This window comes from Exiguobacterium sp. HSB13, assembly GCF_056764755.1.
This window is the reverse complement of the sequence record NZ_JBUZOM010000001.1, coordinates 1,953,315-2,010,985: the sequence shown is the minus strand read 5'-3', so window position 1 is coordinate 2,010,985 and position 57,671 is coordinate 1,953,315. Positions and strand designations below refer to the sequence as shown.

52 protein-coding genes and 2 riboswitches (2 of these 54 cut by a window edge) are annotated in these 57,671 nt (G+C 48.0%); of the genes, 29 read left to right on the top strand and 23 right to left on the bottom strand.

Features of this window, described 5'->3' with window-relative positions; genetic code table 11:
• Both ACZGCQ_RS10575 and ACZGCQ_RS10570 read left to right on the top strand, forming a co-directional pair.
• Positions 1–498 carry the 3' portion of a hypothetical protein gene (locus tag ACZGCQ_RS10575; RefSeq protein WP_231925654.1) on the top strand. It extends 273 nt beyond the left edge of the window, so only the last 498 of its 771 coding nucleotides appear in the window; its start codon lies off the left edge, out of view; it ends in the stop codon at positions 496–498.
• A gap of 29 nt (positions 499–527) precedes the next feature.
• Positions 528–1,418 carry an LCP family glycopolymer transferase gene (locus tag ACZGCQ_RS10570; protein ID WP_029342623.1) on the top strand — a complete coding sequence of 297 codons (891 nt, stop codon included), beginning with the start codon at positions 528–530 and terminating at the stop codon, positions 1,416–1,418.
• Positions 1,419–1,644: 226 nt separating this feature from the next.
• Here the strand turns inward: ACZGCQ_RS10570 and ACZGCQ_RS10565 are convergent, their stop codons facing one another.
• Positions 1,645–2,250: an AmiS/UreI family transporter gene (locus tag ACZGCQ_RS10565; RefSeq protein ID WP_069940973.1), complete on the bottom strand. Its 606-nt coding sequence runs from the start codon at positions 2,248–2,250 to the stop codon at positions 1,645–1,647.
• Between the two features lie 146 nt (positions 2,251–2,396).
• A complete protein-coding gene (locus tag ACZGCQ_RS10560; RefSeq protein WP_058704503.1) occupies positions 2,397–3,650 on the bottom strand; it encodes an SH3 domain-containing protein in 1,254 nt (417 codons plus the stop codon).
• A 172-nt stretch (positions 3,651–3,822) separates the two neighbouring features.
• Between ACZGCQ_RS10560 and ACZGCQ_RS10555 the strand changes: the two genes are divergently transcribed.
• Positions 3,823–4,734 (top strand): Gfo/Idh/MocA family protein, encoded by a 912-nt coding sequence (locus tag ACZGCQ_RS10555; RefSeq protein ID WP_481266208.1) that lies wholly within the window; start codon positions 3,823–3,825, stop codon positions 4,732–4,734.
• A gap of 65 nt (positions 4,735–4,799) precedes the next feature.
• On the opposite strand, the gene ACZGCQ_RS10550 is transcribed toward ACZGCQ_RS10555, so the two are convergent.
• Together ACZGCQ_RS10550 and ACZGCQ_RS10545 are read right to left on the bottom strand one after the other, a co-directional pair.
• Complete coding sequence (locus ACZGCQ_RS10550; protein WP_133207755.1) at positions 4,800–5,420, bottom strand: hypothetical protein; 621 nt, start codon at positions 5,418–5,420, stop codon at positions 4,800–4,802.
• Positions 5,417–6,106, bottom strand: coding sequence for a hypothetical protein (locus ACZGCQ_RS10545; RefSeq protein WP_481266207.1), 690 nt, complete (start codon positions 6,104–6,106; stop codon positions 5,417–5,419). Before ACZGCQ_RS10545 ends, ACZGCQ_RS10550 begins: the two co-directional genes overlap by 4 nt.
• A gap of 131 nt (positions 6,107–6,237) precedes the next feature.
• On the opposite strand from ACZGCQ_RS10545, the gene ACZGCQ_RS10540 reads away from it, so the two are divergent.
• Both ACZGCQ_RS10540 and ACZGCQ_RS10535 read left to right on the top strand, forming a co-directional pair.
• Positions 6,238–7,311, top strand: coding sequence for a glycerate kinase (locus tag ACZGCQ_RS10540; protein ID WP_481266206.1), 1,074 nt, complete (start codon positions 6,238–6,240; stop codon positions 7,309–7,311).
• Between the two features lie 63 nt (positions 7,312–7,374).
• Positions 7,375–7,944: a hypothetical protein gene (locus tag ACZGCQ_RS10535; protein ID WP_069940967.1), complete on the top strand. Its 570-nt coding sequence runs from the start codon at positions 7,375–7,377 to the stop codon at positions 7,942–7,944.
• A 47-nt stretch (positions 7,945–7,991) separates the two neighbouring features.
• On the opposite strand, the gene ACZGCQ_RS10530 is transcribed toward ACZGCQ_RS10535, so the two are convergent.
• On the bottom strand, positions 7,992–8,471 hold the full coding sequence (locus ACZGCQ_RS10530) for a glutathione peroxidase (RefSeq protein ID WP_214729259.1): 480 nt from the start codon (positions 8,469–8,471) through the stop codon (positions 7,992–7,994).
• A 170-nt stretch (positions 8,472–8,641) separates the two neighbouring features.
• On the opposite strand from ACZGCQ_RS10530, the gene ACZGCQ_RS10525 reads away from it, so the two are divergent.
• From ACZGCQ_RS10525 to ACZGCQ_RS10505, 5 genes are all read left to right on the top strand, one after another.
• Positions 8,642–8,836 (top strand): hypothetical protein, encoded by a 195-nt coding sequence (locus ACZGCQ_RS10525; protein WP_029342614.1) that lies wholly within the window; start codon positions 8,642–8,644, stop codon positions 8,834–8,836.
• A gap of 241 nt (positions 8,837–9,077) precedes the next feature.
• Positions 9,078–9,231: riboswitch (cyclic di-AMP (ydaO/yuaA leader) on the top strand.
• 324 nt (positions 9,232–9,555) lie between these two features.
• Positions 9,556–11,196: a potassium-transporting ATPase subunit KdpA gene (gene kdpA, locus ACZGCQ_RS10520; RefSeq protein ID WP_481266205.1), complete on the top strand. Its 1,641-nt coding sequence runs from the start codon at positions 9,556–9,558 to the stop codon at positions 11,194–11,196.
• 17 nt (positions 11,197–11,213) lie between these two features.
• Positions 11,214–13,283, top strand: a complete 2,070-nt coding sequence (gene kdpB, locus ACZGCQ_RS10515) for a potassium-transporting ATPase subunit KdpB (protein ID WP_481266204.1) — start codon at positions 11,214–11,216, stop codon at positions 13,281–13,283.
• Positions 13,284–13,297: 14 nt separating this feature from the next.
• A complete protein-coding gene (gene kdpC, locus ACZGCQ_RS10510) occupies positions 13,298–13,819 on the top strand; it encodes a K(+)-transporting ATPase subunit C (RefSeq protein ID WP_481266203.1) in 522 nt (173 codons plus the stop codon).
• The gene (locus ACZGCQ_RS10505) at positions 13,816–14,904 is read left to right on the top strand and encodes a universal stress protein (RefSeq protein WP_481266202.1); all 1,089 of its coding nucleotides are present in this window, start codon (positions 13,816–13,818) and stop codon (positions 14,902–14,904) included. Before kdpC ends, ACZGCQ_RS10505 begins: the two co-directional genes overlap by 4 nt.
• Positions 14,905–15,217: 313 nt before the next feature.
• Here ACZGCQ_RS10505 and ACZGCQ_RS10500 read toward each other — a convergent pair whose 3' ends face one another.
• Both ACZGCQ_RS10500 and ACZGCQ_RS10495 read right to left on the bottom strand, forming a co-directional pair.
• Complete coding sequence (locus ACZGCQ_RS10500; protein WP_214813239.1) at positions 15,218–18,802, bottom strand: SH3 domain-containing protein; 3,585 nt, start codon at positions 18,800–18,802, stop codon at positions 15,218–15,220.
• A 201-nt stretch (positions 18,803–19,003) separates the two neighbouring features.
• Positions 19,004–21,034: a thioredoxin domain-containing protein gene (locus ACZGCQ_RS10495; protein WP_481266201.1), complete on the bottom strand. Its 2,031-nt coding sequence runs from the start codon at positions 21,032–21,034 to the stop codon at positions 19,004–19,006.
• Positions 21,035–21,634: 600 nt separating this feature from the next.
• On the opposite strand from ACZGCQ_RS10495, the gene ACZGCQ_RS10490 reads away from it, so the two are divergent.
• Together ACZGCQ_RS10490 and ACZGCQ_RS10485 are read left to right on the top strand one after the other, a co-directional pair.
• Positions 21,635–21,814, top strand: coding sequence for a DUF2188 domain-containing protein (locus ACZGCQ_RS10490; RefSeq protein WP_481266200.1), 180 nt, complete (start codon positions 21,635–21,637; stop codon positions 21,812–21,814).
• Between the two features lie 129 nt (positions 21,815–21,943).
• Positions 21,944–24,691 carry a chitobiase/beta-hexosaminidase C-terminal domain-containing protein gene (locus ACZGCQ_RS10485; protein ID WP_481266199.1) on the top strand — a complete coding sequence of 916 codons (2,748 nt, stop codon included), beginning with the start codon at positions 21,944–21,946 and terminating at the stop codon, positions 24,689–24,691.
• A gap of 15 nt (positions 24,692–24,706) precedes the next feature.
• Here ACZGCQ_RS10485 and ACZGCQ_RS10480 read toward each other — a convergent pair whose 3' ends face one another.
• The gene (locus tag ACZGCQ_RS10480; protein ID WP_029342605.1) at positions 24,707–25,063 is read right to left on the bottom strand and encodes a hypothetical protein; all 357 of its coding nucleotides are present in this window, start codon (positions 25,061–25,063) and stop codon (positions 24,707–24,709) included.
• Positions 25,064–25,411: 348 nt separating this feature from the next.
• On the opposite strand from ACZGCQ_RS10480, the gene ACZGCQ_RS10475 reads away from it, so the two are divergent.
• Together ACZGCQ_RS10475 and ACZGCQ_RS10470 are read left to right on the top strand one after the other, a co-directional pair.
• A complete protein-coding gene (locus tag ACZGCQ_RS10475) occupies positions 25,412–26,290 on the top strand; it encodes a CAP domain-containing protein (RefSeq protein WP_047392992.1) in 879 nt (292 codons plus the stop codon).
• An 86-nt stretch (positions 26,291–26,376) separates the two neighbouring features.
• A complete protein-coding gene (locus ACZGCQ_RS10470) occupies positions 26,377–26,877 on the top strand; it encodes a GNAT family N-acetyltransferase (protein ID WP_047392995.1) in 501 nt (166 codons plus the stop codon).
• A gap of 59 nt (positions 26,878–26,936) precedes the next feature.
• Here the strand turns inward: ACZGCQ_RS10470 and ACZGCQ_RS10465 are convergent, their stop codons facing one another.
• The 4 genes from ACZGCQ_RS10465 to ACZGCQ_RS10450 form a co-directional block, all read right to left on the bottom strand.
• Positions 26,937–27,752 carry a MetQ/NlpA family ABC transporter substrate-binding protein gene (locus ACZGCQ_RS10465; protein ID WP_029342601.1) on the bottom strand — a complete coding sequence of 272 codons (816 nt, stop codon included), beginning with the start codon at positions 27,750–27,752 and terminating at the stop codon, positions 26,937–26,939.
• 27 nt (positions 27,753–27,779) lie between these two features.
• Positions 27,780–28,445 carry a methionine ABC transporter permease gene (locus ACZGCQ_RS10460; protein ID WP_023469366.1) on the bottom strand — a complete coding sequence of 222 codons (666 nt, stop codon included), beginning with the start codon at positions 28,443–28,445 and terminating at the stop codon, positions 27,780–27,782.
• On the bottom strand, positions 28,435–29,448 hold the full coding sequence (locus tag ACZGCQ_RS10455; RefSeq protein WP_481266198.1) for a methionine ABC transporter ATP-binding protein: 1,014 nt from the start codon (positions 29,446–29,448) through the stop codon (positions 28,435–28,437). Before ACZGCQ_RS10455 ends, ACZGCQ_RS10460 begins: the two co-directional genes overlap by 11 nt.
• Before the next feature lie 85 nt (positions 29,449–29,533).
• A riboswitch (SAM riboswitch) is annotated at positions 29,534–29,639 on the bottom strand.
• 62 nt (positions 29,640–29,701) lie between these two features.
• A complete protein-coding gene (locus tag ACZGCQ_RS10450; protein WP_481266197.1) occupies positions 29,702–30,889 on the bottom strand; it encodes an aminotransferase class I/II-fold pyridoxal phosphate-dependent enzyme in 1,188 nt (395 codons plus the stop codon).
• A gap of 148 nt (positions 30,890–31,037) precedes the next feature.
• Between ACZGCQ_RS10450 and ACZGCQ_RS10445 the strand changes: the two genes are divergently transcribed.
• Entirely contained in the window at positions 31,038–32,648 is a 1,611-nt protein-coding gene (locus tag ACZGCQ_RS10445; RefSeq protein WP_481266196.1) for a glycoside hydrolase family 13 protein, read from the top strand.
• Positions 32,649–32,720: 72 nt separating this feature from the next.
• Here the strand turns inward: ACZGCQ_RS10445 and ACZGCQ_RS10440 are convergent, their stop codons facing one another.
• The 3 genes from ACZGCQ_RS10440 to ACZGCQ_RS10430 all read right to left on the bottom strand — a co-directional run bounded on the left by ACZGCQ_RS10440 (position 32,721) and on the right by ACZGCQ_RS10430 (position 34,814).
• The gene (locus ACZGCQ_RS10440; RefSeq protein WP_195864458.1) at positions 32,721–33,449 is read right to left on the bottom strand and encodes an MBL fold metallo-hydrolase; all 729 of its coding nucleotides are present in this window, start codon (positions 33,447–33,449) and stop codon (positions 32,721–32,723) included.
• A gap of 126 nt (positions 33,450–33,575) precedes the next feature.
• Positions 33,576–34,382 carry an SMP-30/gluconolactonase/LRE family protein gene (locus ACZGCQ_RS10435; RefSeq protein ID WP_481266195.1) on the bottom strand — a complete coding sequence of 269 codons (807 nt, stop codon included), beginning with the start codon at positions 34,380–34,382 and terminating at the stop codon, positions 33,576–33,578.
• 168 nt (positions 34,383–34,550) lie between these two features.
• Positions 34,551–34,814 carry a metal-sensitive transcriptional regulator gene (locus ACZGCQ_RS10430; protein WP_023469359.1) on the bottom strand — a complete coding sequence of 88 codons (264 nt, stop codon included), beginning with the start codon at positions 34,812–34,814 and terminating at the stop codon, positions 34,551–34,553.
• 226 nt (positions 34,815–35,040) lie between these two features.
• Here ACZGCQ_RS10430 and ACZGCQ_RS10425 point away from each other — a divergent pair, with 226 nt between their 5' ends.
• The 3 genes from ACZGCQ_RS10425 to ACZGCQ_RS10415 all read left to right on the top strand — a co-directional run bounded on the left by ACZGCQ_RS10425 (position 35,041) and on the right by ACZGCQ_RS10415 (position 38,548).
• On the top strand, positions 35,041–35,604 hold the full coding sequence (locus ACZGCQ_RS10425) for an RNA polymerase sigma factor (protein WP_481266194.1): 564 nt from the start codon (positions 35,041–35,043) through the stop codon (positions 35,602–35,604).
• Positions 35,585–36,322, top strand: coding sequence for an anti-sigma factor (locus tag ACZGCQ_RS10420; RefSeq protein ID WP_481266193.1), 738 nt, complete (start codon positions 35,585–35,587; stop codon positions 36,320–36,322). The genes ACZGCQ_RS10425 and ACZGCQ_RS10420 overlap by 20 nt, the downstream gene beginning before the upstream one ends.
• 183 nt (positions 36,323–36,505) lie before the next feature.
• The gene (locus tag ACZGCQ_RS10415) at positions 36,506–38,548 is read left to right on the top strand and encodes a bifunctional diguanylate cyclase/phosphodiesterase (RefSeq protein WP_481266192.1); all 2,043 of its coding nucleotides are present in this window, start codon (positions 36,506–36,508) and stop codon (positions 38,546–38,548) included.
• Between the two features lie 230 nt (positions 38,549–38,778).
• Here ACZGCQ_RS10415 and ACZGCQ_RS10410 read toward each other — a convergent pair whose 3' ends face one another.
• Genes ACZGCQ_RS10410 through ACZGCQ_RS10400 form a run of 3 tightly spaced genes read right to left on the bottom strand, consistent with a single transcriptional unit; the run spans position 38,779 to position 40,814 of the window.
• Positions 38,779–39,126 (bottom strand): iron-sulfur cluster biosynthesis family protein, encoded by a 348-nt coding sequence (locus ACZGCQ_RS10410; protein ID WP_029342593.1) that lies wholly within the window; start codon positions 39,124–39,126, stop codon positions 38,779–38,781.
• Between the two features lie 51 nt (positions 39,127–39,177).
• Positions 39,178–39,909 (bottom strand): hypothetical protein, encoded by a 732-nt coding sequence (locus tag ACZGCQ_RS10405; RefSeq protein WP_029342592.1) that lies wholly within the window; start codon positions 39,907–39,909, stop codon positions 39,178–39,180.
• A gap of 59 nt (positions 39,910–39,968) precedes the next feature.
• Positions 39,969–40,814: a DegV family protein gene (locus tag ACZGCQ_RS10400; protein ID WP_440718579.1), complete on the bottom strand. Its 846-nt coding sequence runs from the start codon at positions 40,812–40,814 to the stop codon at positions 39,969–39,971.
• Positions 40,815–41,001: 187 nt separating this feature from the next.
• Between ACZGCQ_RS10400 and ACZGCQ_RS10395 the strand changes: the two genes are divergently transcribed.
• The 6 genes from ACZGCQ_RS10395 to ACZGCQ_RS10370 all read left to right on the top strand — a co-directional run bounded on the left by ACZGCQ_RS10395 (position 41,002) and on the right by ACZGCQ_RS10370 (position 46,009).
• Entirely contained in the window at positions 41,002–41,547 is a 546-nt protein-coding gene (locus tag ACZGCQ_RS10395; protein ID WP_081834740.1) for a helix-turn-helix domain-containing protein, read from the top strand.
• Between the two features lie 13 nt (positions 41,548–41,560).
• Positions 41,561–42,655 carry an ABC transporter ATP-binding protein gene (locus tag ACZGCQ_RS10390; protein ID WP_023469351.1) on the top strand — a complete coding sequence of 365 codons (1,095 nt, stop codon included), beginning with the start codon at positions 41,561–41,563 and terminating at the stop codon, positions 42,653–42,655.
• Entirely contained in the window at positions 42,652–43,461 is an 810-nt protein-coding gene (locus tag ACZGCQ_RS10385; protein ID WP_029342588.1) for an ABC transporter permease, read from the top strand. The genes ACZGCQ_RS10390 and ACZGCQ_RS10385 overlap by 4 nt, the downstream gene beginning before the upstream one ends.
• Positions 43,461–44,261: an ABC transporter permease gene (locus ACZGCQ_RS10380; RefSeq protein ID WP_029342587.1), complete on the top strand. Its 801-nt coding sequence runs from the start codon at positions 43,461–43,463 to the stop codon at positions 44,259–44,261. Before ACZGCQ_RS10385 ends, ACZGCQ_RS10380 begins: the two co-directional genes overlap by 1 nt.
• Before the next feature lie 3 nt (positions 44,262–44,264).
• Entirely contained in the window at positions 44,265–45,338 is a 1,074-nt protein-coding gene (locus tag ACZGCQ_RS10375; RefSeq protein WP_047393031.1) for an ABC transporter substrate-binding protein, read from the top strand.
• 161 nt (positions 45,339–45,499) lie between these two features.
• Positions 45,500–46,009, top strand: a complete 510-nt coding sequence (locus tag ACZGCQ_RS10370) for a hypothetical protein (RefSeq protein WP_029342585.1) — start codon at positions 45,500–45,502, stop codon at positions 46,007–46,009.
• A 32-nt stretch (positions 46,010–46,041) separates the two neighbouring features.
• Here ACZGCQ_RS10370 and ACZGCQ_RS10365 read toward each other — a convergent pair whose 3' ends face one another.
• Positions 46,042–46,650 (bottom strand): YktB family protein, encoded by a 609-nt coding sequence (locus ACZGCQ_RS10365; protein WP_481266191.1) that lies wholly within the window; start codon positions 46,648–46,650, stop codon positions 46,042–46,044.
• A gap of 133 nt (positions 46,651–46,783) precedes the next feature.
• Here ACZGCQ_RS10365 and ACZGCQ_RS10360 point away from each other — a divergent pair, with 133 nt between their 5' ends.
• Positions 46,784–48,481, top strand: a complete 1,698-nt coding sequence (locus ACZGCQ_RS10360; RefSeq protein ID WP_481266190.1) for a GGDEF domain-containing protein — start codon at positions 46,784–46,786, stop codon at positions 48,479–48,481.
• A gap of 96 nt (positions 48,482–48,577) precedes the next feature.
• Here the strand turns inward: ACZGCQ_RS10360 and ACZGCQ_RS10355 are convergent, their stop codons facing one another.
• The 4 genes from ACZGCQ_RS10355 to ACZGCQ_RS10340 all read right to left on the bottom strand — a co-directional run bounded on the left by ACZGCQ_RS10355 (position 48,578) and on the right by ACZGCQ_RS10340 (position 52,781).
• Complete coding sequence (locus tag ACZGCQ_RS10355) at positions 48,578–49,228, bottom strand: homing endonuclease associated repeat-containing protein (RefSeq protein WP_047393045.1); 651 nt, start codon at positions 49,226–49,228, stop codon at positions 48,578–48,580.
• Positions 49,229–49,497: 269 nt separating this feature from the next.
• Positions 49,498–51,147 carry a peptide ABC transporter substrate-binding protein gene (locus ACZGCQ_RS10350; protein ID WP_481266189.1) on the bottom strand — a complete coding sequence of 550 codons (1,650 nt, stop codon included), beginning with the start codon at positions 51,145–51,147 and terminating at the stop codon, positions 49,498–49,500.
• Positions 51,148–51,478: 331 nt separating this feature from the next.
• A complete protein-coding gene (bcp, locus tag ACZGCQ_RS10345) occupies positions 51,479–51,928 on the bottom strand; it encodes a thioredoxin-dependent thiol peroxidase (RefSeq protein WP_029342580.1) in 450 nt (149 codons plus the stop codon).
• A 13-nt stretch (positions 51,929–51,941) separates the two neighbouring features.
• Positions 51,942–52,781, bottom strand: a complete 840-nt coding sequence (locus ACZGCQ_RS10340; protein ID WP_481266188.1) for a hypothetical protein — start codon at positions 52,779–52,781, stop codon at positions 51,942–51,944.
• A gap of 122 nt (positions 52,782–52,903) precedes the next feature.
• Between ACZGCQ_RS10340 and ACZGCQ_RS10335 the strand changes: the two genes are divergently transcribed.
• The 4 genes from ACZGCQ_RS10335 to ACZGCQ_RS10320 all read left to right on the top strand — a co-directional run.
• A complete protein-coding gene (locus ACZGCQ_RS10335) occupies positions 52,904–53,191 on the top strand; it encodes a HesB/YadR/YfhF family protein (protein WP_023469340.1) in 288 nt (95 codons plus the stop codon).
• Between the two features lie 130 nt (positions 53,192–53,321).
• Entirely contained in the window at positions 53,322–54,866 is a 1,545-nt protein-coding gene (pruA, locus tag ACZGCQ_RS10330; RefSeq protein WP_029342578.1) for an L-glutamate gamma-semialdehyde dehydrogenase, read from the top strand.
• A 78-nt stretch (positions 54,867–54,944) separates the two neighbouring features.
• A complete protein-coding gene (gene putP, locus ACZGCQ_RS10325) occupies positions 54,945–56,456 on the top strand; it encodes a sodium/proline symporter PutP (RefSeq protein ID WP_481266187.1) in 1,512 nt (503 codons plus the stop codon).
• Positions 56,457–56,566: 110 nt separating this feature from the next.
• Positions 56,567–57,671, top strand: the 5' portion of a protein-coding gene (locus tag ACZGCQ_RS10320) for an Nramp family divalent metal transporter (RefSeq protein WP_481266186.1). It continues 140 nt past the right edge of the window; only the first 1,105 of its 1,245 coding nucleotides appear in the window; it begins with the start codon at positions 56,567–56,569; its stop codon lies beyond the right edge, outside the window.

The following is a 57,671-nucleotide window of genomic DNA, read 5'->3' as shown; positions in this document are numbered from 1 at the left end:
TTCACGAGCGCGACGTACCGGGAATGGGCACAACAGAAGCAAGCACCAAGCCTGACGGATATCGTCCATCAATTCAACTCGTGGCAGCAGGCATTGTCAGAAGCAGATATCTTGAAGGAACGCGTACAGGAAATGGAACAACGGATCATCGAGTCACTACTTGAAGCGCAAGGTGCCTTGCCGGTCTTGACGAGCCAGACCTACACGAAGTGGGCGGCTGGTCAAAATCGTCCGACCGTCGCAACGATTGCCCGCCGGTACGGCTCTTGGTCGAACGCCCTGGAAATCATCGGGATCGAATTTCCCCGTAAACGCTGGCGGGAAGAAGAGGTACTCGACGTACTTGCTGCAGCCGCGCAAGAAACGGAAAATCTGACGATCGCAAGTTATCAACGGTTCAGTATCGGACGCGATGCACCGAGCATCGGTGTCATCACTGCCTTGTTCGGTAGCTGGCGCAATGCGTTGCTCATACTTGAGGCACAACGACCGTCCTGAATTCAAATCGAAGAAAAGGAGAATGGGTGATGAAGAAATGGAAATGGATCGTACTGACACTGACGGGGATTTGCCTGCTCCTTCTCTTCGGTTCAGGCGGATATGTCTATCATAAAGCGAGTCAAACACTTCAAGAGGTTCAAGTGCCGGTCAAGGCGAGCGTCGAGACAGAGAAGGCCGTCGAACAGAAAAAAGGACTCTCGTTTCTCTTGCTCGGCGTCGATCAACGGAAAAATGAGACAGGACGTAGTGACACGATCATCGTCGTGACGATTGACCCGAATACGAATAAGAGCCAGATGATCAGTATCCCACGTGATTTGAAGACAGAAATCATCGGTAATGGGTCGAATGATAAGATCAATCACGCGTATGCGTTTGGTGGTCCACAGATGTCACTCGATACGGTTAGTCATCTGCTCGATATCCGGATTGACTATTTTGCAGAGATCAATCTAGACGGCTTTACGGATCTCGTCAACGCCGTCGATGGGGTCACCGTCGAGAACGATATCGATTTTTCATACTATGAGATGCAGTTCCCTAAAGGAGAACTTTCACTGAACGGGAAGGAAGCGCTCGCTTATGCGCGAATGCGCTATGATGATCCACGCGGAGATTTCGGACGACAAATCCGTCAACGGCAAGTCGTTCAGGCGGTTGCTGATAAGATGACGGAGGACTTCTCGATTCGTCGCTTCAATGCCATCCTTGAAGCACTCGGGAAAAACGTTAAGACAAACGTACCGTTTTCCGTTGCTCGGACCGTCGCGACGGATTACCGGGATGCTTTACGAAATGTCGAGACCTTATCACTTGATGGGAAAGGTGGCATCGAATCGGACGGCATCTACTACTGGCATCCGACGGACAAGTCGTTAAAAGAAGTTCAGGCTCAACTGCAGGAAGCATTGGAATGATATGAGGGAAGAACGAGCGTACGCTTTGTTCGCCTCGCATCGTTTTCCTGGGACAAGCATCGTGCCGCTTCGCTGCGCTGCAGGGTCATTTTCCCTAGGAAGCGATGTCGAGCGAACAAACTCCTCCTCTGTTCTTTTGACGCGTACTACAAATTGAACAAAAAAGATGTCCATCTCCGATTCAAAACCGAAAATGGACATCTTTTTTGATGAATTGATTAGCGTGTCACGACGAGCGGATCGTCCGAAGCATCGAGAATTTCATCATCGTATAGAGGAAATAAACAACAGTCAGAATGGCAGCACCGCTCCATAACCACTGGTATGCCGAACTGAAGTAGCCGAACCGAAGACCAATTAGTGCCGGTACGATCAACGTCAACCAGCTCAAGACGAGGGCAACGCGGGCAGTGATTGCATCAATCGGGCGATTCATTCCCATTCCGAGGAAGAACAGGCTCCAGAGCAGTGCCCAGAACAACCAGGTCACACCACCGATGATGTCATTCGTCGTAAAGCTGACGAACGCATAAAACAAGGCGGCAATCGCGACGAACAAGGAAAACCAACCGACACCGCTCCCGTCGAGATTGAATAAGAACGTGATCCCGACGTACACATACGTAAAGGCAAACAGATAGATGCTCGCGTATCCGAACGTCAGGGCTGGATCACCTGCTGCACCGATGACGAGATAGGTCGCGATGAACGTCTGCAATAGACCAGTGATAAGGCTGAAGACACCCGCACTACGGAGATCGACTTTTCCGAACAAGGTCAAACTATTTAAAAAGAGCGCGACGCCCCCAAATAACAAACTGACATTTCCCACGTAAAACTCTCCTTCATTAAGACGTCAGACGTCTGATTCTAAACTTAACTCTAAGATGAATTCGTTTTCAGCGCAAGCATAATTTTAGAGGCGAAACGAAAAACAACCTGACTCCCGGAAAGGGAATCAGGTTGTTGATTAAAAGATCATTGGTTCAAGACAGAACGGAGTGTCGTCTCGGTTTGAGACAACGATCCTTTCAGTGTGACAAGACCATATCGCGTCGAGCCTTTTTTGATGAAGAAGACACGTGTGTAACCAGATTCCGGTGTGTAACCGGTCTTGCTCGCATAAACACGTGTATCACCTGGAAGTGACGTATTCGTGTGATACCACGTCAACGTCCGTGCATACGGTCCTTTGACAGTCGTCTGGTATGATTTTCGTCCACTGATCGTCATGAGCGCGCTGTACTTCGCATATGTATTCGCGAGTTTTTGCATATCAGCAGCGGTCGTGTAATGACTTGGATGATAGAAGCCGTGTGGGTTCATGAAATGGCTCGCACTCATCCCGATCGAACGTGCGCGACTGTTCATGTATGAGACGAACTTCGATTCAGAACCTGCTGTCCGGACAGCAATCGCTTTTGCTGCATCATTACCAGAGCGGATCAGCATCCCGTTCAAGAGTTGACGCATCGTGACTTTATCGCCAGCACGGAAGCCGGCGACACTGCTACCTGCAGGAACGGATAACATCGAAGACGTCAGGGTGAACGTTTGATCAAGCGTGCCTTTACGTGCCGCTTCGTCGTACGCGACGATTCCCGTCAACAGTTTCGTCGTACTCGCTGGATAACGGCGGACGAAGCTTTCTTTCGTCAATTGATAACTTGACGATCCAAGCTTGAAATACCGCATCGATGCAACCGGATAACTGCCGCTCGATGGTTTAGGGCTGCTCGTCGTCACTTTTCGGGCAACTTGGCTAGAGACGTAATAATAATTGACTTTCCCTTTGACCTTATACCAACCGTTCGAGTACGAGACTGCATTGAACTTCGAGTTGTAGGATGCGAGTCGTTTGATATTCTTTGATGAGGCCGTGCTTGGTGATGTCCGGACGTTCGCTCCAGCTTTCGAGTAGACGACGATTTTGTACGTCTTCACGGAACTACTCGACACTTTTTTAGCGACTTGGTTCGATAGATAACGATATGTACCTCCGTCCTTGATCTTGTACCAGCCATTCGTATACGAGACGGCTGTGAATTTTGCCTTGTACGCGGCACGTCGGACGATCGTCGCAGACGAGGCAGTACTCGGCTTTGAGCGGATGTTCGCTCCAATCGTCGAAGTGACGACGACTTGGTAACTGGCTGCCTGAGCCGGTATGGCAGGAAGACATAAAGCGAACAATAATAAGAGCGTAAGACTAGTACGGAGCAAGCGCTTCATAAAAACTCATTCCCTCCTTGTTCAAATATGGTTTTATCATAAAACAAAAAAAGGAAATTCACTTCTTTTCAAAAAAAGGAATTCGAATCCTGTAACGAGCTGATTTCCATCTTTTCGTGTCAATTGACGTATCATAGGGAATGTAAGCAACAGAGGAAAAGGAGGAGTTCACATGAAATTAGCAGTCATTGGTCTAGGGGACATCGCACAAAAAGCCTACTTACCCGTCTATGCCGAACGATCCGATATCGAGGTGTATCTGATTTCGCGAGACGAGGAAAAAGCGAAGCGGTTGCAAGCGGCGTATCGCTTTGCAGGAACATACACGACGTTTGCTGACGCCGTACAGGAGGGGATTGATGCGGTCATGATTCATTCGGCGACGGTCGTCCATGCCGAACAAGCGCGGCAAGCGCTGGAAGCAGGAATCGCTGTCTACGTTGATAAGCCGGTCTCGATGGAAATCGAAGAGATTCGTGAACTCACACGTCTGTCGGAGGAGAAACAGTTACCGTTCATCACGGGATTCAACCGTCGCTTCGCTTCAGCGCATCAGCGCTTGCTTGAGGTGAACGATCCGAATCTCGTCCTCATGCAAAAGAATCGGACGTCGTTCATCGAAGACGCTAAGCCGTTTCTGTTCGACGACTTCATTCATGTCGCCGATACGCTTCGTTTCTTGACAGGATGCGGTGAGATCGAAAACCTACACGTCAAGAGTAAGCAGGACGCAAGCGGTCTGCATCACGTGACGATTCAATTCGTCTCAAACGGTATCACGGCAATCGGTGTCATGAACCGCAATAACGGCATCACGGAAGAACGAGTCGAGGTGATGGGACCGGAAGAAAAACGAATCGCAACGGACGTGACGACACTCGATCAATTGACGAAACAAGGGACGCTTCGGTATCCGCTCGATAACTGGGAAGCGACGCTAAAGCGCCGTGGATTCGTCGATATGCTGGACGCGTTCCTTCGGACGGTCAGAGGGGAATCCTCCGAGTCGGTCGTAGCTTCTGATAGCCTCGCGACACATGAATTATGCCAACAGGTGTATGAGCAGGTTCAAGCAACACGTTAAATTAAAATCATAAAAAAACGCCGCTTCACTCGAGGATCGTCTCAAGTGAAGCGGCGTTTTACTGGTTATTTATCTGATAGTTGTTTGAGTTGATAGATTCGCTTACCGCCTGGTCCTTCGAACGTCACGCGGAGTGTCGAACGGACGAAGCGATAGCTGACTTGTCCTCCAGATAAACTGACACGAGCGGAGAGATCGGGTTCAAAACGAATGATTTCTTCATCGTTTCGGAGTGCGTCCGGGAGACCGAACTGATCAAAGCGAAGCGTCGCGATGAACGTATCTTGCTCATCGAAGGAGACATGGATGCGCCCGGTCCCGTCGAACGGCTCGTCTTCGAGCGTGCTTCGTTCAACTTCATATGTTCCTTCGAACTGTTTGACTTGTTGCAACGTCTCTCTTGCACTGAGAGCAATGGCTTCTGCTCGTTTTCGGACAGGGTGATCCGTTGCGAGTTGAAGACGTTCGATCGCCTCCGCCGTTTTTAAGACATCACGAAGTTGATAGCCAGCAAGCTGTCGCTCAAGCTGAACCATCAGCCGAGCAGCCGGTTCATCGATGTCTTGTTTCGATTGTTCGACGGCGCGGGTATAAGTTTGCTGTTCGAGCTGTTCTTGAATCTTGGATGTTTCGGGCGAACACGCCATCAGGAGACAAAGTGGCAGACAGAGGAGCACTCGTTTCATGAGGTCACCTCCGTTCGATTGACATCAATGATTTGCAGATGATCCGTATGCACTTTCAAACGATAATGGACGCGGTAGGTCACAGGCTTTGAACCCGTTGCTGTCGCGATTTGGTACGTTTCCTGTGTACGCAAGTGATACGTGGTACCTTTTGACGTAAATTTTTGGAATGTCACGGCAAGAACACTTGGAGCGACAGGAGCATCAGCGGCATTCGTCAATCGCTCGAGATGGTCGAACTCGGATTCGAACACCTTCAAGGTCGTAAACTGGATCGCAGAAAATGTCTCGATGGAATCGTATTTCTTCGAATACGTCGCAAGCTCTGGAATCGTTCGTGTGTATTGGCGGACGAAACGAAGGACATCATAGGACGTCGGAGGCCGATCTTTCGAATACGTTTGATTGTAAGCCGTTTGTTCATCGGACCATTCAGAAAGAGCGAGTGCTTCGACGCTAGGTGTCTCACCGGCTTCCGGCGAAACGGGATCTTTTAACGAATACCACAGGAAACCGGCTCCTCCGACGAGAAAGAGCAAAAGACAGGTGCTGATGAGCCAAGTCCGTGAAGAGGACGGAGCAGGTGGTTCAGCTGGTCGTTCTTTCTTGATGACAGGATGTTGGCAATGAGAACAAGTCGTATCGTGTTGACGAAGTGGTGTACCACATAACGAACAGCGTTCCATGAAATAAGACCTCCTGTGTATGTAAAATGAAATGTCAGATAAGGTAATGGTAATTTGAAATTAGTATCATCGTAACATTAATTGGAAACGCAATCAAAACTTGATATGAGTTTTTTAGGGGGAATATGCAGATGGGACGTCACTTGATTTTGATGGATGCATTCAAAGGGAGTATTTCTTCGAAAGAGGCGGCAGAAGCGGTCGCCTCTGGGATCCGAGCGTATGATTCGACAGCGATCATCGATTTTTCGCCTGTTGCGGACGGCGGGGAGGGAACGCTCGATGTCTATCTCGCACTCGGATATGACGTGAAGACGGCGATGACGATGGATTTGGCAGGTCGTCCGTGTGAAGTAGAGTATGCAGTCAGGGGTACAGATGCCGTCATCGAAGTCGCGCGTATTTGTGGACTGCCGATGCGGCGAAGCGAGGATGATCCCGTTCGAATGAATACGCGTGGTGTCGGTCGTTTGATTGCTCAGTTACGCGATCAGGGAATCACGCATATCCGACTGGCTTTAGGTGGGACTGGTACGACGGATGGAGGACTCGGTTTGCTCGCGGAAGTCGGTTGTCGGCTTGAAGATGCGTCTGGTGATCTGATTTCGTTTCAAACGAATCCGTTATTTGAGACGTATGCTATTCAATGCCCGGCGTATCCTGTTCAACTGGAAGCGCTCGTCGATGTGACAGCCCTTTATCATGGTCCAGATGGTCCAGCGTATCTGTTCGGTCTGCAAAAAGGACTGCTTCGAGAAGACATCGTAAAGTTCGATCAGCAACTTGAACGGATCGGGCGGTTACTTGGACTAGAGAATGTTAAAGGAGCTGGAGCAGCCGGTGGACTCGGGGGAGCGGTCTATGCGCTGGGCGGCACGATCGTTCCGGGAGCCAAGACGATCCTGCAACATCTTCGCGTAGCAGAGCGGATGGAGCAAGCCGATTATGTCTGGACAGGAGAAGGACGCGTCGACCGTCAAAGTCAAATCGGTAAGTTACCAGGTGAGGTCACGCGGATGGCAAAAGCAGCTGACGTTCCTTGTCTGATCCTTGCCGGAATCGTCGAAGAAAACATGCCGCACGCACTCGATTGTCGCTCGATCCATGCCGGACAAGCAATCACGCTCGAGCGAGAACAGACGATGGCTCGTATGAGTGAACAAGCACGTAAGTGGCTCGAGGAACTTTCACTGAAACAGGGATGAAGTCGGAAAAGTTTGGGTAAATAACTGTATATTGCCATACTTTTAGAGAAGGTAGGTCATCGTATGATCAATCAATCGATTCAATTATCGTTTCGCCAAGTCCGAGCGCTGGTCGAACATACCCTGCTATTATTCAAAGAGCTCGATCAACAATTAGCAAACCGTGGATACGAACCGGTCCTCCCGGAAGTCGTCCAAACGGAACATGGTCTGAGCATCCATCAGACGAAGGAGAGTGCAGAGTCACTCGTGCCGCATTTTTTAACACGGACGTATGTCCGGCAACAAGAAAAAACGAACCAACATGGATTGCTGATCTCTGTTCAATATACGCATCCGCTCCATGAACGATTCGATCCGGTCGTCCTCGTCGGTGATGTTACGTTCAAGCAAGCGAAACATGCGCAAAAAATCTTGAGTGAAAAGCCGTGGCTCCTGAAATATGCTGCCTTTGAATCCACGATTGCGCAAGAGTTCGTTGCCGATGGTACACACTACACGACACAACCGATTGAAGAAATCGAAGAGCTGATCGTCTGGGGACATCCGTTCACGGAAATGCGCGATATCGATGACGTCAAACGATTGGCGGAAGAGATGATCAGTCGTCATCTCGAGCCGGGGACAACATAAAAATAAGCTTCCGTTCCTTCAAGAGAGAAGGAGGGAAGCTTATTTTTTTAGACTTGAACGAGCAATCGTTCAATTGCTGCCGTCAAATCAGTTGGATTCGTTTTTGGTGAGAACCGCGTCACTTCTCCATCACGGGTCACGAGGAATTTCGTGAAATTCCACTCGACGTCTGTTGTACCGTCCGTCGTTGGTGCTTGTGCTTTCAGTTCCTCAAATAGCGGATGTGCTTGCTCACCGTTGACATCGATTTTTGAGAAGACGGGGAATGTCACGCCGTAGTTGACTTGGCAGAACGACTGAATCTCCTCGTCCGTTCCCGGATCTTGATTCGCGAACTGATTACATGGGAAACCAAGTACGGTCAATCCTTGCGAACGATAGTCTTGATGCAATTGCTCGAGTCCTTCGAACTGTGGCGTTAAGCCACATTTGCTGGCTGTATTGACGATCAGCCATGCTTGAGCTGGGTAGTCACTTAAGGATGCCGACGTTCCGTCGACGCGTTGAAATGAATGATCTTGTAACATATCGATTCCCCCTTTTTAAGTACTTTTCCAGTGTAACAAATCCGTTTTCTCGTCGTCTTCTATCGCTACTTGCGAGATGACAGAAACATCACAATCGGGTGTCAGCGGCGCTTTTTCGACGAATCTTTGTTACGATGAAAAGGAATATGGAAGGAAAGGAGAGATGCCACATGAGAAAAATGTTGAAACAATCGCGGTTCGTCATGATCGCGACGCTTTGTCTCGTCCTGGTCAGTAGTTGTATTACATTGCTGACGCTTGGGTTCGAACGCGATATTGTGATTCTTGTTTCTGGAGTGGTTGCCCTATGGGTGACGATGCTAGCTCCTTTGACGGTCCATGCCAAAATGAATCAGCAATCATAATCATTGTTCGTTCATGAAACCGCGGAACGATTCTCGCTAAAATGGAGCTCCTCCATTTTAGATGAAGGAATCGATTTCTGTGGTTTTTTTTCTTCTATAGCATAGGGCGGAAAAACGCTATTTTTCGAAAGTAAGTCATTAAAAAATCAGACTATTTTTTTTTCAACTTTTCTATTTACAACCTCAAACAATCGGAGTAATATCCATCTCATCAACGAACACTAACATGTTAATGCTTCGATCTCAAAGTACGCCGAATTCATGATTGAAGCGGGGGACCCAACCGTCACGACACGTGACACGGGGTGAATCCTTTCCGAACGGGAAAGGTAGGGCGAATTCCTAGGTATGCCCGAATCCGACAGCTAACCTCGCAGGCGTTTTAGGAGGGAACGACTCTTTTTCAGTATGCCAAAGTATAAAGGCGATGCTGGGGCCGTTTATTGCCTCACATCGTCTTTTTGTCGTGTTTAATTGTAAAAATATTGAATAATATGGGGGTATTTTCATAATGGGAGAGCTGTGGAGTATCGTATTTCTTGCCTTCTTCTTCGGTACGACGTTCGGAATGATTCATCTGATCGAGCGTGTCCAGTGGAGAGCAGGTGACCGCAAATGACGTGGTTTTTACTGGCGACGGGCTGCCTCGTCTTCTTGTATCTCGGTTATTGTCTGATGTATCCAGAAAAATTCTAATCGCATAGGGAGAACAGAAAAACATGTGGACTCAATTCATGATCCAATTTTGGATCCTACTCGTCATCGCACTTTGCGCAGCGGTCTTGCTTGGTCGCTACATCGGGATATACTTCGCACCTGTCGCAGAACGTCGGATCGATAAAATCGGTAAGGTCGAACGACGACTCCTGTTGTTACTCGGCGTCGATGAAAAGAAACACGATCAATCGTGGGTCGGTTATTCGAAAAGTTTGTTGCTTGTAAATATTTTCTTCTTCATCGGTGGTTATTTGCTACTTCGTTTCCAAGGCAGTCTACCCTTGAATCCGAATGGTGCTGTGAATCTCGATTGGTCGACAGCGTTGCATACGACAATCAGTTTCATGACGAACACCGATCAACAACACTATTCAGGCGAGGCACTCTCATATCTCTCACAAACGTTCGTCCTCGGAACGATGTTGTTCGTCGCTCCAACGATGGCGTTCACGGTCTGTATCGCTGTCATTCGTGGTCTTGCGAACAAACCGCTCGGTAACTTCTATGCCGACTTCGTTCGCTTCATCTTCCGGATCCTGATTCCGATTTCACTCGTGTTCGGGATGCTGATGATCTTATTCGGTGTTCCGCAAACATTCGGAGGGGCGGTCAGCGTCACGACGCTCGAAGGAGCGAAGCAGTTGATCTACCGTGGACCGGTCGCTGCGTTTGAAGTCATCAAACAGCTCGGGAACAACGGTGGTGGTTTCTTCGGTGTCAATGGTGCTCATCCATTCGAGAACCCGAACCAATTCGTCAACTTCATCCAGATGTTCTTGATGCTACTGATTCCGATGTCTCTTCCAATCGCATACGGAAAAATCATCGGTTCCGCGAAACAAGGACGACTATTCCTTGGTGTCATGACGCTTCTCTTCATCATGATGACGGTCGGGATGGCAGGGAGCTTACTTGCGAATCCAACGGCACATGGTCAGGAATTACGGTTTGGTCAAATCGGAACGGCGCTCTACAGTTCGATTACGACGGCAGCTGAAACCGGTGCGGTCAACGCGATGCACGACTCACTGCATCCGCTCGCTGGATTGATACAGCTCGGCAACATGATGCTCAACGTCGTTTACGGTGGAGCAGGTGCAGGATTCCTGAACGTCTTGCTGTACGCCTTCGTCGCAGTCTTCCTAACAGGTCTCTTGATCGGTCGGACACCGACGTTCCTCGGAAAGAAAATCGAGACGTTCGAAGTGAAGATGATCGCGATCGCGCTACTCGTACCGCCATTCCTAATTCTCGTCGGAACGGCAATCTCGATGTATGTTGCACCAGGCGTTGCCGGCATCTCGAACCCAGGTTATCACGGACTGTCGCAAGTCTTGTACGAGTTCACGTCCGCGACGGCGAATAACGGATCCGGGTTTGAAGGGCTTGGCGACGCCAACGTCTACTGGAACGTCTCGACATCATTCGCGCTGTACTTCGGACGCTACATCCCATTGATCTTGATGCTTGCAATCGTGGGTTCGCTTAAAGCGAAGCCATCGGTTCCGCAAGATGAATTTTCGTTTAAGACAGATACACCACTCTTCGGAACAGTCTTCCTCGGTACGGTCGTACTCGTCGGTGCATTGACATTCTTGCCAGTGCTCGTACTTGGACCGGTCGCGGATTGGCTGACGATGTGAACAGGAGATAAAAGCATATGATGGAACGAATCATGCATCCGACGCCCGAGGAACACCAACCGAACGGGGAGCCGGAACACCAATCCAAATCAACAATCAATGGCTCGATCGCGCGTCAAGCGACGATCGATGCCTTTAAAAAATTAAATCCCGTCAACATGGTCAAACAACCGATCATGTTCGTCGTCTGGATCGGCTGCTTGCTCGCAATCGGCTATACGATCTTTATTGACGAAATGCGTGGCTTTAACTTGACGGTCAGCATCATCCTCTTTTTGACGGTCTTATTCGCGAACTTCGCGGAGTCGATCGCGGAAGGACGTGGGAAAGCACAAGCGGACTCACTAAAAGCGTCGAAAGCGGACGTCATGGCCCGTAAACGTGTCGGACAACTGATTCAAAGTGTCTCGTCCGCAACACTTCGGAAGGGCGATATCGTCTTCGTCCGAGCAGGGGAGTATGTACCGGGTGACGGTGAAATCATCAAAGGTCTCGCTTCGATTGATGAATCGGCGATCACGGGGGAATCCGCACCCGTTATCAAGGAAGCGGGCGGTGACTTCTCATCGGTCATCGGTGGCACGCTCGTCATCAGTGACGAGATCGAAGTCCGGATCACGAGCAATCCGGGAGAATCGTTCCTCGATCAGATGATTGCCCTCGTCGAAGGCGCAAGTCGTCAAAAGACACCGAATGAACTCGCGTTATCAACGCTCTTGACGAGCTTGACATTGATTTTCTTACTTGTCGTCATGACACTACCGTTCTTTACGAACTACCTTGGATTTGATCTTTCAGGTCCAATCTTGATTGCCTTACTCGTCTGTTTAATTCCGACGACGATCGGCGGCTTACTGTCTGCGATCGGAATCGCCGGAATGGACCGCGTTACGCGCTTTAACGTCATCGCGATGAGCGGAAAGGCGGTCGAAGCAGCAGGTGATATCCAGACAATCATTCTGGATAAAACGGGAACGATCACGTTCGGGAACCGGATGGCGTCGGAAATCACACCAGTCGGCGGACGCACTGCTGAGCAGGCGTTCGAGGGGGCAATCCTCGCCTCGCTCGCTGATGAGACACCAGAAGGACGTTCCGTTCTTGAACTCGCTGAACTTCGCGCAATGCCGGTGGAACAACACTGGTTAGATGGTGCAGAGATCGTACCGTTTCGAGCAGAGACACGAATGTCCGGACTCGACTTAAGAGATGGACGCCGTGTACGCAAAGGGGCGGGACAAGCGATTCAAGAATGGGTCAAGGAACAAGGTGGCGCGATTCCGAATGATTTGCAAGAGAAAGTAGATACGGTTTCTCGTCTCGGCGGAACACCACTTGTCGTCGCGATCGACGCAACGATCCTTGGCGTCATCTATTTAAAAGATACGGTGAAACCCGGAATGCGGGAACGATTTGATCGGCTGCGTGAAATGGGCATCAAGACGGTCATGTGTACCGGTGACAACCCATTGACGGCAGCAACGATCGCCCGCGAAGCAGGAGTCGATGATTTCGTCGCGGAATGTAAGCCGGAAGACAAGATTCGTGTCATCCAGCAGGAACAAGCAGCCGGTCACCTCGTCGCGATGACGGGAGACGGTACGAATGACGCACCAGCACTCGCTCAAGCCGATGTCGGTCTCGCGATGAACAGCGGAACACAAGCGGCGAAAGAAGCAGCGAACATGATTGATCTTGATTCAAACCCGACGAAGATCATCGAAGTCGTCGAAATCGGGAAGCAGCTCTTGATGACACGGGGAGCGTTGACGACGTTCTCGATCGCAAACGATGTCGCGAAATATTTTGCGATCATCCCGGCAATGTTCATGGTCGCCATTCCACAGATGGAAGTACTCAATATCATGCGTCTTGATTCACCGACGAGTGCGATCTTGTCTGCCTTGATCTTCAACGCGATCATCATTCCGATGTTGATTCCGCTTGCGATGCGAGGAGTCACTTACAAACCGATGACGGCGGATCAATTACTCGGTCGTAACTTACTGATCTACGGTCTTGGCGGTGTCGTCGTACCGTTCATCGGGATTAAAATCATCGATGTCTTGCTTGCAAGCATCCTCTAAGGAGAAAACGAATCATGAAACAAGCCATTCGTGTGACGGTCTTCGTCGCAGCGTTATGCGGGATCTTCTTTCCCGCTTTATTGACCCTGTTTGGTCAATTACTCGTACCGGATAAAGCTGAAGGTTCTTTAGTACAAGAAAACGGAAAATTCATCGGATCGGAATTGATTGCCCAGCCGTTCACGTCGAAACAGTATTTTCACGGACGTCCATCAGCGGTCGATCAATTAGCGGGAGCGTCTGCTGGGGATAACCTAGCAGCATCGAACCCGGAGCTTGGCACGAAGATGGCGGAATTACAGAAACAGAACCAAGAGGACGGCGCTTTGCTTCCGGACGATGCCCTCGTGACATCCGGTTCTGGCTTCGATCCGCACATCTCAGTCGATTATGCTTTGGTTCAGGCGAAGCGTATCGCAACCGCGCGCGACCTATCGCGTGAAGAAGTACGAAAGTTGATCACGAAGGAAGCAGGAACCCATGATTACGTCAACGTCTTGCGCTTGAACTTAGCACTTGATCGGAGTAAGTCATGACACGAGGAAAGCTGAAGCTGTACATCGGCTCAGCTCCTGGTGTCGGAAAGACGTATAAGATGCTGGCCGATGCGCGAACATTGACGCTTGAAGGTAAGGATGTCGTCATCGGTCTGATTGAGACACATGGTCGAAAAGAGACGGCGGAGATGGTCGGGCAACTCGAACAAGTCCCGCTACTTGAAGTCGTCTATAAGGAAAAAGTATTCCCCGAGGTGAACGTGGACGCGATCATTGCCCGTCGCCCGGATATCGTCCTGATTGATGAACTGGCGCATACGAATGCGCCAGGATCGGTACGAAAAAAACGCTATCAAGATGTCGCAGCACTGCTTGAAGCGGGAATTAATGTCTATTCGGCCGTCAACATCCAGCATTTCGAAAGCTTGCTCTTTAAAGTCAAAGAAGTGACGGGCGTCGAAGTGCGGGAACGCATCCCGGATCCGTTTCTCGGTGAAGCCGATGAGATTCTACTCGTCGATGTCACGCCACAGACGTTACGGGAACGACTCGAGCAAGGAAAGATCTATAAGAAGGAAAAAATCGAACAGAGCTTGAATTCGTTCTTCTCGCTTCAGAATCTTGCGAGCTTACGTGAGTTATCGCTACGGCAGGTCGCGGACGAAGTCGACGATCAAGTCTACCAATCACGCTTGTTGATCGAAAAGGATCCAGCGACGTTACAAGAACGGATTCTCGTCTGTATCCAGCTCAACGACAACGCGCGGAAGTTGATCTATCGCGGCTTTCGGATGGCGAGCCGGCTAAAAGCAGATCTATATGTACTAACGATTTTACCGGCAGCGGAGAATCAATTGAATGCCAAACAAAAAGAAGTACTTGCGATGGTCCGCGAGAGTGGCTCCTTGTTCGGAGCAGAAGTGCTGATCCGAATCCAAGGCGAGCGCTCGATTGCCCAAGCGATCACGGCAGCTGCCAAGCATCATCGCATCACTCAAATCGTCCTCGGTCAATCTGCACGGACCCGTTGGCAGGAAGTCCGGCGTGGATCGATCATCAATGAAATCATGCGTCATGTCCGCGGGATCGATATTCAAATCGTTGCCGATGACATGGAACGCTAGGGGAGCCCTTCCGCGTAAATGCAGGGGTTCTCTTCGAAGTTTGTCGTTTCACAAGACGAACGAGTCGGTCATTCTCCCTTTCCTCAGGCGGGAGGTAAGCCGCGGCATCCCCGCATGTGACGCGGTCTGCCGGGTCTTACCTAACCCTGACGAAAGCGCCGAGCGCGCTTTCTTATCCTGTAGGAGTGGAGGATGACCTTTTTCGTTCTACACTAATCAAAAAGGAAAGACCGTTCCAGTGAAGTCACCAGAACGGTCTTTCCTTTTTGTTGGAATTATTTCATTGATTTAAAGACTCAGCTTCATCGTTTCCTTAACGAGCGAAGACCGGAATATCGAAGGTAGCCGTATAGCTATCCATCTGTTGATAGAGTGAATAGATCCGTGATGTCTGTTTGACGGCCCATCCCATGTCTGTTGCGTACTGATGGCTACCAGGGCGCATCGGACTCCAACGCATTTTGTAAAGCGTATTTTGTCCATAGGCATTGTGGATGTACTTCGTGCTGATGAATTCAGCACCACCGACAATCGCGGCTTCCGGAGTGAACCAACCTTGGCTATACGCATAAGCAGCACCAGTGTTGATTGCATCGTAATCATACGCACCAATGCCGTACATGTTGTAGACTTTGCGTCCATTCCATGTCACACCCATTGCGAGTGTCGATTTTCCGTTACCTGTCTCAAGCAAAGCGTGGGAGATCAAGTAAGCTTCGTTGACGCTGTACTTTTGACCAGCATCGATAAACGCTTGACCACAACTACCGTTGCTACACTTGTTGAAGATTCCTTCGCCCTTCGTCACGTTCGCTAACATCTTATCGAGTGTCGCAGGTGTCGCACCTGTTGTTTTCGATAGATCAAGGAACTGATAGAAGTCTGAAGAATTCCGGTCGACCTTCAGTGGATCAGCAGCGTTACGGACGTCTGTTTCGAGTGCATTCAGCCACTGGATCGTCGAGTAATTCGTTGCGTTCGAATAGACACGTGGGTACGTCGTATAGAAGCCGCTGACGGATTGATAGACGCGAATCATCCGACCAGGCTGGAATTGACCATAGACGTGACTTGCTGTCGAAGCGCCTGAACGAATGTTGAGCGGTGTCGTCGCTGTGACAGTCGCAATCGTTCCATTGACTGGATCGAGTGCACCACCGAGACGGACGTAACCCGTGCTGACGTACATCAATTTGTTTTTGTAGATATCCGTTTGCGGAGGTGGATTTAGTTTCATCTGTGCGCTGATGAAACTATCGAACGTATACGGTGTCGCGACGGAGTTATAGACGTTTAATTTAGAAGAAGTCGTCACGAACGCCCCCTTATATGCATATCCACTTTTGCCATCGTAGGAAATCTTATACCAATCACCGATTTGACCAGAGACAGTGACGACGAGATTTTGAGGAATCGTCTTGATGACATTGTATGAGCTACCGACGTAAGAGCGTAAAGCAACGTTTGATGTAGCCCGTACGTACAATTTTTGTTTTGCTTCGTATTTGATTGATGACGTGTTTTGTCCGGTGCGGATATAACCCGTTTTGCCATCAATCGTTACTTTATGCCACGAGGTGTTCGTGTAGGACGTGATCAAAGAAGATGTGTAATAGACATTTCCGAACGAGAGTGTCGTTACAGTTGCTGCTTGATCGTCCGGTGCTTGTTTGACGACAAGTGATTGATTCGCCAAGAAACGTGCACCCGTAATCTTTTTCGTTTCCGTGTACGGTGTCAGTGTTGATTTTAAAACATAGCCGTTTTTACCAGCGTAGCTGATTTTTAACCACTGATCGAGACTACCTGTTACTTGAACGACGGCTGCTTTTGGCAGCTTCGTCACCGTCGCATAAGCTGAACCGGCATCCGACTGGAGTGTCGTATCCGTCGTTGCTTGATAGCGGTGGTTATTGACACTTTCGTATGTGACAGGTGAACCTTGATTGATTTGAATGTAACCGGTTTTCCCGTCAACCGTCAGGCGATGCCATTGCTCCGAACGACCAGTCGTGACGACTTGATTCGTCGTGTAGACGTCTCCAGAAGAGAGGCGAACGAGAGTGTCAGCTGTCGCTTGGTGCGACGTTTTTACTTCGACGGTACGTCCAAGGCGATAAGAAGAAGATGGAATCGATTGCGTCATGACTTTTTCCTTAGCGTAACGTGAAGCGATGTAACCTGTTTTCCCGTTGTACGTCACACGATACCAGTCGTCGATCATTCCAGTGACCGTGATGCTCGTACCAGAAGGAATCGTTCTGACAGTCGCATAAGTGTTTCCGGCATATGAGCGTAATGGTGTCGAAGTCGTCGTTTGCATGACGATCCGATCCGATTGATAACGAACGCTCTTGCCTTGACCGACAGGAATGTAGCCTGTCTTTCCATCCTTGCTCACACGATGCCATTGCTGACCGTTTGACGTCACGAGTTGTGTCGTGTAGTAGATGTCACCGCTCTGCAGTGTTGTCAGCGTGGATGCTTTTACATCTGGTGAAGATTTGATCGAAACTGCTTTTTCAAGTTCAAAGCGTGCGCCTGCAATTTTCTGCTTCGTTGCAAGCGTCGTAAAGGTGTTGGAAGCAGCATATCCCGTTTTACCGTTATAACTGACCCGGTACCAATTGCCGATCCGTCCAGAAATTTTGATGATCGTATTGCTCGGGATCGTTTGCACTGCAGCATACGATGGACCTGCATACGAGCGGATCGTTGTCGCGGCTGTCGTTTTCAATGAAAGGTTTGATTGTGATTCGTAAGCGATTGGTGTTGCCTGATTCGCTAATACGAAGCCGGTTTTACCTTCCTTCGATACTTGATACCATGTTTCACCGAGTGGATTCGTCACACGTGTCTTCGTGTAGTAGACGTTTCCAGCACTTAGTGTCGCAAGTGTTTTTCCATTGGTTGCAGGTGTCGTCTTGATGGCAAGTGATGCTGTCAACAGGAAGCGTGAAGACGGAAGCTTCGTCTTTTCTGTGTACTCTGCCAATGTAGCGGATAAGACGTAACCCGTTTTACCAGCGTATGTGACTTGATGATACGTTGCCGTCTTAGCGCTTGATGTGACAATCGTGTCTTTCGGAAGACTGGCTAAGCTATTCTTCGCTTCCGCTTGACTGTAAAGGGGTGTCACACTTTTCGTCTGATACCGTGTTTGTGGAATCAATGTCACACTTTGCTTTTCAGAAGAGGCGAACGCATCTTGATGCATGTAGCCTTTTTTCCCATCGTACTGAACGCTGACCCAGTCCTCGATCCGACCGACGATTTTGACGTCTTTTCCAGATGGAATGGTCTGAACTTTTGGATAACCTGTTCCAGCGTATTGGCGCAAGATATAAGCATCGACCGTTCTTGACGTCGTGTTCGTCACCTTTTTATAGGCAACTGCTTTTGCGCCGGCAGCTACATAGCCCGTCTTCCCGTCATATTTGACGCGGTACCATGTTTCGCCATATGGATTCGTCACACGTTGTGACGTGTAGTACACATCCTCTTCGTTCAACGTACCGATCGTCGTTGCAGTATCCACTGCGGTCTTTTTGATCGGTGTTTTTTTGAGGACGAGGTAGCGCTGTCCAGAAACGGTTTGTTTCTTTTCGTACAGCGTGAGGTATTTCGACGCGACATATCCCGTTTTTCCAGCGTATGTCACTCTTCTGAATGCTCCAGAAGCATACGTGGATGAAACGACAGTTCCGGTCTTGATCGTCAACAAGCGTTTCCGAGAAGATGCCGTCTTGTCGTACAGATAACTATCGGTAGACAGACGGTAGGTCGTCGCTTTCGTCGTCGCTGCTTCAGCTACTGGTAAAGATGTTAAAACGATGCTGAAAACGATGAGAAAGCTTGCGAACACCTTCAAGGTCTTCGAGAATGATGTCGTGTTCAAAGTATCTTTCCTCCTAGTAGATATTCGTCCGGATGGACGGAATCGGCTTCTAGGATGTCTAAGTCTAAGTTGTGAAATCTATTGCCTATCCTTACTATCGACAATATCGGATTTTTATGAACAAAATATTGAATTTTTTTGAAAAAAGGGGTCTGGTTTTTTGAAAAACCCTCCTGTTTTTTTAAACAAGAGGGAATATGGTCAGATATTGAGACGAGCGAGGAGTTCCGTCAGATTCGTCGTTGGTCGTTCACACGAAAAATCATGACAGAGATAAGCAGTAGGTACGTTTGGTTCAGGATAATCTGCGAGCAGTGGTACAAGCGGTAGAAGGTCACGTTTCGTCCCAATCAACAAAGCGACTTCTGGCAAGCGCATCCGTTGCAGTTGATCGATTTCGATTGGGATCTCCGACTCTTCAGGAATCAAGATGATCAATTCCTTCGGTTCCATCTGCCGGTAGGTGAAAGTACTGACAAGTGAGGCAAAGCCTGTTGGTTGTTGCTCGACTTCCTCTACTAATGCCGAAAGAGCCCGTTCAGCACTTTCTTGATAGACGAGACGCCCGGTGAGGCGACTGAGCGTGAAGAAGACATGTAAGGCAACGCTGTTTCCGGCGGGTGTGACCCCATCATACAGATCAAGTGGACGAACGAGTAGTTCGTCGGAGTGTGAAGACGTCAGATAAAAATAACCATCCGCTGTTTGGAACTGTTCTTGTAGCACATCTGCAAGTGCTAAAGCCTCCTTTAGATGAAGCGCCCGTCGTGTTGATTGGAACAGTTCAAGATGTGCGTCGATCAAATACGCATAGTCATCGAGGAATCCGTGTCCGGTTGCTTGTCCTTCGCGGTAATGAACGGCAAGTTGATTCTCCGTACGGACGAATCGTTCAAGCGACGTCATCGCACGCGTTGCGACATGAGTATAATACGGTTCACCGAAGACGCGACCGGCTTTAGCGAATGTCGAGATCATCATCGCATTCCACGATGTCAACCGTTTATCATCACGAAACGGGCGCGGACGTTCATTTCGCGCATTGAGGAGAAGCTGGCGCTCGCGTTCGAGTTGTGCCGCTGTTTCAGCAGGCGACAAGTGAACAGAACGTGCGAATGCCTCAAGTGTTCGTCCTGTTCGATAAAAGACGTTCCGTCCTTCGAAGTTCCCCGATGGTGAAGCATGGTAGAAGCGCGGGAACAGTGCGTCTGGTCCGAGTAAGTCCGTCAGTTCAGCTACCGTGAACGTATAAAAATGTCCTTCGCCTCCTTCGCTATCTGCATCCAGTGCGGCATAGAAGGTGCCATCCGATGCGGTCAGTTCCTGTTCTATGAATGTCAGCACTTCTTCTGCGTAGCGTCGGAACCGAATCTGTCCAGTCACTTGGTATGTTTCGATGCATAAGGTCGCGAACCACGCGTTGTCGTACAGCATCTTCTCAAAATGAGGAATCTGCCACTCGGCATCGACCGTATAGCGGAACAGACCGTAGCCGACTTGATCGGTCATCCCACCGTCACGCATCGCGATCAATGAACGCATGACCATATGGAGCGCCGTCTCGTCTTCCGCGAATCGATAATAATCAAGCAAGAAACGAAGTAGGGCAGGCGACGGAAACTTCGGTGCCTCGCCGAATCCACCGTGTTGACGGTCGAATTGTCGCATCGCCTGATCGAAGGTATCGTGAATGATGGATTCATCCCAAGTATGGGTAGACGTCGCAGGCTGTAATACGTCGCGAAGCGTCTGCGACATGTTCTGACCGACTTGGGCGATTTTTTCTGGTGAACGGCGGAATTGCTCGCTGAGCTGAAGTGTCACCTGACGAAAACTCGGGCGGTTGAACTGAGGCGTCTTCGGAAAATACGTACCGATATAAAACGGTTGCTGGTCCGCTGTCATGAAGACACTCAGTGGCCAGCCGCCTTGTCCGTTCATGACTTGAGCCGCCGTCATATACAAGTGGTCAATGTCAGGACGTTCTTCCCGGTCGACCTTGATTGCGATGTAGCGTTCGTTCAAGAGGCGTGCCGTTTCTTCATCCTCGAAGCTTTCGTGAGACAGCACATGGCACCAATGGCACGTCGAATAACCAATTGATAAAAAGATCGGCTTGCCGCTTTCTCGAGCGGCAGTGAAGGCGTCTTCGCCCCACGGATACCAATCGACAGGCTGATGAGCGTGTTGCAATAGGTAGGGACTCGTTTCATGGATAAGTCGATTCGACATGATGGATTTCCCTCGTTTCTTCTATAGTAATGAGTCCTCTTCACGATACTCGGCTTTTACGGCAGGTGCAACTCCAATTCTAAGACAGGAGAAAACGATTTTTAAAAAGAAAGATTGACTTTATAAAAGAAAGTGTGATAGATTAATATAAGTCATGAATCGGGGATGATCACTCATGTGAGAATCTTCAATCCATATCATACAATTAAATCGACAGGTCAGGATTTTTAGACCGCTACTGACAAATGAGTCAGACATAAGTCATCGCTTTTATTTTGTCCTTCTTCATACTACGAGGAGAAGTTGACCCAGCAAGATAAACCTTCCAATCGATACTTTTCCGCTCATTCCCGAGCTATTTCTAAAAATCCCAGTATCATGCGTCCGTTGCAGACGCATCACGATTCTTGCTAAAATGCTTGATTCAGCTGGCGCGGCCAAGGAGCCGTAACAACGAAAGAGAGGTAGGGCTTTCGTCGTTTCAGGTGTTTTGATCACCTGTAATCCTCGATTCTCATGACAACCAAAAACAACGACACGCTGATGAGGCGTTTTTTTTGTGCCTTTTTTTGGGTAATGGTGAAAGAAGGGGGTGACGACATGCCATGGAACGAAAAGGATTATCCAGAGTCATTCAAGAATTTTGATCCGCCACTTCGGAAAAAAGCGATTGAGATTGCGAACGCTCTGTTAGAAGAAGGGTATGAAGAAGGACGCGCGATCCCGATTGCGACGTCGCAAGCTGAAAAATGGTACGAAAGTCACAAAGGCGAACAATAAAAAGTTGTAAGCGATACCATTTCTTTCATTTACGAAGGATGGTATCTTTTTTTACGAAAAATATACACTATTGAGAATATAATCTGATATTATAAAGAAGTGTCAGAAAATTCAATAGGGGGTCTCATCATGAAATACGGCAGTACGTTTGGAAAGTGGGCATTGGCCGGAGTATTAACAGCAGGAATCCTTCCACAAGCGGGTCTTGTCGGGGCAGAAGGCGAAGGCGTCATCTTGTCTGAATACATAGAAGGAACAAGCAACAACAAGGCAATCGAGCTATACAATGGATCGGGGCAAATCATTGATTTAGCAGACTATACACTCGTTCAGTATACGAATGGTGGACCGTCAGAAGCGAAAATCACACTATCGGGGAAAGTGGATCCAGGGAAGACGTTCGTCATCGCGAACTCGAGTGCGAATGCAGATATCAAAGCAAGGGCACAATTGACGACGGGATCATTGAACTTCAACGGGAATGATCCGATTGCATTGAAAAAGGGTGATGTCGTTCTTGATATCATCGGGCCACTCGGTTCATCGACGGATTTCGCAAAAGATACGACACTTGTCCGGAAATCAGGCGTCACATCGGGTGCTAAAACGTACGAACCATCACAGTGGACGAGCTTCCCGGTTGATACACTGACGAATCTCGGCAGTCATCAGACAGAAGCGGGCGACGTTCTCGCGGCACCTACAGCTTCTCCGGTTGGTGAAGTCGAACGTGGAGATCAAGTAACGTTGTCAGGCGAAGGAACGATCCATTATACGGTTGATGGCACGACACCGACTGTCGACAGTCCAGTGTACACATCACCCATTACGATCAACGATGAAGTGACGATTCAAGCAGTTGCCGTCAAGGACGGTAAAACGTCAGCTGTTTCGACGTTTAAGTATTACATCGCACCACCGATCACGAAAATCAACAGCATCCAAGGTATTGCGCATACATCACCATATGCCGACCAGCTCGTCCGGACGACAGGTGTCGTCACGTATGTCGTTGATGCGAATAACTTCTACATGCAGGATCCGAATCCGGATAACGACAGCCGGACATCAGAAGGGATTCTCGTCTATGCAAAAAACCACGGTGCTGCTGTTGGACAAAAAGTCGCGACGACAGGATATGTCAAAGAGTGGTTGCTTGGCGGCTACAGCGATAAGTTCGATACAGACTTAGCAGTCACGGAAATCAGTACGGTCAATCTTGTGAAGGGTGCACTCAACGAAGGGTTACCAGCGAGTATTGTTCTCGGTGATGAAGGTGTCTTGATTCCGACACAAGTCGTTGATAACGACTCGTTCGCTCAGTTTGACCCAGAAGAAGATGCGATTGATTTGTATGAAAGCTTAGAAGGCATGCGTGTCGCTTTACCGAATGCAATCGTCACAGGTCCGCAAGCAAACCGGACGATTCCAGTTCGGACGCAGACTGCGGATAAGGTCTATACGAAACGCGGAACTCCAATCTTGACGAAGGACAACGTCAACCCGGAACGTCTCTTCGTTGAGATGGGTAGCTCGTCGTTCCGTGCAAAAGCTGGTGATACGTTCGACGGAACAATTGAAGGGGTCATGAGCTACAACTATTCGGCGTATAAAGTACTTTCAAAAGCAGCGGATCTTCCGAAACTCGTTGCGCGTGAAGCGAATCGTCAGCCGACGAACATCGAAACGGGTGAATCACGCCTGACTGTCGCTTCGTACAACGTCGAGAACTTCGCCTCAACAGCAGACGCTGGAAAAGTCGATCGTGTCTCAGAAGGTATTGCGACATTCCTCAAGACACCGGACATCGTCGGTTTGACAGAGATGCAGGATAACGATGGTGCGACGGATAGCGGTACAGTTGATGCTTCGAAATCATTTGAGACATTAATTGCAGCGATTGAAGCGAAAACAGGTGTCCGGTATGCGTACACAGACATCGCACCAGAAGATAAGAAAGACGGTGGACAGCCAGGCGGAAACATCCGTGTCGGATTCCTCTACAATCCAGCACGTGTATCGCTCGCACCAGGTGAAAAAGGTAGCGCGACAGAAGCCGTTGCGGTGGAAGAAGGTAAGTTAACGAAAAACCCAGGTCGTATCCAGCCGATGGATCCGAACTTCGCGAGTTCACGGAAACCACTCGTCGCAGAATTCCTCTTTAACGGTGATTCGTACCATGTCATCGTCAACCACTTCAACTCAAAAGGTGGCGACGGAGCTGACTTCGGTAAAAACCAACCGGTCGTGCGTAAAAGTGAAGTCCAGCGTCATGCGATTGCGAACATCGTTCAGGACTTCGTCTCTGAATTGAAGACGGAAGTCAAAGACTCGAACGTCGTCGTTCTCGGTGACTTGAACGACTTCCAGTTCTCGAAAACACTTGATATCTTAAAAGGTGATAACTTGTGGAACACAGTCGACGATCTGCCGGAATCAGAGCGGTACTCGTATGTCTATAACGGAAACGCTCAAGTGCTCGACCATATCTTGATCTCGAATAACTTGAAATCGTATACGTCGTCGGATATCGTCAACATCAACTCAGAGTATATGGAAGCAGACGGTAGCGCGAGTGATCACGATCCAGCGATCATCTCGATTCAAGGTGCAGAGACGGCCGTACCTGTCAAAGGAAAAGCAGAAGTCGGCATCTGGCGTGCTGTTCAAAAAGGAAAACATATCTTCATTGAACGGAAACTAGGGCGCAACTGGGATAAAGCAAGTGAAACACATGCAGACCAACAAGGTGAGTTGCTTGCACTCCGTGTTTCGCAAGGGCGTCCATACATTCAAGTCAAAACGATCAAAGGAAAAACGGTTTGGCTTGAACTGTCGAACAAGTATAAGTTGAAAGAAACAACAAAATATCAATAAAATTAAAAAGCGGACTTAGCGGTCCGCTTTTTTGCGTGCTGGAATTAAAAGCGAAAGAAGTGAGAGGGTGCTGATAGAGAGCGTCGAAATTAAAGCAATCGGTAGAGGAATGACGCGGAACATATACGTGAAGTGGATCAAGATTAAAAAAAGGATGATAGCAAGACCAGGAATGAATTTCTTAGAGAGAAGCATACCTGATCCGGGTACGAGCAACTCGAAACCGAGCCGTTGATTCAGGCGGACATCTTCGTGTGCATTCGCTAAACTAAACGATACGGTCAAGACGACAAGAATCATCCAGCCGGAAAATAAGTATTGTTGAATCGGTAAAAAAGCAATGGATTCATAAATGAAATACAGTAAAACCATAGGTCAACTCCTTCATATCATCATGTTATTTGGAAAAGCATTGAAAGTTTGGCTTACGAATTCTAATGATACCGAGTCGATAATCGGAGAGCAATCAAAATTCGCTGAGAATGAAATAAAAGAATGTTCGCACATTTCAACAATAGGGGAAGATAGTTTAGAATGTATATTAAATTCTTTCAAGAATCGTTTAAACAAAAGCTTTTTTGAAATGGGAGCGTTCTCACGAAATATGTCGGATTTGTGGACGAAAGATGTGATTTAGACAAATGAGAGCCGATGACTGTTCGAAGGAATGATTTTCTTTTAAAATAAAGGTAATGAAGTAGAAGGAGGCGAAACGAGGACATGAAAAAATGGTTGATCATCGGAGTAGCAGCAGTAGCCTTTTTCGGCTACGAAAACATTCCAATGGAACAAGCAGAAGCCGATTACCCGAAAAGCGGCGGCAAGCTGATTGATCGATATAGCAGTGAGTACCCGGGATACGACTGGGAAGTCAGACGGACATCAACGGAGGAATTCGTCGCCTTGACGAAAGATGGTAAGGACTACGGGAAGTATCGTTTCAAGAACGGGGTGACGACGCAAGGTGCCGTTCTTAATAAAGATACGGAATCGTCGCTGAAGAAAAAGGGTTGGACCGCAGTGAAGTCCTACCGTAAAGGCAACACAAACTACATGTTGAACCTGGATCATGCCGCGGTCTATGAGAAGAAAGGCAATTACGTGACGTACTTCTTCGATCAGCATGACGGCAATAAGGTCAAAGCGACGCTTGCGATTCCAAAAGACGTCGAAGCGAAGAAAAAAGGCTTCTATGGTACGGCTTCGAATGCGTTACGAACGACAGATGAGAAACTGATGCTTCGGTTGATGAACTGGGAACGGGTTGACTATAAGTTGAATCCGTTAGCACCGTACACGGCACTGAAGCCGGTCACACGCGGTCACAGCGAGAACATGGCGAAGAATAATTTCTTCTCGCATACAGATCCACAAGGTCGCGATCCGTTCGATCGAATGGAACAAGGCGGTATCAAGTTCATGGGAGCCGGTGAGAATCTCTCGATGGGTTATCCGAATGTCTTTGCGGCGCATTGGGGCTTGATGAACTCAAAAGGACACCGCGATAACATCCTTCAAAAGAGCTTCAAGCAGGCGGATGTCGGTGTAGCATTCCGAGATGATTCACCGTACTTCACGATTAATTTCCGAACACCTTAATAGAAGAATGGAGGACGATATCGCTCGATGTCGTCCTCTTTTTTATGAATTAGTTCATTCTATAATACAGGTAGGAGGTGGAACAGTTGGAAATACGTCAATTGACGGCAGAAGATGCAGTACTGTATAAGGCGTTACGATTAGAGGCGTTGCAGAATCATCCGGAAGCATTCGGTTCTGATTATGAAGCAGAAAAAGATCGACCGGTCGAACAGTACGCAACGCGTCTCAAAAGTGAACAGGTATCGACGTTCGGTGCGTTTCATGAAGGAGAACTCGTCGGTGTCGTCACCATCGTCTGTTTAGAGCCAGTGAAGATGAAACATCGGGCGAATCTATTTGCGATGTACGTCACGCCACGCACTCGAAAGCAACAGGTCGGACGACAACTCGTACAAGAGGCATTACGTCGTACATTAAAGCAGCGTCCTGTGATTGAGCAAGTCCATCTCTCGGTCGTCCGGACGAATGAAGCTGCTAAAGCGTTATATCGCTCACTTGGTTTTGAATCATACGCGATTGAACCACGGGCGCTGAAAATCGATGATATGTATCATGATGAAGAACAGATGTGGTATCGGTTTTAACACAAAACGACCGACATTCAAGGAGAGGTAATCTCATTGAATGTCGGTCGTTTTTTGAATCAATTTGCCCATTCAGGCTTGCTGAAGCCTTTAAATGATTTTTCGATGACTGTATTGAAGGCGTCCGATTCGACGGCTGCTTTTAAGTCTTTTGCGACTTGTTTGTCCGCATCTTTCGTTTGGACAGCGACGAGGTTACGGTATTGTTCGTCCATCGTCTCAAGCGCTAACGCATCGAGTAAGTCGAATTTCGCAGCAAGCGCGAAGTTCCCTGGAACAGCTGAGATATCGACACTTTCGACAGCACGTGGCAATTGAGCCGCTTCGAGTGGTTTGATGACGAGTTTCTTCGGATTCTTGACGATATCTTTCTCGGAAACGGTCAGTGGATCGACATCCGGCTTAAGTTCAATCCAGCCTTGTTCTGCCAAGAGGTTCAGTGCTCGTGCTTGGTTCGTCGGATCATTCGGCGTCGCGACTTCAGCACCGGTCTTGACGTCGTCGAGTGTCTTCGCTGTCTTGCTGTATAGTCCCATCGGTGCTGTCGGGACCGTGATGAGTCCTTTTAAATCGAGGTTCTTTTCTTTAGAAAACGTCTTGAGATAGATCGAGTGTTGGAACAAGTTGGCGTCGATGTTTCCGCTACCGAGGGCGATGTTCGGTTGGATGTAATCGCTGAACTCGACGATTTCGACTTTATAGCCTTTCTTTTCGAGTTGTGGCTGGATCGCTTGTTTGACCATGTCGCTATACGGACCACTCGTCGCACCAATCTTGATCGTCTTGTCTTTTTCATCAGCACTGCTGTCTCCACATCCCGCGAGGACTCCTGCACCGAGTAAGGCTGTTGCTAAAAAGGCATATCGTTTTTTCATGATTCCACTCTCCCTTTGTATGTATGATTAGCGTTTATCTGTTTTTCGCGCCAGTTGATTGCCAAGTGCTTGAATACTTTGAACGATAACGATGAGCACGACGATCGTCACGATCATGATGAGATTATCGTAGCGATAGTAACCGAAACGGATCGCGAGGTCACCAACACCACCGCCGCCGACGATACCAGCCATCGCCGAGAAGCCGATCAGACTGATCGTCGTTAATGTGATGCCTTGAATGATGCCGGGAAGTGCTTCCGGTAAAAGGACGCTGACGATGATTCGTAATGGTTTCGCCCCGCACGCTTCCGCTGCTTCAATCAAACCGGGCGGAATCTCACGTAGTGATGTTTCGACGAGTCGCGCGAGAAACGGAATCGCTGCGACACTGAGGCTGACGGATGCTGCCGTCGGACCAATCGTATTGTCGAGCAAGAACTTCGTTAACGGAATGAGGGCAACTAGCAAGATGATGAACGGTAGCGACCGGACGATGTTGACGACGAAATCAAGAACACGTCGGACGGCAAGGTTTTGAAAAAATAATCCGCGGTCGGTGACGAACAAGAGAATCCCGAGCGGAATCCCGACGACCAATGCGAAGGCGAGTGAAATTCCGACCATCCATGCTGTCTCGCCGAGTGCCTTCAAGAGCTCAGGTAACATCGTTTGAATACGATCAAGCCACATCCTGAATCACCTCGAGTGCGTGAAGTTCCGTCGCGAGCCAGTCGAGGGCAGGTGCGATTTGATCGGAGGATCCCGTCAAGCTGACAATCAGGACACCGAAGGCGACGTCTTGAATGTAGTCGACCTTGCCGTGCAAGATGCTGACCGAGATATCGTAACGGCGGATTGCTTCTGATAACGTGCTCTCGCCGGTCTTCTCGCCTGTGAACTGCAAGCGGATGATTTTTCCCGGTGTCGCTTGTAAGATGCGTTCCGGTAGCTCGATTTGTAACGCCGTGTCGACATAATGTTGCGTCACCGGATGTTTGGCTTGGCTGAACAAGTCATAGGTAGAGGCGACTTCGACGACTTCCCCTTGCGACATGACGGCGACACGATGACAAATCTGTTTGACGACATCAATCTCATGCGTGATGAGGACGATCGTCAATCCGAGTCGTTCATTCAAATCTTTTAACAAATCAAGAATCTGAAGCGTCGTGACCGGGTCAAGAGCTGATGTCGCTTCATCACATAACAAGACGGTCGGATTGTTTGCGAGTGCCCGGGCAATCCCGACGCGCTGTTTCTGCCCACCGCTTAATTGACTCGGGAAGTTCGTCTCAAATCCTTCAAGTCCGACGAGCGAGACGAGTTCGCGAATGCGCTCCGGGAAATCTGCTCGTTTGACGCCAGCAGCCTTGAGTGCAAAAGCGATGTTATCCGCAACATTGCGCGACTGGATCAATTGGAAATGCTGAAAGATCATTCCTGTCCGTAAGCGAAGTTGACGCAAATCTGCTTTTGACATCCCGCCGAGCGAGACACCGTCGACCTTGACGGTTCCTTGTGTCGGGTGCTCGAGCCCGTTGATCAGGCGAAGCAATGTACTTTTACCGGCACCGGACTCACCGATGATCCCGAAGATTTCTCCTTTTTGGATCGTCAAATCGACATCCCGTAATGCAAAAATCGGGGTCCGGTCTCGAACGAACCGTTTTGTAATGTGTTTGAATTCAATCATCCGCTCATCTCCTCATACAAAAAAAAGTCGCTTTTTCCTAGTAGCAGAGCAACCAGAAAAAAGCGACGAAAGTGTAAGATTTCGTAACTTATCTCTCAGAATGAAAATCATTCTGTAGGATGTGGCACCGTTCCTGATAGGTGGTTGCCGGACGTCGTTGGGCCTAATCCCTCGGTCGCTCTCGATAAGTAGTTATGCTGTTGGGATTTACTTTAACGGAAATGATTCCCATCTGTCAAATGTTTTTTCAGAATTATTCCGCAACAGGTGTCCGGAACAGGTTAAGCGTTCCGATTCGATTGACGGCTTCTTCCAATCGTTCGACGTCAGCAATCAAGCTGATCCGGACATAGCCTTCACCGTATTCGCCGAAGAATGATCCAGGGGTCACGGCGACGTGTGCTTCGTCAAGCAGGTGATCGGTGAAGCTTTGCGACGTGTAACCTTCAGGAACAGGAAGCCAGACGAAGAAGGAACCGCCCGGACGTGGTCCACTCCAACCGATCGCATCAAGTTTTGCGAACAATGCATCACGTCGTGTTTCATACAAGCTACTTAACTCACGGACACATGTCTGGTCACTCGTCAGAGCGACGGTCGCAGCGTGTTGAATCGGTGTGAAGGCACTGACGTAAAGATGTTCCTGATACGTCTCGATGCTTGAGATGACGGACGGATTTCCGATGGCGAAGGCAATCCGGAAGCCTGACATGTTGAAGCGTTTTGAGAGTGAGAATAGCTCGATCCCGACGTCTTTTGCACCTTCCGTTTGCAGGAAGCTTCGCGTCGGACCATCGAAACTGATGCCACCGTATGCTAAGTCATGGACGACACAGATATCATGAGCATCAGCGAAAGCAACGGTCTGTTCGAAGGCTTCTGCCGTCGCCGTAGCGCCTGTCGGATTACTCGGGTAGTTGAGGAACAACATCCGGGCACGCTCGACATCCGTCGTATCAAGTAAGTCGTAATCGGGTAAGAAACCGTTTTTCTCGAGCAACGGAAGCGTAATCGGGAATGCGCCAGCAAGTGCGGCGCCAGACAGGTAATCCGGGTATCCTGGATCGGGGACGATGACCCCTTCTCCAGGGTTGACGATCGTCTGCGGTAAGGCGACGATTCCGGCTTTACTACCGAGGAGAATCGCGACTTCCGTTGCCGGATCGATCGTGACGCCGAATTCAGTCGCATAAAAGCTGGCGACGGCTTGTTTTAGAAAATCATGGCCACGAAACGGTGGATATTGAAGGTTCGTTGGCTCGTCGATGGCTTGTTTTAACGCATCGAGAATATGTACGGGCGTCGTTTGATCGGGTGTTCCTTGACCAAGTGTGATGACATCGTGTCCGGCAGCTTTTACAGCACCGATTCGGTTTGCGAGCTCAGCGAAAACGGGAGCAGGAAGCCGATCAATGGCGATGGATGGAGCGAAATGTTTCATGGATGAATGCCTCCTTCGTGGTATTGTCGTCAAGGATAACGAATATTCAGTCAAAAGAAAAGAACTTTTTCGAAATTCAAAAAAATTGTCGGATAAACAGGTACAGATAAGTGGAGCGGGAATAAAGAGTAGGGAGAGGAGTGAGGAGATGAAGCGAGCTAACTGGAAAGAGGCAGTCGTCTATCAAGTCTACTGGCGTAGCTTTAAAGATTCGAACGGGGATGGGATTGGTGATTTGCGAGGTGTCATCGACAAGCTTGATTACATCGCTTCACTAGGTGTCGATGTCGTCTGGTTGAATCCATGTTATCGTTCGCCGGACGTCGATAACGGTTATGATATTGCCGATTATTACGGGATCATGGAAAAAGCCGGAACGATGGGAGATCTACAGGAGTTGATCACGACCGCTCATGCCCGTGGATTGAAGGTCATTCTCGATTTAGTCGTGAACCATACAAGTGACCAGCATGACTGGTTCCGTCAGTCGCGGGAGCGGATCAACGATAAGGAAGACTGGTATATCTGGCAGGATGGCACGAAAGAGACGCCTCCAAACAATTGGCGCTCCTACTTTGCGCCAAGCCCGTGGACGTGGAGTGAAGAGCGCGGGCAGTATTATTTTCATTCCTTCGCAAAAGAACAGCCAGACTTAAACTGGGAGCACCCAGCTGTGAGGCAAGCGATCTACGATATGATGAACTGGTGGATCGCTCAAGGGATTGACGGCTTCCGGATGGATGTCATCAACTTGATCAAAAAACGGTCGTTCGAGGATGTCGCCAATCCGTTTGATCTATCGTACCTTGGAAATCAGCCAGGCGTGCATGACTTCCTGCAGGAGATGCATGCGAACGTCCTTGCGGGAAAAGATTTATTCACAGTCGGTGAGATTCCGTTCGTTGGTCCGGAAGACGGTCTGTTATATGTCAGTGAAGAACGAGAAGAACTTCGGACGCTGTTTCACTTCGAAATCGCGGACGATATGGAGGCGATGGATCTTTTACGATTCAAGGAAATTCAGAAACGCTGGTACGACGTCTTATACCCACTAGGTGTCAATTCACAGTTCCTCAACAACCATGATCATACGCGACAAGTGACGCGATTCGGCAGTGAACGGTACCGGGTCGAGAGTGCGAAATTACTCGGTTTAATGTTGCATACGTTACCAGGCATTCCGTACGTGTACCAAGGAGAAGAAATCGGCATGACGGGGATTCGCTTCTCAGATCCATCGCTCTATCAAGATGTCGCCTTTCGCAATCGATACGAAGAACGCGTTGCTGGTGGAGAGGACCCGGAGGTCGTACTCTCATCGATGCAGTTACTCGCCCGCGATAACTCCCGCACGCCGATGCAGTGGGACGACACGCATGAAGCCGGTTTTACGAGTGGGAAACCATGGTTAGCGGTCAATCCGAATTATACAGACATCAATGTCGCGCAGGCAGAAGCCGATCCATCGTCCGTACTCGCCTTTTACCGAGCATTGATTCAGATGCGAAAAGATCATCCGATTATGGTTTACGGTACGTACCGAGACTTAGCGCTTCATGATCCGTATCTCTATATCTATGAGCGGGAATTAGAGGGAGAGGTCTGGCGGATCGTCCTCAACGTGCATGATGAACCGATGCAGACCGCCCTCGTCTTACCGCATGAAAAATTGCTCATATCTAACTATTCGGATAGCCCGGATATCTTGCGTCCCTATGAAGCACGCGTCTACCGTTATACTGTTACAGAACAGACGTGAGTCGTCTGTTGAACGAAAAAACATCCGCGACATATCAGGAACACGTTCGCGGATGTTTTTCATATGCGTATATTATTTGAAAGGTGATGATTTTTTCGTCTGTAAGACCTGAGTGAATCGATCGACGGCTTGTCGCATCTCGTAACTCGGTCCGAGAATGAGGGGACCGTGTCCGACGGCAAGAATATCTGGAGACAGTTCCGTCAGTTGATCAGCTGAGCGAAGGGCAACGTCCGGATCCCATGTCGCGAGTGCGGGGAACGGGAATTGCCAACGGACATCACCGGAGACGGCAAGTCCACCTTGCGTCTGAAAAGCATCTCCAGCGATCAAGGTCCGGCTTCCTTCATGCCAAAGCGAGATGGAGCCAGGTGTATGGCCGGGTGAGGCGATGACACTGAGACTTCCGACTTGTTGACCACTCTCGAGTAATCGATCCGGTCGCGTTTTGATGTTTTTCGGAATGCCCCCTTTTAAGGGTGTCGTTTCGCCTTCTCGTAGCGTCTCATCCCCGCTGAGCAATGCAGCATCTCGGTAACTGATACAGACTTGAGCGAGTGGGAAAGCGTTCGCCAGGAAATCAAGTGAGCCGACATGATCGGCGTGCGCATGAGTCAGGATGATTGCACCGAGTGGTTTCTCTTGCTGTCGAATGTAGTGATAGAGCGCCTTTGCGTTGATTCCGAGTCCGGCATCAATCAATGTTAAACTGTCTGCTTCTTCAAACAGGTAGCAGTTGACCGGGAAAAAGGATGGGGTCGTCTGCAATTGGTGTAAACGTTCGATTGTCGTGACACGCATCGGCTTCACTCCTTCAAAAAATGAATAGTCTTCTTCTTTAGTATCGTCTGTTTTTTTAGATGCGTCTAGACGAATTGTGTGGAAAAAGAGGCATCACCTCTAAAAAGATGATCCCTCCTCTACGAATCATTCAAATGTTACGGCGAAGACGGCACCAGCGTGTGGTGCATCATCTCCATTAGCAGCGGTCGTGACGAGCAATCGATCTTCATAGAAAATCGGACACGTCGGATTTGCGACTGGGAAGTCGACATGATCCAATTTTTCGCCTGTCGCAAGATTCCACCGGGTGATGCATGATCCAGCATAATGCGCGATCCAAGCGTGACCTTCCGCGTCCTTCGTCATACCATCCGGGAACCCTTCTTCCTCTTCAAGGTCAACAGCGACACGCTTATTCGAAAGTGGTGCGTCCGGAGCGTAGTCAAAGGCATAGACTTTTTTCGTCGGTGTATCGATGTGATAGAGCGTCTTGCCATCTTCTGACCAGACGAGTCCATTCGAGTTCGTTAAGTCTTCGTGCAAGACATCGATGGAACCATCATGACGCAGACGGAACAATCCAGCGGTCTTGCCGTCTTCTTCATTAATGCTACCGGCGACATATTGTCCGGTCGGATCAAGCTTTCCGTCGTTCATTCGGTCGGAATCGGGTAATGACAGTTGATGCTCAAGAGACAAGTGTCCTTCTTTGAGATCAAACGTTCCGAATCCGTGTTCAGCCGTGACACGTAATAAATCCGGTGCATCGGTCAAGGCAATCGATGTGATGGCGCTTGGTAACGTATGCGGTTTGAGCGCTTCTGTGACGAGGTCATATGAAAAAAGAAGTTGATTCGGAATATCAACGAAATAAAAGCGCTTTGTTTTTGCGTCGTAAACAGGAGATTCGCCTGTCTTACATGCGACATCAATGAATAGGGAAACGGTCATAAGTACTCTTCCTCCTAAGTGGACACCTTTTACGAGCAGTCCAGATAATAACAATTTAGTATACCTGTTTTGACGCGCAATCAAACCTGGATCAAACAGCTGGTATACTAAATAAACGTCTAAAAAAAATAGCCTGCTATCAAAGCAGACTATCCTACGAGCGTTATATCAGCGGCTCTTAACGAGCAAGTTGACCGCTTCCTTGACGAGTTCCTCGGTTTGTCCATCGCCATTTTGTTCGGCGTCCTTGACGCACTCAATTAGATTCGAACTGACGACGACGCCGATCGTCCGGTCAATCGCGGAACGGGCAGCGGAAAGCTGGGTGATGACATCGCGGCAATCTTGCCCTTCTTCCATCATCCGTAAAATGCCTCGTAGCTGTCCTTCGATCCGACTAACACGGTTCTTCATCTTCCGATCATAATCCATTTTTATTCCTCCGATTCCCGTTGACCTGACGTCATGTAGTACCTTTATGCTATGCCCATTACGGTATCGCTGTCAATTCAACAGAATTTTAAGCTATATTTTTGATAGAATGAGGGAATATGGATGTGGTGAAGTTTTTTACTTAGAAATTTGATAAAATCGAAAACGATTTGGTGTCAGCTTGCGTATACTATATGATAAGGCTGACATCAGAAGGAGGAGAAGGATGCACACTCAATCCGATGAATCGCTTTATCATCTGATGCGTAGCGGTGATGAGCAAGCTCTCGAGACATTGTACGATAAGTACGAGAGGCTGTTGTTCTCATTCGCCCATCGCTTTACGAATAATGACCGGTTGTCCGAAGAAGTCATACAAGAAGTATGGATGAAGATTTGGAATGGTCGTGTTGATTTTGATACACAAAAAGGAAAGTTTTCATCGTGGATTTTAACGATTACACGTAACGCGGCACTTGATTGTCTCCGTCGTGAAAAACGACAACCGACAATCGAAGTCGAGGAGCGCGATGGTGGATATGACGAGCCGGTCGAGCGGACGGTCATGCAGCGGGAAACGGCTGCTGAAGTGCGCGGGGCGGTTAGTGAACTGAAACCCGAACAGCAAGAGCTGATTGACCTCGTTTACTTCCAGGGTATGACGCAGCAACAGATTTCAGAGCAGCTCGATTTACCTCTTGGAACGGTCAAGACGCGAATCAGGAGCGCGATTCAAGCATTACGAAAACGAATGGATGGGAGGGAACGAGATGGAAGAACGTTGTCATGACTTAATCGATTATTTCAATGGAACATTATCCGCAGCAGATCGCGACGCGTTCGAAGCGCATCTTGCGACGTGCAAAGAATGTCGTGAAGCGCTTTTAGAAATGGAAGAACTCATGCTTCCCATCGCTGAATCGCTTCCGGAGCGACCCGTTCCTGCAGGTATGAAAGCACGGATTCTTGGAGAAGTCCTTGGTTCAGCAGAGACAGCATCTCCGAAGGAAGCACCGATGACTACTCCGGTAGACATTAAACAAGCACGTCAGCAACAAACGAAGAAAAAGAGTGTCCCACTCGGCTGGTTGATGAGTATCGCTGCCGCCTTGATTCTCTCACTTGGTGCGAATGCCTACTTCCTCTCACAGGAAGAAAGTACGGATACACCTGAGACGTTAGCGATGGATGAAATCAAAGGGATGGGGAACTTCGAAAGCACAGAGTCCATCAAAGGATCGAGCATGATTTTCACACAAAACGATAAATCGTACATGCTGGTCCAGTTGAAAGATTTACCACCCCTTCAAGAAGGGCAACTTTATCAGTTATGGACAATCGAAGGCGAAACACCTACTGCGAACGGTGTCATCGAAAAAGATGGAGAAGCAGCAGCTGTCTTCCCACTTAAAGGAGACGGCAAAGTGGACGCGGTCGCCATCACGGTTGAACCCGAACCGGATTTAGAAAAACCGACAGGCGAAATCGTCGCATCGGTTGCTTTATAAGAATGAAGTTTAGCGGATCCGTCTCGTACGGATTCGCTTTTTTTGTGCAAGGTGCTGAATGGAATAAGTAAATACGCGTTGAAATGATAAGAAATCGAATGAATTTCTAATTTTTACTGAAGAAATGAGACCGAGCAGACGATAGTTAGGAGAATGACAATCCACAAAGAGAGGCCTCATACAATGAATGAATGGATTATCTTAACGAAACATTACGAAGTGACATTGGTCGTGTTGTCGGTGCTTGTTGCCATCATTGGATCATACGGCTCACTAGAGTTAAATCGGCGTCTGGCGAAGGCCACTGCCTTAAAGAAGCGTGCTTTGTTTCTATCGTCGTTAACGATGGGATTATCGATCTGGGGAATGCATTTCGTCGGGATGGGCGCGTTCGCGCTGTCGGTTACGGTTCGCTATGATTGGTTTTTAATGTTCTTGTCCGTCATTCCCGCCATTTTGGCTGCTTTCATTGCCTTCCATCTGTTGTATTCGTCGGTGATTACACGCAAGAAAGTCATTTTAGCGGGAGGACTGATGGGGGGCGGAATCGCCACGATGCATTATCTCGGGATGATGGCAATGGAGTTCGGCGGAACCGTCCGGTATGAGACAAGGTTATTTCTCTTATCGGTCTTGATTGCTGTCACGGTCGCCTATATCGCCTTGCTACTGCTTCATCGTTTGCGACATGTCGATAAGAAACGCATTCTGATTCCCATCGCGATCGTGATGGGGTTTGCCATCTCGTCGATGCATTATGTCGGGATGCTTGGCACCTCGTTTTGTATTCCATCTACCAATGCGGGAATCATCGGGGATACTCCGATCACGTCGAATATCTTGAGCGAAGTCGCGATTCCCGTCTTTTTGATCGTCATCTTGATCGCTGGGCTCTATATTCATCTTGAACGTCGAGCACTGCAAATGATGGCGTATACCGATCATTTGACGGGGCTGCATAATCGCCGGTGGCTCGATCATCATATGGCGAAGGTCGATACCCATTATGGTCGATCGAAACAGGAAATGGCGATGGCATTACTTGATCTGGATGGATACAAATGGGTCAATGATACATTCGGTTTTGATAAGGGTGATGCCGTCATCCGCCAGTTCGCGGAGCGGATGCTACGGACGCTAAAGGAAGATGAAGCATGTATCCGTTACAATGGTACGCAGTTCTTCCTGATCAAACGTGTCTCGCAGGAAGATATGACAGAGGTATTCGAACAGATTTTAGAGGACGTGCGTCAACCGATCGACCTCGAAGATCAGGCAGTCCATCTGACAGCGACGATGGGCGTCATCTTACCAAATACGAAGGAATCGCTTGAGATGCGGATTGGTCAGATGGAGAGTGCGTTACGTGCTGGAAAAAACGAGGGGCGCGACCGCTTCATCGTTTATGATGAGACGCTACACTCGGATCGCAGAGAGCAATTGATTGTCGGTTCATTGCGCCGAGCGATGACGGACTTCAAGGAGTTCGCTCTCGTCTACCAACCGAAGATCGCACTCGCTACAGGAAAGGTTGATCAGGCAGAAGTCTTGATTCGCTGGAATCATCCGAAGTTCGGTTTCATCTCACCGGCAGAGTTTATCCCGCTGGCTGAGAAATATAGTCTGATTCATCGTTTAACGGAGTGGGTACTAAAAGAGACTGTCGCACAGATGGAAATTTGGAAGAAGGAAGATTATTTCATTCGCCAAGTCTCTGTCAACTTATCAGCGATGCATTTCCGGTCCGAGTCACACAACGTAATGATCAAAGAAATCGTTCACCATTCCTTAAAGAATGGAAGTGAATTGCAACTACAGCTCGAAATCACGGAAACGTCCGTCATGGAGAACCTCGACCGAGCGATGACGATGCTTGGTGAACTGAAACAACTCAGTTTGACGATTGCTCTTGACGACTTTGGAACCGGTCTATCGTCGCTAACGCACCTGAAGCATCTTCCGATTGATATCCTGAAGATCGACAAGTCGTTCATCGATGAAGTCCCACATGACGAACGGGGAACGGCGATCACGGAAATGATCATCCAGCTTGCGAAAAGTCTTGGGATCGAAGTCGTCGCGGAAGGTGTCGAGACACTTGAGCAGCATCTCTTCTTGAAACGCCTCGGTTGCGATTATGGTCAAGGCTACTATTACAGTAGACCGATGCACGTCAAGGATCTAAACCAGCGGACGATTGAAGAAACGGTTCTAAATGTCGGATAAGGCAATCCAAACACAACTTTCGTTCGTATACTAGATAAGCATGCGAGGACGGTGCATGCGACGTCTGGGGGGACGCAAAGCGCTGGGTTTTCACCAGCTCGTGCACGATGCAGACAGACATCCAGTACATTCAACTATACTCAGGCAATCCAGCTTTCAACGCAGCAACTGTCTGTTCGAACACAAACAAAGGCAACTTCCACGACGGAAGTTGCCTTTTTCATCTGTGCTTATGAACGAACCGTCAGCACACAGCCTGTCTGATCCGTCACGAGCACATTCGTATTGAAGTATTGTCCATCACTTTTTAAGATGAGGGATTTTTTCTCTGCGTTGTAATCGAGTGTCATTTCTTGATCGAGGAAATGGCTCGACCACCGTTTGACGAGAACGGGACCAACGTTCGAGTCGATCGTCATGTCTTCCGGTGTCGCTTCATCGACGATACGAATACTGAAAATACCAGAGTTTCCGCAACCACAACCCTCTGTATCGTAATAGAGGTGCAGTTGACCGGATACTTCACCGCGTAATTGGCGGATCCGCTCCTGAGCAGATGGTGTAAATGTGATGTTCATGGTCATTCACTCCTTTACCTTAGTATACGCCGTTTGTAGCGGAAAAGAACGTCACTTGCTCACGCTGACCTGGCGGCGCATCCGGACGAGAAGGAAGATGTAACCGGCTAACAATAAGACGACACTACCGAGAACCGTCGTATCGACGAGACCGTTATCGGACTCGAAATTGATCGCGATGTATGCCCAGACGAAGACGAGCGGATAAATCGGATCACGGTTCGCAAACATGAAGAGAAGCGCGATGATGACTCCGACGACAAGTATGATCATCGTCCAACCCGCATCTCCGATTCCGAGCCAAGATGTCACACCTTCTGCGTTGATCGTCAGGAAGATATCAGCAATCGTCGCGACTGATACCCAGCCGAGATACAGCGAGAAGGGTAACTTGAAGCGTAACCCTTTTGTCTCACGATCAATTTTTGAGTAGATCACGATCAATGACAGCAATAGACCGACGATGACGACGACCGAGACAACGAACAGTTCAAACGTGAACGAGACGATCCAACCCGCGTTGAACAGACAGCTGATTAAGAACCAGGGTCCGATTTTTTTCGCGAGTTCGTGTTCCTTGAATTTCGGAATCGATTGTAAAATCAACCAGATGAGTAATACCGCATAAATTAATCCCCAAATCGAGAATGCATACCCAGCAGGTTTGAACAACGTGATGATCGAGTCGGAAATCCGTCCCGTCTTTCCGCCATCGAGAGCGTTCACGGCAATCGTGAAGATGAAGCCGACCCAGTTGAGCCAAATCCATTTATTATTTTTCAAACGAAAAACCTCCTTTATTCTCTAAAGAAGGTTTACCCAAAAATCATTTTCATTAGTCATCAAGGTCGGCGCGTTGGATTTAAAAAGGACATCCCAATGGCTGGGTTCCCCGTATGCGAACCGAGAACCGGTGTTAAGTCATCAATGCGGACACGCACATCGTACTTCGATTCGAGACGTTGTTTCCACTCCAGTGCCAGTTCATACGCTGTTGCATGGAATAAAGAAATATCGGTCACTTGCCCCTGTTCAATAATCGCGACGAGGTGATCAAAAATCTTCGAATGGGCTTTCTTGAACGTCCGGACGGTTTGATAAGGAACGATCTTTCCTTCCTCGAAGTGGAACAAAGGACGAAGCTGTAGCAAGTTACCGACGAATGCTTTTGTAGAAGAGATGCGTCCTCCTGCTTGTAATTGATCGAGGTTCGCAACCGTGAATTCAATGTGATGATCGAAACGACGCTCGAGAATGATCTGTTCGACGGATTCGATCGAGTGCCCCGCTTCGACGAGTTCAATTGCTTCTGCCAGAAGTTGACCGGCTGGGTAAATACCACAGCGGGAATCGATTGCGATCAAACGAAAACCAGCAATCTCTGCCCCTTGAACGGAAGCGCTGTACGTTCCGCTCAGTTCACTCGATAAGTGAACAGCAAAACCGACATCATATTCTTCTTTCAACCGTTCATAATGCTCGGTGAAACTACCGATCGAAGGTTGGCTCGTTGTTACCTTATGTTTTGCATCAATCCAGCTGTAGACAGTCTCCGCATTAACATCGACACCATCGACGAAACTTTCACCATCCTTCATGACGAGTAAAGGGACAACCGAAAGATCATCGCGCTGAGCAATCGTATCCGGTAAAATCGTTGTACTATCAGTGATCCAAGCGATCCGCATAACAAGTTCCTCCTTAAATTAGTACCTGATATTAATTGTAGGTGTAAGCGTTCTCGCTGTCAAATGAACATTAAAAAATATTGAACGTTTTAGTTGATTAAATAATGAAATACGCTATAATCGGTACGTGATTAGTAAACTTTTAGTCATCTTATACTAAACTAAGCCGATGAGAGGAGGACGTCGATTGTACTCAATCGGACAAAAAATCAAGAACCTCCGTCTTCAAAAGGGATTGACGCAAGAGGAACTAGGGGAAAGAACAGACCTGAGTAAAGGATATATCTCGCAACTCGAACGGGAAATCAGTTCACCGTCGATCGAGACGCTGTTTCATCTCCTTGAGGTCCTTGGCATCTCCCCGAAGGATTTCTTTGATGAGGACACACTCAATCAAAAAGTCGTCTATGGGGAAGAAGATGTCACGACGTATGCCGATGAGGAGCAAGGGTATCATGTCACATGGCTCATTCCAGAATCGAACGAAAAAGAGATGGAACCGGTCTTGCTGACACTCGCACCAGATGGAGCATTCAAGACATATGAACCGTCCGGTGCTGAAACATTCGTCTACGTGCTGGCAGGAAGCGTCACGCTGACGCTTGGTCATCAGTCTTTTGTAGCGAATCAAGGGGAGACACTTTACTATAAGGCTTCAGAAATTCATCAATTACGCAATGAGTCGACACAAGAGACGAAGGTCCTCGTGACTGCGACTGACTCATACTTATAAAGGAGGAACTAGATTGGCAGATACTACGATCATTCAATTCAAGGACGTCACGAAACGATACGACGATCAGACCGTCCTCGACCAAGTCAGCTTTGAAATCGAACGAGGAAAGTTCTATACGTTACTTGGACCATCGGGTTGTGGGAAAACGACGATCTTACGACTGATTGCTGGCTTTTCGGAAGCAACAGAAGGAGACATCATCTTCAACGGAAAACGAATCAACGATGTACCGGCGAACAAACGTCAAGTCAATACTGTTTTCCAAGACTATGCACTCTTCCCGCACTTGAACGTTTTCGAAAACATCGCCTTCGGTCTTCGGATCAAGAAGGTAAAAGAAGCAGAAATCGCAAAACGCGTGACGGACGCGTTGAAGTTCGTCAACTTGTCGGGGTATGAGAAACGAGAAATCACCGAGATGTCGGGTGGACAACGGCAACGTGTCGCGATTGCCCGGGCGATCGTCAATGAGCCGGAAGTCATCCTGCTTGATGAACCACTCTCAGCACTCGATTTAAAACTACGGACGGAGATGCAGTATGAGCTCCGCGACTTACAACGTCGTCTTGGCATCACGTTCATCTTCGTCACGCACGACCAAGAAGAAGCACTCGCGATGTCAGATGAGATTTTCGTCCTCAATCATGGTGTCATTCAACAATCGGGCACACCAACGGATATCTATGATGAACCGATCAACCGCTTCGTCGCTGATTTCATCGGTGAGTCGAACATCATTCCTGGACGCATGGTGGAAGATTACCGAGTCTGGTTCGCAGAAAAGGAATTCGAATGTGTCGACCGTGGTCTTGAACTAAACGAACCGGTCGAGATCGTTATCCGTCCGGAGGATCTTGAAATCACGAACGTGACACAAGGGAAACTGCAAGTGACTGTCGATTCGCAACTCTTCCGTGGCGTGCACTACGAGATCGCCTGCATGGATGAAGTCGGCAACGAATGGCTCGTTCACAGTACGAAAAAGGCGACGGTGGGTGAGCAGATCGGTCTGACATTTGATCCGGAAGCGATCCACGTCATGCGATTGAACGAGACGGAAGAAGAATTCGATAAGCGTCTGGAATCCTACGACGGGGTGTTATGATGCAAAAATCACGTAACTGGTATCTCATTCCGTATCTATTCTGGATTGCCTTGTTCGTCATTGCACCAATCGTACTCGTCGTCTACTATTCATTCCTTGATTTGGACGGCAACTTCTCATTTGAGAACTACCAGAACTTCTTTACGTCGACGTATTTGACGATGACACTCAGCTCGTTCTGGTATGCATTTTTGATTACGGTGTTTTCGCTCTTGATCGGTTATCCGACGGCTTACTTGTTGACGAAAACGAAGCATAAACAGTTGTGGCTATTGCTGATCATCTTGCCGACGTGGATCAACTTGTTGCTGAAAGCTTATGCCTTCATCGGATTGTTCAGTACGTATGGTCTCGCGAACCAAACGCTTGAAGCGATTGGGATCGGGCGACAACAGATTCTCTTTACCGACTTCAGTTTTGTTTTCGTATCGGTCTATATCTTCATTCCGTTCATGATCCTACCGATCTTCAACGCGATCGAAAAACTCAGTCCGTCACTCGTCTTCGCTGCACGTGACCTTGGAGCATCAAACTTCACGACGTTCCGCCGTGTTGTCTTCCCGTTGACGCTTGATGGTGTGAAATCGGGCTGTCAGCTCGTCTTCATTCCGGCATTATCGCTGTTCATGATTACGCGTCTGATTGCCGGGAACCGCGTCATCACGCTCGGTACAGCGATTGAACAGCAGTTCCTCGTAACGCAAAACTGGGGTATGGGAGCGACGATTGCCGTCTTCCTCATCATCGCGATGGCAATCATCCTTGCGTTAACGAGCACGAAACGGAAGAAAGGAGCGACGACTTGATGAAACGTCTGAAACTAGCAAATCTTTATTTAATCGGTGTCTTCATCATTTTGTATGCTCCGATTTTCTACTTGGCATTCTATTCGTTTAATAGTGCTGATAACATGACGAACTTCGATTCGTTCACGTGGGATTGGTACAAGGAAGTCTTCCAAGACTCACGCTTGTTGATCATCGTCTTGAACACACTCGTCATCGCCTTGTTATCCGCAGCGATCTCGACGATTCTTGGCGTGTTCGGAGCGATCGGAATTCAAGCCGTGCGCAAGAAGCGCGTCGAGACGTCATTACTAACACTGAACAGCATCTTGATCGTCAGTCCGGATGTCATCATCGGGGCATCGTTCTTGATTTTCTTCACGCTACTTGGCATCCAGCTCGGGTTTACGTCGGTCTTACTGTCACACATCGCATTTTCGGTACCGATCGTCGTCATTCTCGTCCTGCCGAAGTTGCAGGAGATGAGTCCGACGCTCGTTGATGCAGCGCGTGACTTAGGTGCAAGCCGTTGGGACGTTCTGACGAAAGTCATCCTGCCGTACATTACACCAGGTATCTTTGCCGGCTTCTTCACGGCATTGACGTACTCACTTGATGATTTTGCGGTGACGTTCTTTGTGACAGGAAATGGCTTTACGACATTATCTGTAGAAATCTACTCTCTTGCCCGTCAAGGGATTTCGATGAAGATCAACGCCTTGTCGACTGTCATCTTCTTGTTTACGTTCTTACTCGTCATCGGCTACTACTTCTTGAACCAACGAGCTGCTACGAAGCTTTCGCGACCGGAGGTGAAATGACCGTTGAAAAAATTGATTCAATTGTTCGCCGCGATTTTCTTGATTTCAGGTGTCATCCTATTCACCTTGAATCAGTTGAACGAGACACAAGGGTATTCGGGTAAAAATGTCCTGAACATCTACAACTGGGGCGATTACATCGACCCAGCATTGATCAAACAGTTTGAAAAAGAGAGCGGCATCAAGGTCGTCTATCAAACATTCGATTCAAACGAAGCAATGCTGACGAAGATCGAACAAGGCGGAACGACATACGATATCGCCGTTCCGTCCGACTATGCGATTGCGAAGATGATCGATGAGAAGCTCGTTGTTCCGATCGATCATCAAAAGATTCCGAATCTCAAAAACATCGATTCACGCTTTCTAGATTTATCGTTCGATCCGAACAACAAGTACTCGATTCCGTATTTCTGGGGAACGGTCGGTATCGTTTACAATAAAGACTTAATTGGTGGGAAAAAACCGACGAGCTGGAAGGACCTTTGGGATCCGAAGCTAAAGAATCAGATTCTACTCGCTGACGGTGCCCGTGAAGTCATGGGGATGAGCCTGAATAGTCTAGGTTATTCGTTGAATGAAACGGATGAGTCGAAACTACAGGAAGCCAAAGCGAACTTGATGCGCCTGACACCAAACGTCAAGGCAATCGTCGGGGACGAGATCAAGTTATTGCTCGCAAATGAAGAAGCAGGACTTGGTGTCGTCTGGTCTGGTGACGCAAACGAGATCATGAGTGAAAACGAGAATCTCGACTATGTCATTCCAAAAGAAGGATCAAACGTCTGGTTCGACAACATCGTCATTCCGAAGACAGCGAAAAACGTCGAGGGGGCACATGAGTTCATCAATTTCATGTTGCGTCCTGATATTTCAGCGAAGAACGCAGACTACGTCGGCTATTCGACACCAAACAAAGAAGGCTTGAAACTGCTCGATAAATCGGTTCGGACCGATGAGCGATTCTATCCTGATAAACAAGTTACCGATACGCTTGAAGTCTATGAGAACCTCGGAAAGAAAATGCTCGCGCATTACAATGAGTTGTTCTTGGAGTTTAAGATGCATAAGAAATGAGGTAGAACCTAGTGTCATGCGACACTAGGTTCTTTTTTATTTCTCATCAAAAAAATAAATATAAGTTCCCAGAAAAAAACTATAAAAACTGAATAATTTTTTGAAATAGGGGAATCAGTTTATTATCAACGCCTTTCATAGGCGCCGAGGAGGACATCATCATGAAACAAGTCTTAGGAATCATCTTAACTGCCGCACTCACTGTCAGCATCGTGTCAGGCACTTCATATAACCAACCAGTCGAAGCAACTAAACAGACAGACGTCAAATGGTTGCAAGAAATTCAAACACAAGCAAAACAAGCGCGTTCACTCGATGGAAAAGTTGCACTTGAAAAAACGACACTTGCACAAGTACATAAAGCGTACAAGGGGGAAAAGAACTCGAATTGGTGTCAAAGCGGAAATGGTCTCGCCTCAGCGGATCGTGCCCTCCATTACTGTTCTACGTATGGTGTGAAAGATTCAAAAGCGAAAGTCAGTGCTATCGTCTATGATCCGAAGCAGGTTAAACGGACTGTGACGGTCAAGGAAGTTAAACAAGCGTATCCGACAGCGAAACTCGATAAAACATTCAACGTCATGACGGTTTCCTCAAAACAGGTCAACATTTATCTAAATTTGAATTCCGACCGTACACAAGTCATGTCAATTCTAGTAAAATATAACTAATGTAAAAAGGATGACCGATTCGGCCATCCTTTTTATTTAATCGTTTTGTAGAGTGGTACGAGATGCGAATAGGTATTTCGAATCATTTCCAATAATTCTTCGCGTGACAGGTGATGCACTTGTTCTGCCGGAATATGGCGGCCAACAAGGAATTCTGCCTTTTTGACGTCGTGGAAACGTTGTAATCCTTTTTCAATATCCGTCTCATGAACGGAGACCGCGTCTTTTTTCATATGATCGTATGAGACGACGAAATCATCCGGAAGGGATGTCAGCAGTTCGGTATGCTGTAATAGTTTCGATGCGTATTGTTGTTTATTCGGCAACTCGTAAATGTAGGCGAGCCAAATGAACAGATGATCATCAAACAGACCGACTTGGAAATGCGGATGTTTCTTGTATCCACGTTTATCGGGGGAGAAGGCCATCCATGTATCCTTCGGAGGGTTGACCTTCCGACGGGCATGTTGCGCGATGTGAACATGGACATCTTCTGCTGTTGCGACCGTTAAGTCAGGTGCGACTTCCTGACCGATGTCTCGAAAGACCGGCTGGATGCGTTCACGAATCGCTTCCATTCGTGGTTCTAGTCCATCAATCTGAAATGTATCAAATGCGTGTTGCGTGAATGTTTTTGTCATGAAAAAATCACCTCGCGTCAATTGTATCAAAGGAGACCATCGAAGTTCGACTTTTTGCTTGAAAAGTAGAATAATAGACATATCGATTTCCATTAATATACAACTACATAACTTAGAGGAAGGGGAATGTTTTGTGCGTCGTTTTCAACAATATCTCCTTCGAAGCTGGGTCGTTTTTTTCGTAATCGTCATAGGCATCGATCTTTTTGCGAAGTCGAGAGATTATAGTCTCAGCGTCGATTTGTTTACGTTCTTATTGATTGCCGCCTTATCGACGATTTTCGTCGTCGATCCTGTCCGTCGTCGTCATATGAGTTTTACTTTCCATTTTGGATTCGTCCTCTTTACATTTTTAACGTATGGATTGTTATCAGCGATTTGTGTCGGTCAATTGACGATGCTTATCTATCAGTTGCGAACGATTCATACACCAATCGGACGTCGGCGGATGTTACATAACTATCCATTTAACGTCACACTCGAATTGTTTTTAATTGTTCCAGCAGGTCTTGCCTATAATGCACTCGGTGGAACACATGGCGAAGCATTCGTGCTGACGGAAAACATCGTGCCGTTACTGGCGATGGTCGCGATTCTCTGGATCGTCCTCTTATTGCAATACCAGTTATCCAGATTTCTTCTTGGAGAAAACATCCCAAGCGACGTCATGTTCCAGCTGCTACGTTTTGAAGCGGTCGTCATCACGGCAGAATTGTTATACGGTATTTTCAGTACGCTCGTCGTTCAAGGAAACGGAAATAGTGGACTCGTCATGGCTGCCTTTGCATTATTCATCATCAAGCGCGCACTTGGGAGTTCAGTCGAAGCGACGGATCGGATTGAACATTGGGAACAGATTGAGCGATTGAAAGAGGCTGCTTGGAAGGACGGCGATGCCCAGTTCATCATTGAACGATATCTACGACAGCTTAATCAATTCGTCAAACCGGATATCGCTTGGATTAAGTTTGATTTCAAAGAAGGAAAGCAAAGCGTGTACTATTCGTTGAAGGATGGACGAAAGTTAAAAGCCGATCATGTCGAAGGGCGAATCATTGAAGACATCATCGAAAAAGAAGAAGTTCTTCTTTACGGGATGCAACAGGAGTGGGATATCCGTCTTTACGATAGTTTGCCGGAAGAGACACAGTCCGTCCTCTTCATTCAACCGGAAGCGACAGAGACGATCAACTGCTCGTTGCTCCTTGCCTCGAACGCAAGTGGTGAATTCACACAGGATTTCGGATATGAGCTATACCGCGCTTTACGTGTTCTGTCGTGGGCAGTGGAACGAGCACACGAACGAGAGCGCTTGTTGACAGACAGTCGGACGGATGCGATGACAAAACTACCGAACTATCGTGCCTTGCAAGAGTGGGGCGATCGTCGTATTAAACAACGCGATCTTTATCCGTTTTCAGCCTTAATGATCGATCTAGATCATTTTAAACAAATTAATGATACGTACGGGCATGAAGTCGGAGACGTCGTCCTATTTGAAGTTGCGAAGTTATTGATGCAGGCAACACGTATCACGGATCTTGTCGCGCGTTACGGGGGAGAGGAATTCGTTATTTTACTACCGAATACGGATCTTGATTCTGCCCAAATCGTCGCAGAACGAATTCGCGAGACGTTGCATGCAAATCCAATCTTAGTCGAAGGACATACGCTCCGGATTACGGCTAGTATCGGAATCGATACATTAAAGGAACTTGGTGATCTTGCGAGTTTGATTCGAAATGCCGACCGCGCGATGTACGTCGGAGCGAAGTTCCAAGGACGCGACCGTGTCGCATCGTATCAGGAGTGGAAAGAGAAGGTTATTTAAATCAAGTAGAAGAAGGTGGCAGAGACGCTATCTTCTTTTTTGATATAAAAAATCCTCCCAGTTCAGATGAACGAGAAGGATCGAAAAAGAATAAGTTCATTGTGCTTGTTGTTTGCTGAGACGAATCTCGTTTTCAATCGCATGGATTGCAGCTGACCAAGAACCATAACGATGAAGTAAAGCTTTCGTCGACGGTTTGTTGTTCCGTTTTGCCCATTCCCGATACGCTTCAAAAGAGAGGGCAAAGCCGACTTCCTCGATTGCTTGACGCAGAGAAGCAGCAAGTTCAGCTTTCGAATAAGTGACGCTCGCTTCAAGTCCTGCAGCGGTACAAGCATCGTGCCACGAACCGAACATCTTGACGATGTGATAGTGACTCGGTGCATGATGGACGGATTTACGCCACATCTGGTACTTCTTGAGGGTGATCGTAGAGCCGACGTCTTGTGCGTACCGTTCGAACGACTTTAAGATTTCGTCTTTCGTATATTTCGGTGCCCGCTCGAGCTCCTCCGGCTGTTGATCGACATTCCACTCGTATCCAGCAGCAGACAAAGCTTCCGGCCACGATCCGAATTGACGAATGATATTTTCCGGCTGAGGCCAGTCATTAACTAAAGCATAACGGCGATAGACAGTACGGCGTGGACGGTCCTGGATGAGTTCACCGACCGCACGGATGGCTTCAATCATCTCAAGTTGCTCTTCTGTATAACTCTGTTGACTCGTAAGTACACGTTGCTTCATGAGTGAGTCCTCCTTCCTAGTTCGATGTAGTATTGAGGCAAAAGTCCTCTGTATTAGATATATCGGTACATTTCCATTAATTATGAATAATTCCCGCAAAATATTGTAAATAAAGTGAATCGGATTCTTTGCTTAGTATAAATGGAAGTCATGGAAATGAAAACAGAATGACACGAAATTTTAATTCTATTCAGAAAAATAGGACAAACGACTCAGATGGAAAAAAAGACCAGACACGCTCGTCAGCGAATCTGGTCTTTTGATATAACTTATTTTCCTTCGATGTAAGCCCATTTGTACGAAGTATCGGCACCAACTTTGTGGTTGACGATTCCTTTGACATACGGTTTACGAAGAGAAGAAACACCACGTTGGTACATAACCGAGATTGCTTGATCCTCTTCAAGGAGTGTTTTCTCAGCATCTTTGAGGGACTGCCAACGTTTCTCAGCATCTACTTCTTTTTGAGCTGATTTGATGAGTGAATCATATTTGTCGCTCGTGTACTTACCACGGTTGTATGGTCCACCTGTTACCCACATATCGAGGAATGTCATCGGATCTTGGTAGTCAGGTCCCCATCCTGCGAATGACAGTTCGAACTCACCTTTTGACTCTAGGTCTAGCTTGTTCTTGAACGGTTGTTGTTTGATCGTAACTTCAAGACCTGGAAGGTTTTTCTCCCACTCGCCTTTAAGGTACTCAGAGATTTTTTTCGAGTTGTCATCATCGTAAGAGAGAAGCTCAAGTTTCATCGATTTCTTACCGACTTCTTTGAGTCCTTTTTCGAATGATGCTTTTGCAGCAGATGCATCGTATGAACCAAAGCCTTCGTTGCCGTCACGGAAGTCTTTACCGTCTGGACCTTTTGCGAAGTCTTTTGGTACGTAGTAGTAAGCAGGGATCGAACCGTTGTTCAAGAGAACTTCAGCCATCTGAGCTTTATCGTATCCAGAGTCGATCGCTTTACGGATATCTTTGTTCTTCAAGAGTTCGTTCTTGAAGTTCATTTGGATATAGTACATTGCTGCATCAAGACGTGTTTCGAAGTCTTCCTTATCTTTATACTGATCAACGAACTCACTCGTTAAGCCAGCTTGATCAATGTCACCTTTTTCATATAAGTTGACGCCCGTCGAGACTTCTTTAACAATTTTTACGTTGATGTCTTCGAGTTTGACTTTATCTTTATCCCAGTACTGATCATTCTTTTTGTATGTCCAGCCAACATCTGTTTTCCATTCCGAGAGAACGAATGGACCATTGTAAAGGAATGTATCCGGCTTCGATGCGAAGTTTTTGCCTTGTTCTTCGACGAATTCTTGTTTTAGTGGCATGAATGAACCGAAACCAGTCAACGATTTGAAGTATTCAGCTGGTTGAGTCAACTTGACTTCAAGCGTTTTGTCATCAACCGCTTTAACTGCGACATCATCTGCTTTTCCTTTACTTGTGTTATATGCTTCAGCTCCATCGATGATATACATGATGTATGCATACTGCGAACCACTCTTTGGATCAAGAACGCGTTTCCATGCGTATTCGAAGTCTTTTGCTGTGACATCGCTGCCATCCGACCATTTCGAATCACGAAGTTTGAACGTGTATGTAAGTCCATCTTCAGAAACATCAACACTCTCCGCAACACCTGGTGTTGCTTCTTGATTCTCGTCTAGACGGAACAGACCTTCTTGAACGTTGTTCAAGACTGTGAAGGATACAGAGTCTGTTGCGACTGTCGGGCTAAGTGCTGGAATATCCGAACCGCTGATGATATTCAAGACTTGTTTGTCTGAAGATTTTTCTCCCGATGTCGAACCGCCTTCTTTTTTACCTTCATCTGTCGTCGAACATGCCGCAAGACTTGATCCAGCGATTGTCAGTGCTCCGACGAGTGCAAGTGCCTTTTTCTTTTCCATAAAGTAAATCCCTCCCAAAAGAAATAGATATATCTGGTGAAACGATAAGAACCGAATAGGATAGCGATCCGGTGTCCGACTAAAAATAAGAGGGGTCATCGCCTTTTATTCTTAAGCTGTGGAAAGCACCGGATCAACTTGTTATCAATAATAAATACAATATTCAGAAAAATCAATAGAATATTTTCAGATTATTTCAAAATTATTAAATTTATGTGTGATACCAACGTTTTTTCACGAAAAATTATTTTTATGTAAGGATAAAATTAGGAGTTTTTAAAAGAATTGAATACAAAAAGAACCATTTGTATAAAACAACTGGTTCTTGAACTCATTTCTGCTCTTGGACGTACTGGAGTGCTTCTGCGACGTGATCTTTTACTTTTACGCTACGCCATTCCTTGACGATTTCACCGGACTCATCAATCAGGAAAGTCGAACGAACAATTCCAAAATATTCCTTACCGTAATTCTTTTTCAGTTGCCAGACGCCATATTGCTCACACACTTCGTGATCGACATCTGATAACAATTGGAACGGTAATTCGTATTTTGCAATAAAATTTTGATGCCGTTTCTGACTATCAGCAGAAACACCGAGAATGACCGTGTTATTTTCTTCGAACGCTTGCGTCGCATCACGGAAATCACATGCCTCGGTCGTACAACCAGGCGTTGAATCCTTCGGATAGAAATAGAGTACGACTTTTTTTCCACGATAATCCTCGAGGGAAATCGTTTCTCCTTGTGCGTTCGGAAGGGTAAATGTAGGTGCTTGCATGAAAAATTCCTCCTTATCCTAACTCCATGTTTAATTGATCCGCATATTTCTCAAGCTTCTTTTGAAGACTTTCTTTTAAAGGATCAAGGGCAATCAAGTACTTCTCATAATCCGTCCCGGCTTTCGCCGTCTTCATGAGGAGTGGCTGTTCTTCTTCATACCAGTCTGCATAGTCTTTATAGTAATCAACGAGCGTCTCAGGATTTCCTTCGTTCTTCAATGCCTCACCGTAAATCATCAGGATATTACTGTTCATCTCGAGCGCCATATAATCCGTTTGGGCATTGACGCGAGAGAAGACAGCATCCTGCTCTTTTTCATCCGTTTTTCCGATCTCGTCGGCCGCCTTCGCATTGACACCATACTCGTCAGCGTTAAATCCAGTGAACATGTCGCCAAGCGTCGAGAAGACGGACGGATCGAATGTCGTTGGGGTCAGGACGATCTTCCACTCGTCGTCTTTCTTCAGTAACAGCTTCGATCCTCGGTTCGGGAGAATCGTTCCGTTCGCATCCTTGAATTCGTGGATGATGTAGGCGACATTGCCTTTTTGGAACGACTTAACGACTTTTCCGGGAACGACGTTCAAGTTCTTCGCACCGATGGCGAGGGGTTCAAGTTGTTTTGCGTCACCCGTATATTCAATCGATGCGAGATCCTTCGCATCTGCTCGCCCTGATTGACCGAGCGTTTTTTCGTATGTTTGATAAACGTCAAGAACGGCTTGTTCTGCCTTCTGTTGTTTCGTTTCCGTCGTCTTCGGGGATTTGGTATCTGTAGAAGACGAGGAGTCGTTTCCGCAACCGACGAGTACGAGACTGGTCGCAAGCAGCACTACGAGCGATCGTTTCATTCGAATTCCTCCTAAGATGAATGTTTCATGGTGATTCCTTAGCTAATCTTGTCTCTACCATACAGGAAATTCGCTTTTTTGAGTAGGATATCGGTACACTAAACGAAAGGGGAGTGATAGATATGAAAATTCATATTACAGATGAGGCATTACAATACTTTAAAGATGAGATGGAAGCAAAATCAGGAGATACGATTCGCTTCTTTGCAAAATATGGTGGCTCAACGGATTTAACACAAGGCTTTTCGGTTGGTGTTCATATGGAAGAAGTCGAACGGGCAGCGGTCGAAGAAGTCGTCGACGGCATCCACTTCGTCGTCTCGGATCAAGATGACTGGTTATTCCAAGGACAAGACGTCAAAGTTTCAATTGAACATGAAGAGATCGTCTTTTCACAAGCAAAGGAATAATAGAGAACTGAGGAGAGACCAAATCGGTCTCTCCTCTATTTTTTTGACTAGAATAATTGTAAGCGGACTCATGCTTCTGTACAATGGAGAATGTAAGCGATTTAAAGTAGAGATTAAAGGGGGAATAGAGATGATTCCGTACAAACACGAACCATTCACGGACTTCTCACAAGAAGCAAACAAGAAAGCGTTCGAAGAGGCACTTGCACTCGTCACGCAAGAACTCGGCAAAGATTATCCGCTCGTCATCGGTGGAAAACATGTGACGACGGAAGATAAAATCGTCTCCGTCAATCCGGCTAACAAAGAAGAGATCGTCGGACGTGTCTCGAAAGCGACACAGGAACATGCAGAAGAAGCGATGCAAGCAGCAGTCACAGCTTTCGAAACATGGAAATTCGTCAATCCGTCTGTACGTGCGGACGTCCTATTCAAAGCAGCGAACATCATCCGTAAGCGGAAACATGAGTTCTCTGCCTACCTCGTCAAAGAAGCAGGGAAGCCTTGGAACGAAGCTGATGCCGATACAGCAGAAGCGATCGACTTCCTCGAGTACTATGCACGCCAGATGCTCGTCTTAAAAGACGGCAAAAAAGTCGAGAGTCGTCCAGGCGAATACAACCGTTACGATTACATTCCACTCGGTGTTGGTGTCATCATCTCACCATGGAACTTCCCACTCGCGATCATGGCTGGAACAGCTGTCGCAGCAATCGTGGCAGGGAACCCGATCCTCTTGAAACCCGCATCGACGACACCGGTCGTCGCGGCGAAATTCGTCGAAGTGATGGAGCAGGCTGGTCTTCCGGCTGGCGTCTTGAACTTCGTACCCGGTTCAGGAGCAGAAGTCGGTGACTACCTCGTTGACCACCCGAAAACACGTTTCATCAGCTTCACGGGATCACGTGATGTCGGTCTTCGTATCAACGAACGGGCATCGAAACTAAACGAAGGTCAAATCTGGCTCAAACGTGTCATCGCGGAAATGGGCGGAAAAGATACAATGGTCATCGATGAGTCGGCTGATCTCGATTATGCAGCGGACATGATTACGAAAGCGGCATTTGGATTCTCGGGTCAAAAATGTTCAGCTTGTTCACGTGTCGTCGCACTCGACTCTGTCTATGACGAGTTGCTCGAAAAAGTCGTCGCGAACACGAACAAACTCAGCATCGGTAACCCAACAGATGTCTCGAACAACGTCGGACCGGTCATTGACGCGGCAGCGTTCAAGAAAATCACGTCGTACTTCGACGTCGCAAAAGAAGAAGGACGCATCGTCGCAGGTGGTACGGCAGACGATTCAACAGGATTCTTCGTCTCACCGACAGTCGTCGCGGACGTTCAACCGACAGATCGTTTGATGCAAGAAGAGATCTTCGGACCAGTCGTCGCCTTCACGAAAGCGAAGGATTTCAAAGAAGCGATCGATATCGCGAACAACACGGAATACGGTTTGACAGGTGCTGTCATCACGCAAGACCGGACGAACCAAGAGTACGCGCGTGCGAACTTCCACGTCGGTAACCTCTACTTCAACCGTGGTTGCACAGGCGCAATCGTTGGCTACCAACCATTTGGTGGATTCAACATGTCAGGTACGGATTCAAAAGCAGGCGGACCGGATTACTTGACTTTACATCTTCAAGCAAAAACAACTTCAGAAATGTTCTGAAATGGTGTTTAATAGATGAAACGGGTGTGCGACCTGCACGCCCGTTTTTCTTATATCACGGAAAAAGGGGGAGCAAGGATGAACGGAATGTGGTTCGCGATTTTGCTGTATCTCGGACTGATGGTCGCACTTGGCGTCATTGCGTATTATCGGACGAAGAACATGAATGACTACATGCTTGGGGGACGTACGATCGGTCCCGTCGTCACGGCGCTCTCTGCAGGAGCAAGTGACATGAGTGGCTGGCTGTTGATGGGATTACCGGGTGCGATGTATGCAACTGGTCTGTCCAGTGGATGGATCGTCATCGGATTATTGCTTGGCGCTTATGCCAACTGGTTACTCGTCGCGCCGCGTCTGCGTGCGTATACAGCACATGCAGGGGATGCGATCACGATTCCCGATTACTTTGAAAAACGATTTCACGATAAAAGTGGTGTATTGCGTACTGTTTCAGCTGGAGTTATCTTAATATTCTTTATAATGTACGCATCAAGTGGTTTTGTCGCAGGTGGTCGTTTGTTCGAAGCCGTCTTTGGTCTCGAGTATACGACAGGTCTTTGGATTCTAGCAGGTGTCGTCATTGCGTATGTTTTCCTCGGTGGTTTCCTTGCCGTCAGTTGGACGGACGTCGTACAAGGGATGATCATGGTCATCGCGTTGCTGATCGTACCAGCTGTCGCGCTGACTTTAAGTGGCGGGATCAATGAGACGCTCGAGACAATTCGGTCGACGGACGGCTCGAAACTGGAGCTCTTCAAAGGGACGACGACGATCGGTATCGTCTCGCTCCTCGCGTGGGGACTCGGGTATTTCGGGCAACCGCATATCATCGTTCGTTTCATGGCGATTCGGAACTTACATGAGATGAAGTCAGCACGTCGCGTCGGAATGATCTGGATGACGTTCTCGATCGTTGGTGCGATGGTGACAGGCTTGATCGGTTATGCTTATTTCACACAACAAAGTGCTGGACTAAAAAATCCAGAGAATGTCTTCATTCAGTTATCACGTGATCTTTTCCCAGGGTTCATTACGGGACTGTTGCTAGCAGCATTACTTGCTGCGATCATGTCGACGATCTCGACGCAGCTACTCGTCTCTTCGAGTGCGGCAACGAATGATTTCTATCACCGTTTCTTTAAACGTAGTGCTTCAGACCGCGAACTGATGATCATGGGTCGCGTCATGGTTCTAGTCGTAGCGGTTCTTGCGATTCTCTTATCGTTCGGCGCGCAGAAGTCGATCCTGACGCTCGTCGGATACGCGTGGGCTGGCTTTGGTTCAGCGTTCGGACCAGTTGTGCTGTTCAGCCTGCTTTGGCGCCGGATGAACAAGACGGGAGCACTCGCTTCGATGATCACGGGATCCGTCGTCGTCATTGCTTGGATCCTCATCAATCAGAACGTCGCCGGATTACCATCGTACATTTCGGAAACGTATGAGATGATTCCAGCTTTCATCGCTTCGACGATCGCGCTCGTCATCGGTAGTCTCGTGACGAAGGAACCGAGTCAAGCGATCTATGATGAATTCGATCAAGTGCAAGCACAGCTAAAAGGTGCGGAACCTGAGCGGAAGATTGTCTAACTAACAGAAGGGGTGTTTCCTGATTACAGGAGACCCCCCTTTTTTGTTCACTTCATACGTTGTTATTTACCATAAACATATTTGTTGCGCTTGCGCAAAATGAGCGTATAATGAAAACAAAAAGTGAGGTGAACGAGATGGCGACACAGCCACTTACACAAGATTTACCCAAAAAACGGACATATATCGGACCGGCATTCGTTGCTGCCGTCGCGTATCTCGATCCGGGAAACTTCGCGACGAACATGACGGCAGGTGCCCAATATGGCTACTTGTTGCTCTGGGTCATCGTTGCCTCGAACTTGATGGCCGTCGTCATTCAGTTCCTATCAGCCAAACTTGGAATCGTCAGCAATCTCAGTTTAGCGGAAGTAATCCGGGAAGAGTTATCGCCGGTCTTTCGCTTTTTCTACTGGGTCCAAGCGGAGCTCGTCGCGATGGCGACCGATCTCGCCGAGTTCGTCGGAGCCGCACTCGGATTTCATTTACTGTTTGCGATCGATTTACGGATGGCAGCATTACTGACGGCAGTTCTATCATTCGTCATCCTCGGATTTGAGCAGAAGGGACTTCGACATTTTGAAGCCGTCATCGCCGTTCTTGTTTTAATCATCGCAGCGGCTTTTGCGATTGAAGTCTTTGAAGTCCATCCGGTCTTCCGTGATCTATCAGCAGGACTAATGCCGGGTTTCGAAGGCACATCGAGCATCGTCCTTGCTGCCGGCATGCTTGGTGCGACCGTCATGCCACACGCTATCTATCTCCATTCCGATTTAACGAAACGACGGATGGGGCACGTTGCGAATAAAGTGTCGATGTTACGGATCCAGCGCTTTGATATCTGGGGAGCGATGTTGATTGCCGGAGCGGTCAACGGAGCGATGCTCGTCATCGCAGCCAGTGTCTTTTATGGTACGGAGTATCAAGCCGGTTCGCTAGAAGAAATCTATGAAGGATTGCACGTCACGCTCGGCGGCATTGCACCGTATCTGTTTGCGATTGCTTTACTCGTTTCAGGTCTTGCTTCATCAAGCGTCGGGACGATGTCAGGTGACGCGATCATGCGTGGCTTCCTCCATCTTCAATTACCACTGTTCGTTCGCCGGACCGTGACGATGTTACCGGCTATCTTGTTGCTGTTCTCCGGTTTTGATCCGACACGGGCACTTGTCCTCAGTCAGGTCGCCTTATCGTTCGGGATTCCGTTCGCGCTAA

What these genes read in the sequence shown, in the direction of transcription:
- ACZGCQ_RS10480 (WP_029342605.1), bottom strand. Translation starts at nt 25,063, where the DNA reads ATGGTTTTACTGTATTTCATTTATGAATCCATTGCTTTTTTACCGATT.
- ACZGCQ_RS10455 (WP_481266198.1), bottom strand. Translation starts at nt 29,448, where the DNA reads ATGATTGAATTCAAACACATTACAAAACGGTTCGTTCGAGACCGGACC.
- ACZGCQ_RS10560 (WP_058704503.1), bottom strand. Translation starts at nt 3,650, where the DNA reads ATGAAGCGCTTGCTCCGTACTAGTCTTACGCTCTTATTATTGTTCGCT.
- ACZGCQ_RS10385 (WP_029342588.1), top strand. Translation starts at nt 42,652, where the DNA reads ATGATGCAAAAATCACGTAACTGGTATCTCATTCCGTATCTATTCTGG.
- ACZGCQ_RS10495 (WP_481266201.1), bottom strand. Translation starts at nt 21,034, where the DNA reads ATGTCGAATCGACTTATCCATGAAACGAGTCCCTACCTATTGCAACAC.
- ACZGCQ_RS10400 (WP_440718579.1), bottom strand. Translation starts at nt 40,814, where the DNA reads ATGCGGATCGCTTGGATCACTGATAGTACAACGATTTTACCGGATACG.
- ACZGCQ_RS10535 (WP_069940967.1), top strand. Translation starts at nt 7,375, where the DNA reads ATGATCAATCAATCGATTCAATTATCGTTTCGCCAAGTCCGAGCGCTG.
- ACZGCQ_RS10340 (WP_481266188.1), bottom strand. Translation starts at nt 52,781, where the DNA reads ATGAAACGATCGCTCGTAGTGCTGCTTGCGACCAGTCTCGTACTCGTC.
- ACZGCQ_RS10440 (WP_195864458.1), bottom strand. Translation starts at nt 33,449, where the DNA reads ATGCGTGTCACGACAATCGAACGTTTACACCAATTGCAGACGACCCCA.
- ACZGCQ_RS10485 (WP_481266199.1), top strand. Translation starts at nt 21,944, where the DNA reads ATGAAATACGGCAGTACGTTTGGAAAGTGGGCATTGGCCGGAGTATTA.
- putP (WP_481266187.1), top strand. Translation starts at nt 54,945, where the DNA reads ATGAACGGAATGTGGTTCGCGATTTTGCTGTATCTCGGACTGATGGTC.
- ACZGCQ_RS10545 (WP_481266207.1), bottom strand. Translation starts at nt 6,106, where the DNA reads ATGGAACGCTGTTCGTTATGTGGTACACCACTTCGTCAACACGATACG.
- ACZGCQ_RS10555 (WP_481266208.1), top strand. Translation starts at nt 3,823, where the DNA reads ATGAAATTAGCAGTCATTGGTCTAGGGGACATCGCACAAAAAGCCTAC.
- ACZGCQ_RS10430 (WP_023469359.1), bottom strand. Translation starts at nt 34,814, where the DNA reads ATGGATTATGATCGGAAGATGAAGAACCGTGTTAGTCGGATCGAAGGA.
- kdpC (WP_481266203.1), top strand. Translation starts at nt 13,298, where the DNA reads ATGAAACAAGCCATTCGTGTGACGGTCTTCGTCGCAGCGTTATGCGGG.
- ACZGCQ_RS10465 (WP_029342601.1), bottom strand. Translation starts at nt 27,752, where the DNA reads ATGAAAAAACGATATGCCTTTTTAGCAACAGCCTTACTCGGTGCAGGA.
- ACZGCQ_RS10425 (WP_481266194.1), top strand. Translation starts at nt 35,041, where the DNA reads ATGCACACTCAATCCGATGAATCGCTTTATCATCTGATGCGTAGCGGT.
- kdpB (WP_481266204.1), top strand. Translation starts at nt 11,214, where the DNA reads ATGATGGAACGAATCATGCATCCGACGCCCGAGGAACACCAACCGAAC.
- ACZGCQ_RS10490 (WP_481266200.1), top strand. Translation starts at nt 21,635, where the DNA reads ATGCCATGGAACGAAAAGGATTATCCAGAGTCATTCAAGAATTTTGAT.
- ACZGCQ_RS10475 (WP_047392992.1), top strand. Translation starts at nt 25,412, where the DNA reads ATGAAAAAATGGTTGATCATCGGAGTAGCAGCAGTAGCCTTTTTCGGC.
- ACZGCQ_RS10335 (WP_023469340.1), top strand. Translation starts at nt 52,904, where the DNA reads ATGAAAATTCATATTACAGATGAGGCATTACAATACTTTAAAGATGAG.
- ACZGCQ_RS10370 (WP_029342585.1), top strand. Translation starts at nt 45,500, where the DNA reads ATGAAACAAGTCTTAGGAATCATCTTAACTGCCGCACTCACTGTCAGC.
- ACZGCQ_RS10540 (WP_481266206.1), top strand. Translation starts at nt 6,238, where the DNA reads ATGGGACGTCACTTGATTTTGATGGATGCATTCAAAGGGAGTATTTCT.
- ACZGCQ_RS10420 (WP_481266193.1), top strand. Translation starts at nt 35,585, where the DNA reads ATGGAAGAACGTTGTCATGACTTAATCGATTATTTCAATGGAACATTA.
- ACZGCQ_RS10525 (WP_029342614.1), top strand. Translation starts at nt 8,642, where the DNA reads ATGAGAAAAATGTTGAAACAATCGCGGTTCGTCATGATCGCGACGCTT.
- ACZGCQ_RS10435 (WP_481266195.1), bottom strand. Translation starts at nt 34,382, where the DNA reads ATGACCGTTTCCCTATTCATTGATGTCGCATGTAAGACAGGCGAATCT.
- bcp (WP_029342580.1), bottom strand. Translation starts at nt 51,928, where the DNA reads ATGCAAGCACCTACATTTACCCTTCCGAACGCACAAGGAGAAACGATT.
- ACZGCQ_RS10460 (WP_023469366.1), bottom strand. Translation starts at nt 28,445, where the DNA reads ATGTGGCTTGATCGTATTCAAACGATGTTACCTGAGCTCTTGAAGGCA.
- ACZGCQ_RS10570 (WP_029342623.1), top strand. Translation starts at nt 528, where the DNA reads ATGAAGAAATGGAAATGGATCGTACTGACACTGACGGGGATTTGCCTG.
- ACZGCQ_RS10350 (WP_481266189.1), bottom strand. Translation starts at nt 51,147, where the DNA reads ATGGAAAAGAAAAAGGCACTTGCACTCGTCGGAGCACTGACAATCGCT.
- ACZGCQ_RS10365 (WP_481266191.1), bottom strand. Translation starts at nt 46,650, where the DNA reads ATGACAAAAACATTCACGCAACACGCATTTGATACATTTCAGATTGAT.
- ACZGCQ_RS10445 (WP_481266196.1), top strand. Translation starts at nt 31,038, where the DNA reads ATGAAGCGAGCTAACTGGAAAGAGGCAGTCGTCTATCAAGTCTACTGG.
- ACZGCQ_RS10415 (WP_481266192.1), top strand. Translation starts at nt 36,506, where the DNA reads ATGAATGAATGGATTATCTTAACGAAACATTACGAAGTGACATTGGTC.
- ACZGCQ_RS10380 (WP_029342587.1), top strand. Translation starts at nt 43,461, where the DNA reads ATGAAACGTCTGAAACTAGCAAATCTTTATTTAATCGGTGTCTTCATC.
- ACZGCQ_RS10410 (WP_029342593.1), bottom strand. Translation starts at nt 39,126, where the DNA reads ATGAACATCACATTTACACCATCTGCTCAGGAGCGGATCCGCCAATTA.
- ACZGCQ_RS10550 (WP_133207755.1), bottom strand. Translation starts at nt 5,420, where the DNA reads ATGAAACGAGTGCTCCTCTGTCTGCCACTTTGTCTCCTGATGGCGTGT.
- ACZGCQ_RS10355 (WP_047393045.1), bottom strand. Translation starts at nt 49,228, where the DNA reads ATGAAGCAACGTGTACTTACGAGTCAACAGAGTTATACAGAAGAGCAA.
- kdpA (WP_481266205.1), top strand. Translation starts at nt 9,556, where the DNA reads ATGTGGACTCAATTCATGATCCAATTTTGGATCCTACTCGTCATCGCA.
- ACZGCQ_RS10530 (WP_214729259.1), bottom strand. Translation starts at nt 8,471, where the DNA reads ATGTTACAAGATCATTCATTTCAACGCGTCGACGGAACGTCGGCATCC.
- pruA (WP_029342578.1), top strand. Translation starts at nt 53,322, where the DNA reads ATGATTCCGTACAAACACGAACCATTCACGGACTTCTCACAAGAAGCA.
- ACZGCQ_RS10450 (WP_481266197.1), bottom strand. Translation starts at nt 30,889, where the DNA reads ATGAAACATTTCGCTCCATCCATCGCCATTGATCGGCTTCCTGCTCCC.
- ACZGCQ_RS10505 (WP_481266202.1), top strand. Translation starts at nt 13,816, where the DNA reads ATGACACGAGGAAAGCTGAAGCTGTACATCGGCTCAGCTCCTGGTGTC.